Origin of the sequence: Janthinobacterium sp. FT14W, assembly GCF_009208755.1 — a bacterium.
Classification (GTDB): Bacteria; Pseudomonadota; Gammaproteobacteria; order Burkholderiales; family Burkholderiaceae_D; genus Janthinobacterium; species Janthinobacterium violaceinigrum.
The window spans coordinates 1-45,364 of the sequence record NZ_WFLL01000046.1; the positions used below are offsets into that span (position 1 = coordinate 1).

Here is a 45,364-nt window from a genome sequence, read left to right on the forward strand (position 1 = left end):
TGCCCACATGCTCAAGGAATGGAATCATCACTACAACTGGCACCGGCCGCATCAGGGCATTGCTGGCAAGGCCCCGATGTCACGGCTCGGATCTAGTCCGAATAACCTCTTGCAACTTCACACCTAGCGGCGCGCCGCCATCGACAAGGCCACCGCTTCGGCAACCTTGATGCCGTCGACGGCGGCCGACAGGATGCCGCCCGCATAGCCGGCGCCTTCGCCGGCGGGGAACAGGCCGCGCGTGTTCAGGCTTTGCAGGTCGTCGTCGCGGCGCTTGATGCGGATCGGCGACGAGGTGCGCGTTTCCACGCCCGTCAGCACGGCGTCGGCCTTGTAGTAGCCCTTGATCTGCTTGTTGAATGCAGGAAACGCTTCACGCAGGGCCGTGATCGCATATTCGGGCAAGGATGGCGCCAGGTCCGTCAGGTGCACGGCCGGCTTGTACGACGGCACCACGCTGCCGAATTCCGTCGAGGCGCGGCCCGCCACGAAGTCGCCGACTAACTGCCCTGGCGCATCGTAGTTGCCGCCGCCCAGGGCGAACGCCCGCTCTTCCAGTTCGCGCTGCAGGGCGATGCCGGCCAGCGGGTCACCCGGATAGTCGGCCGGCGTGATGCCGACGACGATGGCGCTGTTGGCGTTGCGCTCGTTGCGCGAGTACTGGCTCATGCCGTTCGTCACCAGGCGGCCCGGTTCGGAGGCGGCCGCCACCACCGTGCCGCCCGGGCACATGCAGAAGCTGTAGACGGAGCGGCCGTTGCTGGCGTGATGCACGAGCTTGTAGTCGGCCGCGCCCAGGATAGGGTGGCCGGCGCTGGGGCCGAAGCGGCAGCTGTCGATCAGGGACTGCGGGTGTTCCACGCGGAAACCGATCGAGAACGGTTTCGCCTCGATGTACACGCCGCGGCGGTGCAGCATCTCAAAGGTGTCGCGCGCGCTGTGGCCGATGGCCAGCACGACGTGGTTGCTGGCGATGGTTTCGCCATTGTCCAGCACCACGCCGCGCACCTGGCCGCCATCGGCGCCTGGCACGATGTCGAGATCGACCACTTTGCTGCTGAAGCGGTATTCGCCGCCCAGCCGCTCGATATTGGCGCGCATTTCTTCCACCATCTTGACCAGGCGGAAGGTGCCGATGTGCGGCTTGCTCACATACATGATTTCCTCGGGCGCACCGGCCTTGACGAATTCCGTCAATACCTTGCGGCCGTAGTGCTTGGGATCCTTGATCTGGCTGTACAGCTTGCCATCCGAAAAGGTGCCGGCGCCGCCTTCGCCGAACTGCACGTTCGACTCCGGGTTCAGCTCGCGCTTGCGCCAGAAGCCGAAGGTGTCGACCGTGCGTTCGCGCACCTGCTTGCCCCGCTCGAGGATCAGGGGGCGCAAGCCCATCTGTGCCAGGATCAGCGCCACGAACAGGCCGCACGGGCCCGTGCCGATGACGATGGGGCGCGGTTCGTTCGTGTGGCCGGCCAGCTGTTCGCCGCCGGCAACGAATTTGTAGTCGGTATCGGGCGCGGGCATCAGGTGGATGTCGTGGCTGAGGCGCGCCAGCACGGCCGCTTCGTTCTTGATCTCGACATGCAGGGAGTAAATCAACACCACAGCGCTGCGCTTGCGCGCGTCATAGCTGCGCTTGAAGACGGTAAAGCCGAGCAAATCGGCGGTATCGATGCCCAGGCGCGCCAGGATGGCGGCGGGCAGGGCCGCTTCGTCGTGTTCGAGGGGGAGTTTTACTTCGTTGAGTCGCAACATAATGGTGGGTCCGAGGTTGGGGGCTGTCTAGGCCCCATGGTGAATGCGTGTGGTGTGGCAAGGCGCTATTTTACCCGGACTCCCCGGGCTATCGGCAATGGACAACGATGATAACGGGAGGATTGTCAACGATTTTTTGGTGGAAATGACAATGTGGCTTGGAGTGAATGTAATTTTTTTGCAACAAAATCTGCGCCAGTGCATATTTTTCAGCTCCTCTTTGTTGCTGTGTGGCACTCTGTAGGCACGCTGGAAAATGTCTTTTTGGGTAATTTTCAAGAAAATTACAAATTGCAAAATAATAAATTGTGTCTTAGCATTAACTGCTGATACGCGCGCACCGCACTGATCCGGTGGCAAGCGTCCTCAAGTGATCAGCCAGGGTTTGAGTCTCTAATTTTCTTAACGGGCGTGAAGATGAAAAAAATAACTTTAGTCATGTTGTTGCTGGCCGGGTTCGGCGCTGCGCAAGCGGATGAATTGAGCGATGCGCAGAAATTATGGGATAACAAGGATTTTTACAAATCCTTTCAGATTTTTAATAAATTAGCCGAGGCCGGGAATGTGAATGCTCAGCTGCAGCTCGGTGAAATGTACGGCTTTGGCGAAGGAACGGCCGAGGATACGGAAAAGGCCGCTTACTGGCTGAAGCAGGCTGCCGCGAAAGGGCATCCGGAAGCTGCCGCGTCGCTGGCGCTGGTGCAGGAGCGCAAGGCCCATCACGCCGACATCGCCTACTACACGACGAACTTTGACGGCGGTAGCGCCGCGTATTCCCGCTACGGTTGCGAGCGCCCTCAAATTCCCGCGCAATCGACCAGCAATGAAGATATTCGCAAAGTGAATGCCAAGATAAATACCTGGACCGAATGTTACGGGCGTTTTATCGTTAATTTGCGTAGCGTTGCTGCCGCAGATAAAACCATCAAGCCGGAAATTCTCAAGCTGATGAATAATGATGAATTTACCCGTTCCGCTGCCTTGATTAATAAAGTCTACGGTAATATCTTGACGGAAGCGGCAGCGATAGAGCAGGGCATTTCCAATGAGAGCAGCGCCTGGAAAAAATCGACCGAATCATATGCTGCCGCATACGATAAGAAGCTGGTGCAGGATAAAATAAACTCGGATAATGAAATCCGGGTATTGGAGACGACAAGAAGAGATTTGGAACATAATATTTTCACGACTTCATACAAGAAATAAGAACCCGCACCTTTCCGCATGAAACCAGAAGCGTAGATCCGAGAGAATGTTGTATTGTTGCAACGTCAAGATCTCCGCTTCTGTCCCCCTCCTGCTTTTCCACCGGCGCCATCGCGCCCATCCACGGTCTGCCTGCCCCTATGTTGCGCTGCCACTTCGGTGCATTTTGACAAGGCAAAAACGCCTCAAAGCCCATGATTGGGCGCGAGCTGAAGTTGGTTTTTCGTATATACATATTCTTTATTTTGCATTGCACCAAAATGGTGCGCATATGCTCCATTTCAGACACCTCTTCCTGTCAAAACAGCCCCTTGCGAGTTGTTGCTTTTACGCACAAACCAGAAGCTATTGTATTGACACTAACGCGGCCAATATGGTTTTATGTATTGCTTAAGCGAATGATTTTTTTCTAAAAACAATTCGTTTGGGGATCTGCGCTATCAGTGTGGGTTGAGAGTGAAATTAATTGAAAACTAAAACCGGAAATAAAAAACGTATTGAACATGATTTAGTGCTTAACTTTGTCGGGTCTCTCTATCAGAGGTACCCCATAACACTTAATATAATAATTAGGAAACCACATGTTTAGAAAAACTGTTTTAGTACGCGCGCTGTCCATCGCGTTTAGTGCGGCCACCCTGACCGCTGCCGTGGTTCCTGCAGCCATGGCTCAATCGAACGCTGCCGGTAACATCTACGGTAACGTCGAAGCCGCCGCTGGCAGCACGGTTGTTCTGCTGAATACGGACACGGGCGCCAAGCGTACCGTGGTGCCAGACGCATCGGGCCGCTATTTCGCCACCGCCTTGCCTCCAGGCCACTACAAAGTGGAACTGGTACGTGATGGCCAAGTCAGCAAAACGGTCGAAGTCGATGTTCTGGTTGGCCAGGGTGTGGATGCATCGTTTGTCACCGCAACGGCTGCCTCCGGCGTGCAAGCGGTTCAAGTGACCGGCCGCCGCAACCGTATCGACGTGTCCAGCTCCAACAATGGCGCGACCTTTACCGCCAAAGAACTGGCCCGTCTGCCTATCGCGCAAAACGTTGCAGCGATTATTCAGCTGGCACCAAACACCACCCGTGCCGACTCGCGCTACGCGGCCGGTGCTTCCTTCGGTGGTGGCGGCGCGTCTGAAAATGCGTACTACATCAATGGTTTCCCTGTTACCAACCCACTGACACAGCTGGGCGCATCGGAACTGCCTTTCGGCGCGATTGCCCAGGCACAGATCCTGACCGGCGGCTTCGGCGCCGAGTTCGGCCGTTCCGTTGGCGGCGTGGTCAATATCACGACCAAGAGCGGTACCAATAATTGGGAATTTGGCGCCAGCGTCAGTATCGAGCCGGACAATCTGCGCGCGAAATATCGCGACAGCTACTACCCGGTAACGGGCCGTCCGGAAAATGCAACGACCGATGGCACCCTGTTCCGTCGCAACTCGGAAAACAGCAAGACTGAAAAGACCTACGGTGCTTACGTCGGTGGTCCGATCATCAAGGACAAGCTGTTCATGTTCACTGCGATCGAAACCAAGAAAACCGACTGGGAACGCATCAACGGCACCCGTACCTCGGCGTCGAATGCGGCCACCGGCTTTGCATCGAACCAGGATACGATCGACCGCTACATCGCCAAGTTCGACTGGAACATCACGGACAATCATCGCCTGGAAGCCACCTTCCTGGGTGATGAAGGCAAGTCGGACCGCCAACTGTACGCATACGACTACGCAACGGCTCTGCGCGGCGCGCAAACGGCATCGCAGCACTATACAAATGATGCAACGTTCTCGCCTAACGTCGGCGCCGAATCGCAAATTCTGCGCTACACGGGTAATCTGACCGATGACCTGACTGTTACCGCCGTGTATGGCGAAAGCAAAACCAAGAACAAGAACCGCTTTGATGCAGTCGGCAGCGCTCCTGCGGATATCTTTGCGATCACCGCGCCTTCGAACGCCCGCGTACCTGGCCTGAACTATTCCAGCCCGCAAGTGCTGAGCGGCGTGATTCCTGGTAATGATGCGCAAAGCAAGATCAAGTCGTCGCGTATCGACTTGGAATACAAACTGGGCAAGCACACGATCCGTGGCGGCTTGGACAACAACAAGCTGTCGTCCGTGAATGCGGGTGATGTGCAAGCTGGTGGCGGTCTGTGGACCTACGGCAAGGTTGCCAATCCACTGGTAGCGACCAACTTCGGCGGCGGCTATCGCGTGCCGGTGGCCAGCGGCGGCGGCCTGGGTACCCAGGGTTACTATGTTGGCAGCACGCTGTACAACACGCTGACCAACGCGTTCTCGGATCAGTCGGCTCAGTACATCGAAGACCGCTACCAGGCAACGAAAGACCTGTTGGTAACTGTTGGCCTGCGCAGCGAATCGTTTAAAAACAAAAACGGTGACGGCGAAACCTTCTTGGAAATCAAGAACCAGCTGTCTCCACGTCTGGCTGCTGCCTGGGACGTGAACGGTGATGCATCGTTGAAAGTGTACGGTAGCGTTGGTCGTTACGCCGTGCAAATCCCGACCCACTTGGCTGTGCGTGGTGCGAGCCGCTCGTTGTTCACCAACCAGTATTACACCTATACCGGTACCGATCAGTACGGTCGTCCGACGGGTCTGACGGCTCTGACGCCTGAGTTCTCGACGAACAACGAACTGGGCCAATCGAAAGATGTCAAGACCCTGAGCGCGATCGATATCAAGCCTACGTACCAGGATGAACTGACGGTCGGTTTCGAGAAAGCCTACTCGCCTAGTCTGAATTTCGGCGCTAAAGTGACCTATCGTAAGCTGCGTCAAACGATCGATGACTTCTGCGATGACCGTCAGATCTATGCTTTCGCTGCCGCCAAAGGCATCGATACGTCGAACTACGGCGGCTTTAACTGCGCTTCGTTCAATCCAGGCGAAGACAACAGCTTCTGGGTCGATTTCGCTGGTACGCAATCGAACTACACCCGCGTTGACCTGAAAGCTGCCGATATCGGTTTCGATAAAGCCAAGCGTACGTACACGGCACTCGATCTGTTTGCGGAACATCCGATGCGCAACGGCTGGTATGGCCGTATCAACTACACGTGGTCGCGCAGCACGGGTAACACCGAAGGTCAAACCCGTTCGGACAATGCACAAACTGACGTGGCTGCAACTTCGAGCTGGGATAACAAGGAACTGATGATCGGCGCGGATGGCTTGCTGCCAAACAACCGTACCCATCAGATCAAAGCCTTCGGTTTCTATGAGCTGACCAATCAGATCAGCGTCGGCGGCAATGCTCTGATCGCTTCCGGTCGTCCACGCAGCTGCTTCGGTAACCGTCCTGACCTGCCAGCAGACGTAGCGAACTACGGTTCGGTCTACTTCTACTGCGATGGCAAGGAAGCGCCACGCGGCACCTTCGGCAAATTGCCATGGGATGTGCGTTTCGATGCCAACGTGACCTACCGTCCAGAGCAAATCAACGGCCTGGCTTTGAAAGTGGATGTGTTTAACGTGTTTAACAAACAAACGGCACAAACCATCGACGAAACCTACAACGTTGCTCGTGGTAACTACAACGTCAGCCAAACGTACGGCCGCGTCATCAGCTACACCGCTCCACGCGCTGTGAAACTGACCGCAGAGTACAACTACAAGTTTTAATCGACTTGGAGAGGCCTTGCTCATGTGAATGGGCAAGGCAAGCATGAAAAAACCGCCGGTGCAAGCCGGCGGTTTTTTTTATGGCCCTGTCATCCTCAGCCGTGGGAGTGTTCCCGTGGATGAAGGGGCAAGGCCGTGCCTTGCAAGCTGCTGATTACATCCCGCCCCACAAGGCGCCCAGCGTGGCCAGCGCCGTCAGGCCCGCCGTTTCCGTGCGCAGGATGCGCGGTCCCATGGACAAGCCGATGGCGCCGGCGGCCATGGCCGCCTTTTCTTCCGCTTCCGAAAATCCGCCTTCCGGTCCCACCATCACGGTGATCGCCTGCGGCGGCTGGTGACGGGCCCAGTCGGCCAGCGACTGCTGCGCGCGCGGCGTCAGAATGATGCGCTTGTTGTTGTTATTCGATAAATCTTGCTGGCTGCTCCAGTGATTGAAATCCTGTAACGGCGCCAGCTGCGCCAGGCGGTTGCGGCCACACTGTTCCGAGGCGGAAACGATGATGGCTTGCCAATGAGCCAGTTTCTTCTCGGCCCGTTCGGCGGACAGGCGCACCACGCAGCGTTGCGCCGACAGCGGCACGATGCCGGCCGCGCCCAGTTCGATGGCTTTTTCGATGATCCAGTCCATTTTCGACGCTTCCGGCAGCGCCTGCGCCAGAGTCACGGCGTAGGGCAGTTCCGCCTCGCGCGCCACGTGCGCCTGTATCTGCGCCGTCACGCTGCGCTTGGCCACCGCCACCAGGCTGGCCTGCACTTCGCCGCCTTCGCCATTGAACAGGGTGATGAGGTCGCCCGGCGCCAGGCGCACGACCTGGATATGGTGGGCGACAGCCTCCGGCAGGGAGACGGTGGTGCCGGCGACGAGCGGCTGGGGGCAGAAAAAACGCGGCATGCAAATCCTAGATTGAGCGAAATATGGATGGGAAAGAGGTCAAAGTATAGCCATTTGGCGGGCCGGTACGCCGCAATTCTAATTTGCGGCCCCCCAGTCTGGTAAAATAGTCGACTACAGAAAGCAGCCGGCTTCCCTGTCCGCGCTGTTGCAAACGAATTCCAAACTCGCGACTGACCCATACCATCATGACAACTACGCTCCCGACTACCAAAATGGCCAATGCGATCCGCGCACTGGCAATGGATGCTGTACAAAAGGCCAATTCCGGCCATCCAGGCATGCCGATGGGCATGGCCGAGATCGCAGTTGCCCTGTGGAGTGGTCACTATCGCCACAATCCCGCGAATCCAAAATGGCAGAACCGCGACCGTTTCCTGTTGTCGAACGGCCACGGCTCCATGCTGCACTACGCGCTGCTGCACCTGACGGGCTACGACCTGTCGATGGATGACATCAAGGCCTTCCGCCAGATGCATTCGAAAACCCCGGGCCACCCGGAAGTCGATATCACGCCAGGCGTGGAAACGACCACCGGCCCGCTGGGCCAGGGCATCGCCAACGCCGTCGGCATGGCCCTGTCGGAGCAACTGCTGGCTGCTGAATTCAACCAGCCTGGCCACGACATCGTCAATCACTACACCTACGCCTTCGTCGGCGATGGTTGCCTGATGGAAGGTATTTCGCACGAAGTGTGCGCGCTGGCCGGCACTCTGGGCTTGAACAAGCTGATCGCCCTGTACGATGACAACGGCATTTCCATCGACGGCAAAGTCGAAGGCTGGTTCACGGACGACACCCCGGCCCGCTTCGAAGCGTACGGCTGGAACGTCATCCGCGCCGTCGACGGCCACGATGTCGCCGCCGTGGCTGCCGCCATCGCCGCCGCCAAGACCGCATCGAAACCAACCTTGATCTGCTGCAAGACCATCATCGGCAAGGGTTCGCCGAACCTGCAGGGCGGCGACAAGGTCCACGGTGCCGCGCTGGGCGACAAGGAAATCGCTGCCGTACGCGAATACATCGGCTGGGATGCCGCCCCGTTCGAGATGCCGGCCGACGTGTACGCAGCCTGGGATGCCAAGAAACAAGGCGCCCTGCTGGAAGCGGACTGGAACGAGCGTTTCGCCGCCTATGGCCGCGAATTCCCGCAGCAAGCCGCGGAACTGAGCCGCCGCATGCAGGGCGACCTGCCACAGGCATTCGAAGCGGCGTTGAGCGCCGCCATCGCTTCCTGCGTCGAGAAGAAAGAAAACATCGCCACCCGCAAGGCCAGCCAGAACGCCATCCAGGCGCTGGCGTCGTCCCTGCCGGAATTCCTGGGCGGCTCGGCCGACCTGACCGGTTCGAACCTGACCAACTGGAAAGAGTGCGTGGCCGTGCGTTCGGGCCAGCCTGGCAACCATATCAACTACGGCGTGCGCGAATTCGGCATGAGCGCCATCATGAACGGCATCACCTTGCACGGCGGCTACATCCCGTTCGGCGCCACGTTCCTCACGTTCTCCGACTACAGCCGCAATGCGCTGCGCATGGCGGCCCTGATGAAACTGCGTTCGATCTTCGTGTTCACCCACGATTCGATCGGCCTGGGCGAAGACGGCCCGACGCACCAATCGGTCGAGCACGTCTCGTCGATGCGTCTGATCCCGAACCTGGACAACTGGCGTCCGTGCGACACCGTCGAGTCGGCTGCTGCCTGGGGCGCCGCCGTGCGCCGCAAGGATGGTCCGTCGACCCTGATCTTCTCGCGCCAGAACCTGCCGTACCAGGAGCGCAGCGCCGAACAGATCGAGAACATCTTCCGCGGCGGCTATGTGCTGAATGACGTGCTTGACGCCAAGGCGATCCTGATCGCCACCGGTTCCGAAGTGGAACTGGCCGTGGCCGCCGCCAGCGCGCTCGCTTCGGAAGGCATCGCCGTGCGCGTGGTGTCGATGCCGTCGACCGACGTGTATGACCGCCAGGACGCCGCCTACAAGGCCAGCGTGCTGACGAAGGGCTTGCCGCGCGTGGCCATCGAAGCGGGCGTGACCAGCTTCTGGTACAAATACGTGGGCCTGGAAGGTGCCGTGGTCGGTATCGACACGTTTGGCGAATCGGCTCCGGCCGGCGTGCTGTTCAAGCACTTCGGCTTCACGGTCGACAACGTCGTGGCCAAGGTCAAAGCCGTCATCGCCGGCTAATCGGCCTACTCGTTTCCGCCGCCAGCGCTCCGCAGATGGGCGCGGCGGCGAGCAGATTTTTTTAATGTGCTTAGTACTTTCTATTCAATCAGGAGCAGAGTATGACGATCAAAGTTGCAATCAACGGCTACGGCCGCATCGGCCGTAATGTGTTGCGCGCTTTCTACGAAGGCGGCAAGAAACAGGATATCCAGATCGTTGCCATCAACGACCTGGGCGATGCCAAATCGAACGCCCACCTGACCCGCTACGACACCGCGCACGGCAAGTTCCCTGGCACGGTTACCGTCGAAGGCGACAACATGATCGTCAATGGCGATCCGATCCGCGTATTCGCACAGCGCAATCCCGCTGAAATCCCATGGGGCGAGCTGGGCGTGGACGTCGTGCTCGAGTGCACGGGCTTCTTCACCACCAAAGAGAAAGCTTCGGCTCACTTGAAGGGCGGCGCGAAAAAAGTCATCATCTCGGCACCAGGCGGCAAGGACGTCGATGCTACCGTCGTGTTCGGCGTGAACCATTCCGTGCTGAAAGCCACGGATACCGTCATCTCGAACGCATCGTGCACCACCAACTGCCTGGCACCGCTGGTCAAGCCGCTCAACGACGCCATCGGCATCGAAACGGGCCTGATGACCACCGTGCACGCCTACACCAATGACCAGGTGCTGTCCGACGTGATGCATGAAGACCTGCGCCGCGCCCGTTCGGCCACCATGAGCATGATCCCGACCAAGACGGGCGCCGCCGCCGCCGTTGGCCTGGTCCTGCCTGAGCTGAATGGCAAACTGGACGGCTTCGCCATCCGCGTGCCGACCATCAACGTGTCGCTGGTCGACCTGTCCTTCATCGCCAAGCGCGACACCACCGTGGAAGAAGTCAACGCGCTGATGAAAGCCGCTTCGGAAGGCGCCCTGGAAGGCATCCTGACGTACCAGACCGAACCGCTGGTATCGATCGACTTCAACCACAACCCCGCTTCGTCGAACTTCGATTCGACCCTGACCAAAGTGTCGGGCCGCCTGGTGAAAGTGTCGTCGTGGTACGACAACGAGTGGGGTTTCTCGAACCGCATGCTCGACACCACCGTTGCACTGATGTCGGCCAAGTAATTCTTTGACCGCATGAAAAAACGCCCTCCGGGGCGTTTTTTTTCGTCCCTTGCCCGCTTATTCCTTCGGTTCGCACTGATTGCGCCACTGTTCGCACGATGCCTCGACGCCCTGGTAGCACATATTGAGGATGTAGTCGCAGTTATCCGACGGAATCCATGCGCGCACGGCGGCCGTGCTGGAGAATGAAGCGGCGGCGCCGGCGGCGATGGCAAAGACAAACAGGGCTTTTTTAATGGACATCATTTTTCTCGCTTTCATCATTGGACAACGGTAGGGTGTCGAATCAAAAGACCATCCAGCCGGGCTTGGTCGGCCCGCCGGATGCAGAAAAATATTAGCATTAAAACCAGTTAATAATTGCCATAAAGAAAAATATTTCTACTGACGCAAGGTGCGCAGGCGGCGCCGGTAGAAGCGCCACAGCAGGCGCAAGTCGCGCAGCACGGGCACGCCGGACAGCAGGGTCAGCACGCCGGCGAGGATGATGGTGGCGGCAGGAAAGCCGATGTGCTTGAAGGCCAGTGCGCCGCTGACGCCGCCGATGAAGAAGCAGGCGATCAGCAGGCTGTGCGTCCGGAGCTTGCCCCGGTTCACCTTGACCACGCGGTCCGGCAAGGCGCGCCGGTTGTAATACGCCATCTTGCCCAGTTCGATGCCGATATCGGTCGACAGGCCCGTCACGTGGGTGGTGCGGATGACGGCGCCTGAAATCTTGGTGATGATGGCATTTTGCAAGCCCATGACAAAGCACAACAGCAAGATGGTGACGGGGCCCAGCACGTCGGGCATGGCCGCCAGGTAATTGCCCGTCAGGCCGAACAGCAATAACAGGGCCGCTTCCAGCAGCAGGCTGGCGGCAAACTGGCTGTGCAAGCGGCGCCGCTTGCCCCAGTTCACCATGATGGCCGTCACGGCCGCGCCGCTGACGAAAGCCAGCCAGGCGCCCAGCGCGGCCAGCGCCAGCGTGATATTGCCGAGCGCCAGGTCATCGGCCATGCCGGAGACGATGCCCGTCATGTGCGAGGTATAGCCGCCGATGGCGAGAAAGCCGCCCGCATTCACGGCGCCGGCCACCAGCGCCAGCACGCAGCCCAGTTGCAGGTTGGCTTGCGTATCGCGCGCCGCGCCGCTCAGGCGGGACAGGTAATGGAGCGGCATGTCCGGTCCGGCCTCAGACTGCGGCGCCGAAGATGGCTTGCCACAGGCGCATGACATTGTCCGCATGCACGCGCACTCTTTCCGGTTCCACCCGCGCCAGGTCCTGTCCTTGCAGGCGCAGCTGGTGCTGCAGCTTGCGCAGCGCGCGGTAGGCGTCGGCCACCAGGGCGGCCAGCTGCGCGTCGATCAGTCCCAGTTCGCCGCACAGGCGCAGCAGGGCGATATTGCCCGAGTTGGCTGTCAGCTGCGGATACTGCGCTGCGTGCTGCAGCACCAGGTATTGCACCATGAACTCGATATCGATCATGCCGCCCGGGTCCTGTTTCAAGTCGAAGCTGCCGGGGCGGGGCGGGTGGGCGTCCAGCATTTTCTTGCGCATGGCCACCACTTCGCCCTTGAGCGGGCCGTTTTCCGGCCGTTCCTTGCGCAGGATCGTGTCGCGGATGCGCTCGAAGTGCTTGCCGATGGTGGCGTCGCCCGCGCAAAAGCGCGCGCGCGTGAGCGCCTGGTGCTCCCACACCCAGGCCGCGCTGCCCTGGTAGCGCTCGAATGCCTGCACGCTGGAGACCAGCATGCCCGAGGCGCCATCGGGGCGCAGGGCGATGTCGATGTCGAACAAAATGCCGGCCGAGGTGTGCGAGGTCATCCAGGTGATGAAACGCTGCGCCAGCTTCGCGTACAGGCCGGGTGCTTCCTGGTCGTCGTCGTCGAACAGGAAAATGACGTCCAGGTCGGACACATAGCCCAGTTCCTTGCCGCCCAGCTTGCCATATGCGATGACGGCAAATTTCGGCACTTCGCGGTGGCGCGCGGGCAAGGTTTGCCAGACGGCTTGCACGGTGGCGGCGACGATGATGTCGGCCAGCTGCGACAGGTAGTCGGCCAGTTTTTCCACGCTCAGGTCGCCCGCCAGGTCTTGCGCCAGGCACTGGAACAGCTGTGCATGGTGTGTCTCGCGCAGGATATCCATTTGCCGCTCCGTGTCGCCGGGCGCGTCGTCGAGCTGGCGCTGCAGGTCCAGCGCCAGCGCGGCCGGGTCCGGCACCGTGTTGCGGATGCGCTCATCGAGCAGTTCGTCGAGCAGGATCGGGTGCTGCGTGAGGAAGGTGGCGGCCCAGCCGCTGGCGCACACCATGCGCACGACGCGCTCGAGCGTGTGCGGATACTCCGTCAGCAGCGACAGATAGGCCGAGCGGCGCGCGATGGCTTCGAGGAAATCGAGCAGCCGGCCCAGGGTGGCCAGCTGGCTGGCGTTGCCGTTGGAAACGGAGCAATCGGTAATCAGGGGCAGGGCGGAATTGACGAGGGCCACTAAACGCGTGCGGCTCGCCTCCGGCAACGATTGCAAGCGCGGCGCCTGCCACGTGGCCAGCAAACGCCGCGCGCAGGCGGCAGGCTCATGGAAACCCAGCGCGGCAAAGCGGGCTTCGATGGCTTCCTGCTGGTCGGACGCGGCGCAGTCGTTCGACGTCTGCGGGTCGATGCCCGTGTCGGCGGGCGGCGCGCCGCTGCTCTTGTCGCTGAACATCTCGTCGAACTGGCCGGCGACAAATACGCGGTGCGCTTCCAGCTGGGCCAGCAGGGTGGGCGTGTCGGGCAGGCCCATCATCTGCGCCACGGTCAGGCGGTCGGCCTCGTTCGCGGGCAGGGTGTGGGTTTGCGCATCGTCCAGGTATTGCAGCCGGTGTTCGAGGTTGCGCAGGAAAGTGTAGGAACCCAGCAACTGTTCCACGATGGCCGGTTCCAATAGCCCTTTATCTGCCACCGTGCGCAGGGTGGCGCGCGTGGAACGCTCGCGCAGGTCGGCGTCGCGCCCGCCCCGTATCAATTGAAATACTTGCGCAAGGAATTCGATTTCGCGGATGCCGCCGCGCCCCAGCTTGACGTTGTTGCTGCGGTCCGGGTGCAAACGCTCCTGGCGGTTGACCTCGGCGCGGATCTGGCCGTGCATGGTGCGGATGGCGTCGATGACGCCGAAATCGAGGTAGCGGCGGAAGACGAAGGGGCGCACGATGGCGTCGAGCGCAGCGATATCCTCGGGTTTGCCCGTCACGGCGCGCGCCTTGACCCAGGCATAGCGTTCCCATTCGCGGCCTTGCACGATCAGGTATTGCTCCACCATGCCCAGGCTGGCAGCCAGCGGGCCGGAATTGCCGTTCGGACGCAAGGCCATGTCCACGCGGAACGTAAAGCCGTCCTGCGTGATCTCGGCCAGGGCGGCAATCAGTTTCTTGCCCATGCGAATGAAAAACTCGTGGTTGGACAGGCTGCGCTGGCCCGGCAAGGTCGCTTGCGTGTCGCCGTCTTCCGGGTAGACAAAGATCAGGTCGATATCGGACGAGACGTTCAGCTCGCCGCCGCCCTGCTTGCCCATCGCCAACACCATCAAGGCCTGTTCCTCGCCCGATTCTTCGCCGATGGGCATGCCGTGCAGGGCCACCATCTCGGCCATGATGGCGTCCACATGCGTGCGGATGGTGAAATCGGCAAAGCCCGTCATGGCCGTGACGACTTCGTTCAAGTCCGCCTGGCCTTCCAGATCGCGGGCGATCAGGCCGCAGACGAGCAGGTTGCGCAGGCGGCGCATGGCCCGCTCGGCCGGCAGCGGCGGCGTGGCGGCGTTCGCCTGCTCAAGCAGCGCGGCGGCAAAATCGAGCCCGTCCAGCGGCGCGCGCACCAGTTGCGCCACCTGCGCGGCGCGCTCGGGGGCGGCATTCAGCCAGCGCTGGTAGAAACGGGAGGCGGAGATCAAAGGCTGTGTGCTCATGGTATCGGTAAGGGTCTCGTGGATGCTGCGTGCATGTTCTTGTTTAACTTGGCTGCGAACGGCGGGGGATGCGGTAAAATTGTGCCGCTGGCGCGAATGCCGCCGGCAGTGCGTGCTCTTCCGGACGATGGTAAGGGAGGCTTTGCTCCGACGCAAGCGCAAGGATGCAGGCGCGCACCACGAATGCAGACGATTTTTGCCATTATTTGACGCCGGGCCAGTTTATTAGCTTATTGATGCAAAAACCGCCAGAAGCAAGCGTGACAGAACATGTGCCACTGGCCCTGCGCTGGCAGCGGCTGCGTGCCGCCTATCGCATGGCCAACCTGGCCACCCACCATGTGCTGGGTTTTGCCATCAAACTGGTGCTGCTCGCGTATTTCGCCTTCGCCGTGCTGTTCTTATTCCTGCGCTACGCCATCCTGCCCAATATCGATTACTACAAAGGCGATATCGAGCGGGCGGCCAGCCGCGCGCTGGGCAATCCCGTCAGTATCGCGCGTATCTATGCCTCCTGGCATGGCGTGCGCCCGAATCTCTTCCTGGGCGACGTGACCCTGCGCGACCAGGCGGGGCGCCAGGCGCTGAGCCTGCCGAGCGTATCGGCCACCTTGTCGTGGTGGAGCGTGTTCGGTTCCGTGCGCTTCGACACCCTGGAAATCATGCGGCCCGACCTGGACGTGCGGCGCAGCAAGGATGGCAAGCTGTATGTTGCCGGCGTGCTGGCCGACAGCAGCCAGGGCAGCGACGGCAAGGGCGCCGACTGGCTGCTGTCGCAGCATGAGATCATCATCCGCGACGGCAAGGTGCGCTGGACGGACGAAGCGCGCGGCACGCCGGAGCTGGCCTTAAGCCAGGTCAACTTGCTGCTGCGCAACCACTGGCGCAGCCACCGCCTGGGTTTGCAGGCCACGCCGCCCGCCAGCCTGGCCGCGCCCATCGATGTGCGCGCTCACTTCACGCATCCGCCTTTCAGCAAGCGCATCTCCGATGTGTCGATGTGGAAGGGCGAGCTGTACGCGGACCTGAAAAGCGCCGACCTGGCCGCCTGGCGCCGCTACCTTGATTATCCGTTCGAGCTGAGCCAGGGCAAGGGCGCCTTGCGCGCCTGGCTGAACCTGGATCATGCGCGCCTGGCTGGCTTCACGGCCGATGTGGGCTTGACGGATGTGCAGGCCCAGCTGGGCCAGCATATCGCCCCGCTCGACCTGCTGTCCGTCAGCGGACGCATTTCGGCCAAGGAAGAGCTGTCGGCGCAGGTACCGGACGGCAAGCCAACCTTTGGCGCGTATGGGCACCAGGTGGAGTTGACGAATTTCGCGGTGGAAACACGCGATGGCCTGAGCCTGCCGCCCACGACCTTGTCCGAACGCTTTGTTGCTGCCACTAAACGCAAACCGTCGCGTACGGAAATCGCGGCCAAATCCCTCGACTTGCAAACCCTGGCCGCGCTGGCCGACAAGCTGCCGCTGGGCGAGCAGCAGCGCCAGCGCCTCGACGCCCTGGCGCCGCGCGGGCGCTTGCAGGATTTCTCAGCGCAATGGGAAGGCGAGATGGCCGCGCCGGCCAGCTACCGTCTGCGTGGCAAGCTCATCGATCTGGGCCTGAATGCGCAGCCCGCGCGCCTGGCCGTGGCAAAGACGGCGGCCAGCGCCGGCCAGGCGGCCGCACCGGCCATTCCCGGCTTCGACCACCTGACGGGCAGCATCGACGCCAATGACAAGGGCGGCAGCATCAATATCGACGCGCAAGACCTGGTGCTGCAGTTCCCCTCGTATCTGAGCGAGCCGGCCTTGCCGTTCGAACAATTCGCCATGCAGGCGCGCTGGACCTTCGAAGCGGAAAACATGCTGCAAGTCGAACTGGACAAGCTGGACTTCGATCAGCAGGGCTTGCGCGTTACCTTGCAGGGCACGCACCGCATGCCGCTCGATGGCAAGAACCTGGGCCAGGTCGACTTGACGGGCACGATAGACAATTTCCAGATCAATACCATCGGCCGCTATCTGCCCCTGCAAACGCCCGAGCATCTGCGCCACTGGCTGACGGGCGCGCTGGAAGGCGGCATGGCGCACGACGTCAGCCTGCGCCTGCGCGGCGAGCTCGAACATTTCCCCTTCAAGGCCGACACCCCGGCCCAGCGCAACCGCGGCGATTTCCGCGTGGCGGGCAAGATCGAGAATGGCACCTTGAATTATGCGCCCGGCGAATTTGCGGAAAGCGGCCCGCTGGCGGGCAAGGCGCCGCTGTGGCCGCAGGCGGAAAAGATCAAGGGCAGTTTCATTTTCGAGCGCGCGCGCATGGAAATCCGCGGCGACACGGCCACCACGGGCGGCGTGGCATTGACGAACGTCAAAGCCGTGATTCCCGACCTGACCGTGTTCGACACCTTGCTCGACATCGACGGCAACGCGGCCGGCCCCATGCAGGAATTCCTCAAGTACGTGACGGCCAGTCCCGTGCTGGGCTGGATCGAGCATTTCACGGATGAAACGACGGCGACGGGCAACGCCAAGCTGGCCCTCAAATTGCACTTGCCGATCGAGCGCATGCTGGAATCGACCGTGCAGGGCAGTTTGCAGCTGGCGGGCAATGACGTGGTGCTGTTCCACGACATGCCGCCCGTGCTGGGCACGCAGGGCAAGATCGAGTTCAACGAAAAAGGCGTCAACCTGAATGGCTTGAACGGCAACCTGCTGGGCGGGCCGCTGGCCATCTCGGGCGGCACGCAGCCGGACAGTTCCATCCAGGTGAAAATCGCCGGCAACATGACCATCGATGGCTTGCGCAAGACCTATCCGGCGCCCGTGCTGCAGCGCCTGGCGAAACATTTGAGCGGCGGCGCGCGCTACAACGGCCTGATCACGGCGCGCGACCACCAGGTGATCGTCAATGTCGAATCGCCGCTGACGGGTCTGGGCCTGGATTTCCCCGCGCCCCTGAAAAAAACGGCCGGCGACAGCCTGCCCGTGAAATTCACCTTGACGGGCAATGCGGCGAACGGGGCCGGCCTGCGCACGGACGATATCCGCATCGCGCTGGGGGCCGGCATCGCTGCGCGCTACCAGCGCCAGAAGCAGGGCAAGGACGCCTGGCGCCTGGTGCGCGGCGGCATCGGCGTGAACGTGCCGGCGCCGGAGCCGGACAGCGGCATGATGCTCAACGTGAACATGAAAACCCTGGACGTGGACAGCTGGATTGCGGCCGGCAGCGAAATCGCCGGCAGCGCCGCGGCGCCGGCCGAAGCGGGCGGCAGCGCCGACGACGCGCCCGATATCGCGCAATATGTGGTGCCGGACATGATGGCGGCCCGCGCCAGCGAACTGATGCTGGGCGAGCGCAAGCTGGAGAACGTGGTCGTGGGCGCCACGCATCAAAAAGATGTGTGGCAAGCCAATATCGACGCGAAACAAGTGTCGGGCTATGTGACGTGGCTGGAAACGCCGTCCGGCCTGGGCAAGATGACGGCGCGCCTGTCGTCGCTGATCATTCCGGAATCGGCCGCCAACGACGTGAAGAATTTGCTGGAAGGCAAGAGCGGCGCCCAGTCCATCCCCTCGCTCGATATCGTGGCCGAGCAATTTGAACTGTTCAACAAGAAGATAGGCCGGCTGGAATTGCAGGCCTATAACACCATGGCGGCGGGCGGGCGCGAGTGGCGCGTGGGCAAGCTGCAACTGTCGAATCCCGATGGCGCGCTGAGCGGCAATGGCAAATGGGTGATCAAGGATGGGCAAAGCACGACCAGCCTGCGTTTCGGCCTCGATATCGTCGATGCGGGCAAGCTGCTGGACCGCTTTGGCTTTGCCGATACGGTGCGCCGCGGCAAGGGACGCCTGAGCGGCGACATCGCCTGGAATGGCTTGCCGTATTCGCTCGACATTCCCACGTTGTCGGGGCAGATCGAGATGAATGTGGAGTCGGGCCAGTTCCTCAAGCAGGACCCGGGCGCGGCCAAGTTGTTGGGCGTGCTCAGCCTGCAAGCCTTGCCCCGCTTGCTGAAACTCGATTTCCACGACGTGTTTTCCGAAGGCCTGGCCTTTGACGGCATCACGGCCAATGCCAGCATCAAGCACGGCGTGGTGACCACCGATAACCTCAAGATGCACGGCGTGGCGGCGACCGTGCTGATGGATGGCACGGCCGACATCGCCAATGAGACGACGAATCTGCACGTGGTGGTGATTCCGGAATTTAACCTGGGCACGGGGCCGCTCGTGTATGCGCTGGCCGTCAACCCCGTCATCGGCCTGGGGAGTTTCCTGGCGCAATTGTTCCTGCGCGCCCCCGTGATGAAGGCGCTCACTTACCACATGCAGATCGCCGGCCCGTGGAAGTCGCCCGTCGTGACCAAGCTTGATGGTGGTAAATTGGAGCCTGTCGCCGTGCCTGCCGCTGCAGCGGCGGCGCAGGATGCTGTCGCTAAATAAGTGCCGCACAGTCAGCTCGCCGTGCGCTTGAAGGTAGGGGTAAATGATGCATACAGTCGCAGCAGTACAAATGATTTCCTCGCCATCCGTGGCAGACAACCTGGCCACGGCGCGGCGCCTGGTGGCGCAGGCGGCCGCCGGCGGCGCGCAGCTGGTGGTGCTGCCCGAATACTGGGCCATCATGGGCGAGCGGGAAACGGACAAGCTGGCCCATGCGGAACAGCCCGGTAGCGGGCCCATCCAGGATGGCATGGCGCAGATGGCGCGCCAGCACGGCGTCTGGCTGATCGGCGGCACCTTGCCCCTGATCTCGGGCCAGGAGGGCAAGGTCCTCAACACGACCCTGGTGTACAACCCGCAGGGCCAGCCGGCCGGCCGCTACGACAAGATCCACCTGTTCGGTTTTACGCGCGGCACCGAGTCCTATAACGAATCGCGCACCATCGTGCCGGGCGCGCAGGTGCGCTCGATCGAGACGCCGTTCGGCCGGGTCGGCCTGTCCATCTGCTACGACTTGCGCTTTCCCGAACTGTACCGCGCCATGGGCGATTGTGCGCTGATCGTCGTGCCGGCCGCGTTTACCCACACGACGGGCAGCGCCCACTGGGAAGTGCTGCTGCGCGCGCGCGCCATCGAAAACCAGTGCTATGTGCTGGCCTCGGCGCAGGGCGGCTTGCATCCGAACGGCCGGCGTACCTGGGGCCACAGCATGCTGATCGACCCGTGGGGCGAAGTGAAAGCCGTGTTGCCCGAAGGCGAGGGCGTGGTGAGCGGCGAGATCGACCTGGTGTTCCTGGCCGGCGTGCGCGAATCCTTGCCAGCCCTGGCGCACCGCACCATGTGAGGGTGCCTGGCATAAGCTGCTGTCAGGTACCGAGAATGCGTTGAATATCATTAGCGAGTGTAAAGTCATGATCCCATTTGAACCCAATCTGTCGAGCCTGGCCGTGGCGCGCGATATCCTGCTCACGCCGTTCGGCCTGGACGAGGACAAGCTGTTGAAAGCCCTGGGCACGATGTTTACGCACAAGGTCGATTACGCGGACCTGTATTTCCAGTCGACCAAGAGCGAAGGCTGGAGCCTGGAAGAGGGCATCGTCAAGACGGGCAGCTTTTCCATCGACCAGGGCGTGGGCGTGCGCGCCGTGTCCGGCGACAAGACGGCCTTTGCGTATTCCGACGAGATTTCCGAGCGTGCCCTGCTGGATGCGGCCGCGGCCACGCGCACCATCGCGCGCGCAGGGGCCGGCAAAGTCAAGATCGCGGGCCAGATGCTGGCGCAGGGCGGGCGCTCGCTGTACCTGCCCAACGATCCGCTCGCCTCGCTGGATGCCACGGCCAAGGTAGGACTGCTCGAGCGCATGGAAAAGATGGCGCGGGCGAAAGATCCCAGGGTGGTGCAAGTGATGGCAGGGCTGGCCGGCGAATACGACGTGGTGCTGGTGCTGCGCAGCGACGGCGTGCTGGCGGCCGACATCCGTCCGCTGGTACGCGTGTCGCTCACCGTGATCGCGGAACAGAATGGCCGCCGCGAAACGGGCTCGGCCGGTGGCGGCGGGCGTTTCAGCTATGACTATTTCAGTGATGCCGTGCTGGAACAATATGCGGCGGACGCCGTCAATTCCGCGTTGCTCAACCTGGAAGCGCGCCCCGCGCCGGCCGGCCCCATGACCATCGTGCTGGGACCGGGCTGGCCCGGCATCCTGCTGCACGAAGCCATCGGCCATGGCCTAGAGGGCGATTTCAACCGCAAGGGCTCGTCCGCGTTTTCCGGACGCATCGGCGAGCGCGTGGCGGCCAGGGGTGTCACCGTGGTCGACGACGGTACCCTGGCTGGCCGGCGCGGTTCGCTCAATATCGACGACGAGGGCAACCCCACGCAATGCACGACCCTGATCGAGGACGGCATCCTGAAAGGCTATATCCAGGACACCATGAATGCGCGCCTGATGAAGATGCCCGTGACGGGCAATGCGCGCCGCGAATCGTTCGCCCACCTGCCCATGCCGCGCATGACGAATACCTATATGCTGGGCGGCGACCGGGACCCCGGTGAAATCCTTGCCTCCGTGAAGAACGGCTTGTATGCCGTCAACTTCGGCGGTGGCCAGGTGGATATTACCAACGGCAAGTTTGTCTTCTCGGCCAGCGAAGCGTACATGATCGAAAACGGCAAGCTCAGCTACCCGGTGAAGGGCGCCACCCTGATCGGCAATGGCCCGGACGTGCTGAACCGCGTCTCCATGATCGGCAACGACATGCGCCTCGATTCGGGCGTGGGCGTGTGCGGCAAGGAGGGACAGAGCGTGCCTGTGGGCGTGGGCCAACCGACCCTGCGCCTTGATGGCATCACGGTCGGCGGGACTGCCTGATTTTTCGGACACTGTGAGGCCAGCGCGATTGTCGGATTACGCCCTCCGGGCTAATCCGACCTACTTTTTTCTGACATGGCGCTCGCGTAGGTCGGGTTAGCGCAAAGCGCGTCACCCGACACCACCAGTACGCCAACAGCACCGGCCGTGCCGACACGGCTGCTGGATTTCTCAGAACTTGTACTTCACCCCCGCACTGAAAAACCGTCCTGCCGCGCCCGCGTAATCGAGCGGGTTGTAGCCCGTGGCGCCATACGTGAGCGGGTCGAGCGGCGCGATCTTGTCGAACAGGTTTTGCACCGTAGCAAATACTTCCAGCTTGGGCGTGGCCAGCCAGCGGGCCGTCAGGTCGACCGAGGTGAACGAGGCGATGCGGCAGCCGCGCGGCGCATCCGTGCCGTTGGCGAAGTGCGTGGCGCAGCCGTCGGGATTGTTCTTGAACCGCACATTGTCGAGGTGGGCGCGGTAGTTGACGTTGGCCGTGACGCGCCAGTTCTGGCGTTCCCAGGTGGCGCCCAGGTTGACGCGGTCAGCTGGCGTGCCCATGCAGTTTGATACATCGCAATTGCCATGCGTGCCGGCGAAATCGCGCTGCGTGCCGTCCTGTTCCGTGCGCAGCCATTTGTACAAATGCGTCCACTTCAGGTCGAACACCAGGTTGCCATAGTCGTTGCCCAGGTTGAAGCGCTGGCGGGCGTCGATATCGACGCCGCGCACCGTCGTCTGTGCCGAATTCACATAATTGGCCAGTACGGCGGTAATGGCGCCCGGATCGCCGGCGATGCCCGTGGCCGTTGACGGGTCGCGCGCCACATGGCCTTCGGCAATGGCCGTGTCCGTTTGCTCCTGGTTGATTTCATTCTTGCGGCGGATTTGCCACAGGTCGAGGGAAATGCTGGTGCGCGGCAGCGGGTCCCACACGGCGCCCACGGAATAGCTGCGCGAACGCTCGGGCGACAGCTTCGGATTGGGCGAGGTGATGACGGCGATGGAGGCCGGATCGCAAGCGGCGGTCACGCCCAGCGCGCAGCGCAGGGGATCGCTGGCCGTGGAGAACGCGGCCAGGCCGCCCACGCCGTTTTCCGCTGCGCTGGGCGCGCGGAAGCCTTTGGCGAAGGTGCCGCGCAGGGCCAGTTCGCGCACCGGCGTCCATTTCACGCCCACTTTCGGCGTGTAGGAATTGCCCACATCGGTGAAATGGTCGGCGCGCAGGGCAGCCGACAGCTCCACGGTGGTCAGCACGGGCGCCAGCACTTCGGCATAGATGGCCGAGGCGTTGCGGCTGCCCTTGTAGGCGGAATAGCCGAGGCCGATGATATTGCCCCGTTCCGTACCCGTCGTGGGTTTGAGTTCCGTCGCTTCATGGCGGAATTCGGCGCCCACGGCCACGCCCAGGCCGCCGCCGTCGAGCTTGGCCACTTCGCGGCTGGCCTTGAAGTCGATCTGCGCGATGTGCGTCTTGGCATCGTTCGAGATGCGCGGCGACAGGGCCGCATACAGCGCGGCCGAATTGAGGCCCGCGTTTTCCGCGATGCGCCACAGGCTGCCGGCCGGCAAGGCCGCATACGCGGGGTTCAGGCTGGCAGCGGCCACGTTGGCAGCGGTGGGGTTGAGCAGGGCGAACGCCACGTCGCGCTGCAGGTAGCCGCCCTGGTCGTTCGAGACCTTGTTCTGCGAATACAGCAGCGCGCTGTCGATATCCCAGCCCGCCACGCTACCCTTGATGCCGGCGACAAAGCGGGTGAAGGTGGAATCGACTTCCGACGTGCGGGGACCCACGTCGGCCGCCAGGTAGCGCAGCCGTGCCGCCGTGCCGAAATACGGGTTGTCCGGATGCGCGGCGCCCAGGGCCACGCCCGCGTTGCTGACGGGACCGCCCGGAAAACCTACCGAGCCGCTGACGGTCGAGGGCGTGGTGACGGAATTCGATTCGCTGTGATACAAGTTCAGTTCGGCATACGTCTGCAGGGCGGGCGTCAGTTGCCAGGCGGCGCGGCCGAAGAAATTGATGTTCTTTTGCTTGGGCTGGATCTGGCCGTATTGCTGCGCCGCGTCCGTCAGGCAGCCGCCGCCCGGGTCGCCCTGCGGATGCGTGGTGAAGTTGCCGCAGGCGGCGCCGGGGAAGGTGCGCGTAAAACCCACGCCGGCCAGGTTGCCGCGGTTGTAGTAGTCGAGCGTGGCGGGGTTGCGCACGTTGCCGTTGACGGCGCTGCCGGCCGCGTTGTTGGTGGTGATGGCGCCCGTGCCGCCGAGGGTTTCCTGCGCGCTGAAGCCCAGGTCGCGCAAGTCGCTGCGGCCGACGGCGCCCCGCCCGGCCCGGTCGCGGTTCCAGATGGCGGCCTTTTCGCTGTACTCGAGGTTCAGCAGCACGTTGTAGCGGTCGGCGTCGATGTCGCCGAAGCCGTGCGTGATGGCGGCGCGCGCGTCGCGCCCGTCCCAGTCTTTCGTCTTGCCGTAATTGCCCTTGATGGCCGTGCCCTGGTAGTCGCGCCGCAGGATCACGTTGACCACGCCGGCGATGGCGTCGGAACCGTAGATGGCCGAGGCGCCATCCTTGAGGATTTCCACCCGTTCCACCGCTTCCAGGGGAATGATGTTCAGGTCGGCGAACACCTTCTGGCCATCGTCCGCCAGGCCATACGGCGCCACGCGGCGCCCGTTCAGCAGCACCAGGGTCGACGCCGTGCCCAGCCCCCGCAGCGACACGCCGGAGGCGCCCGCCGCAAAGCCGTTGCCGAAGGTGGTGGGGACGGAGCCCTGGTTGTCGACGGCCAGGGTTTGCAGCAGTTCGGCCACGCTGGACTTGCCCGACTTTTCGATGTCGGCCGCGCTCAGGGTTTGCACGGCCGAAGCCGTTTCTGCCTGCGCGCGGCGGATGTTCGAGCCGGTGATTTCCACGCGCGCAATGGGTGCGGCGTCTTGCGCCAGGACGGGTAGACTCAGCAGCGCACTGGCCAGTGCCAGACCCAGTCTGGGTGGTGAAAAGGTAGCGGACGGTAAGGGGGGGGTAAGGATCATGCGGTTCTCCGGAAAGGTCAGGCGGTCAAAGGGCAGCGATACGTCCTCGAGTTTTGTCCGTGCGGCGACGCCGGGATTAGATCTAGATCAAAGAGTGTGCCGCTTGTCGTCGATAGAATGGCTGGCGTGGCGTGGTTGCCACGACGGGCACAGCGGTGGCGCCCGGATGCAGCGGTGCAGCGGGAGTCACGGCGCGCAACTTTTTATGCTTTTTTGCGTGTTGTACAGTGTGAAACGGCAGCGCCATGCGGCTTTGCCGACAAATATGCTTGCCAACCCTTGCAATTTAGGTTTATAGTCGTTCATCACTTACGGATGACTCGCATGTTCGCTCGCCACTTTTTTACCGCCTATTTTTACTTTAGCAATTCCAACCCAAAGGCGGTGGAGTAGCGGTCGGTTCACGTAGCAGCAAAACGAGATCCCAGCAAATTCTAAAAAACCGCCACCGATGGCGGTTTTTTTTTACCCAGATGTTTTACCCTTCCTTAAATTTTGGAGAAAATAATGCCCCGCACCGATGATTTGCGTATTCGCGAAATGAAGGAATTGACTCCGCCGTCCCACCTGATCCGCGAATTTGCCTGCTCGGAGCAAGCCGAACAGACCGCTGCCAGCGCCCGTATTGCCCTGCACCGTATCCTGCACGGCCAGGACGACCGCCTGATGGTGGTGATCGGCCCCTGCTCCATCCACGATACGAAGGCGGCCATGGAATATGCGCACCTGCTGGTCAAGGAGCGCGCGCGTTTCGCCGGCGAACTGGAAATCGTCATGCGCGTGTACTTCGAGAAGCCGCGCACCACGGTGGGCTGGAAGGGGCTGATCAATGATCCGTACATGGACAACAGCTTCCGCATCAACGATGGCCTGCGCATGGCGCGTGAACTGCTGCGCGATATCAATGAGCTGGGCTTGCCTGCCGGCACCGAGTTCCTCGACGTCATCAGCCCGCAATACATCGCCGACCTGATCAGCTGGGGTGCCATCGGCGCGCGCACGACGGAGTCGCAGGTGCACCGCGAGCTGGCGTCGGGACTGTCGTGTCCGGTCGGCTTCAAGAATGGCACGGATGGCAATGTGAAAATCGCCGTGGAAGCCATCAAGGCCGCCTCGCAGCCGCACCATTTCCTGTCCGTCACGAAGGGCGGCCACTCGGCTATCGTCTCGACCAACGGCAACGAAGACTGCCACATCATCCTGCGTGGCGGTAAAACCCCCAACTATGACGCGGCCAGCGTGGACGAAGCATGCAAGGCCATCGCGGCGCAGGGCCTGGCGGCACGCCTGATGATCGACGCCTCGCATGCGAACAGCTCGAAAAAGCCGGAAAACCAGATCCCCGTGTGCGCCGACATCGCCAGCCAGGTGGCAGGCGGCGATGGCCGCATCGTTGGCGTGATGGTGGAGTCGCACCTGGTGGCGGGGCGCCAGGATTTGATCCCGGGCAAGGAATTGATCTATGGCCAGTCCGTCACGGACGGCTGCATCGACTGGAGCGCCAGCGTGGCCGTGCTGGAAAACCTGGCGGCGGCCGTCAGGCAGCGCCGCTTGCAGGGCGACGCGGAATAAAGTGGCGCGCAGCATGAAAAAAAGCCCGGAAAGCTAAGCTTTCCGGGCTTTTTCAGTTTTCAGCCGATGTAATCAGCTTAGAACTTGTAGGAACCGCTCAGGTAGAACTGGCGGCCCAGGGCGCTCGAGTACGATGGGTTGTAGCCCACTTGATGCGAACCCGTGTTACGCAGGGTGAACGGCGGATTGCGGTCGAACATGTTCAAGATGCCGCCCGTGATTTCCACGTTCTTCATCGGACGGTAAGCCGTCTGGAAGTCGAAGGTGGTGTAGCTCGGCACTTCCAGCTGGATGCCATAGCATTCGCCAGGGCTGCCGGCCACGATCACGGCGCAATCGTCGGCCGTCTGTTCCTTGTCCGTATAGCCGTTGCGGTAGCTGGCGCTCAGCGTATGCGTGAACTTGGCTGTCTCATACGTGCTGGTGGCGCGGATGATGTTGCGGAAGCTGACCTTGTCGTTCGAACCGTAGCGATTCAGGCTGGTTTCCCATTGATCGTTGGTGCCTGGCGTCGTGTAGCGCGAGCGCAGCAGATAGGTACCCATCAGGCGGCTCGTCAGGCGGCCGTCCAGCAGCTTCATCTTGTGGGTGAAATCGTAGTCGATACCGCGGTTTTCCACTTTGCCGATGTTGATCGGCAGCAGTTTGACGGCCAGCACGTCCTTGCCCGTCGAGCTGATGTGCTTGGTGGTGAACAGGTCGGCATACTTGGCTGGATTGTTGAAGATCAAGCCTTCGGAAACCGACGTCACCTGGTCGTTGATCTGCACGTTCCACAGGTCGAACGACATCGACAGGCTGTCGATCGGCTCGAACACGGTGCCGATGCTCCATTGCTTCGATGTTTCCGGCTTCAGGTCAGGATTGCCGCCCTGGAAGGCTTCGAATTGCTGGCGTACCACGCCGTCGCAATAGCTGGCCAGCGGATGGCCGCCCATGCCGTTCGCTGCCGTCAGCGGGCATTGGTAGTTACCACCGGTGACGCCCCAGTCTTCCAGCGGGCCGGCGATTTCCTGCATGCTGGCGGCGCGGAAGCCGGTGCCGGCAGCAGCGCGGAACATCACGTTTTTGGTCGCCGAGTACTTGCCGCTGATTTTCCAGGTGGTGGCGTTTTCTTTCTTGCCTACCGTCTTGCCCGTCAGCTTGTCATCGATGGCGCCGATCTGGTCATAACGCAGCGAACCCGTCATTTCCAGTTTTTTCGAGATTGGCAGCATCAGTTCGGCATACGCGCCAGCGTTGTCGCGTGCGTATTCGCTGTCGACTTGCTGGTTGTCAAACAGGATTTGCGCCTGCTTGGCGACGTCCGCCTGTTGCACCTTGTACGAGGTGTTGCGGTAGTCGGCGCCCACGCCCAGCATGGCCGTGCCGCCCGGCAGCGAAAACACGGGACGCGAAGCGCGGCCGTCGATGCCCTTCATTTCCACGGTTTGCGTGTTGTAGGTGCCGCTGAAACCCGTGCCCAGCAGGGCCTGGCGCATGGCGTCAGGCATGGAGCCCACCGGGTAGGCAAACGGGTCGATATTGCCGGCCGCGACTTGCGCGTCGAACTTGTCGGCCAGGGGGAAGCCGCTGACATATTCCTGCGTCTGCTTGTTTTTCGAGTACGTCACGGCCGAGTTGATATCCCAGCCGAATGCATTGCCGTCGACACCGGCGACGATATGCGTGGCCTTGGTGCCATAGTCGTACACGCGGTTGCCCATTTCCGACAGGCGGTATTTGGCGACGGCGCCCGTGGCGTTGGCCAGTTGCGCCGGCGTCAGGTTCGGCGCCAGGTATTTGTTGAACAGGGGCGAGCCGACGTCGACGGAAAAGTCGGCGGGGTACGGTGCGATGCTGGCGATGACGCGCGCTTCCGTGTAGGCCAGGTCATAGAAACCCTGGAAGCCGGTCTTGCCCAGCTTGACGGTACCCGAGCTGAAGATGGCGTCGCGCTTCGATTCGGGATTGATTTCGATGGTCGATGGCGAATCGAAGTAGCAGTTGCCGTCGCCATAGAAGTCCATGTTGCTGGCGGCGCACTTGCCGCCATGGGCCAGCGCATATGGATTCAGGTTGACGTTGTCGACGAAGGGCTTGCCCGTTTTCGGATTGATGACGACTGCGCCGGTCACCGGATCGGTGCGGTTGTAATCGACAGTGGCATTGCCTGGCGCCGAGCGCGACGAGCCATTGATGAATTGCAGTGCCTGGCCGGTCTTCGGATCGTTGAAATTGATGATGCCGCTTTTAGCGAAGCTGCGCTGCGATGCTTTCAGCGATTTTTGTTCGTCATGGCTGGCCGACACGAAGATGCTGTAGCCGTCTTCGTCGATATCGCCGAAGCCCTTGCTGATCGAAATCGAATTGCTGGCGCCGCCTTTTTCTTCGGGACGCGAGTACTTGGCGTTGATTTCCAGCGGCGATGCGCCTTTTTTCAGGATGAAGTTGACCACGCCGGCGATGGCGTCGGCGCCGTACAGGGCCGATGCGCCGTCCGTCAGCACTTCCACGCGCTCGATGGCCGACAGGGGGATCGAGTTCAGGTCGATGGTGGTGCCCGAATTGGATGGGGCAATACGACGGCCGTTCAGCAGCACCAGCGTGTAGGCTGCGCCGATATCGTGGATCGAGGCCGTGGTGACGCCGCCGCCGCCGCCGCCAACCGAATCGGCGGCCACGGAGAAGCCCTGCATCGCAGGAATTTGCTGGATGAAATCGGTAACCGTGGTGACGCCCGTTTTCTTGATGTCTTTCTGGTTGAACGACTGCACGGGCAGCGACGCTTCGGAAGCGATGCGCTTGATGCTCGAACCCGTGACTTCCACGCGTTGCATGGTGCCATCTGTTGTTTCTTGCGCATACGCGGCGTGCATGCTCAGGGCCATGCCGCCAGCAAACATCAGGCGCAGCGACCGCGATATTACATTTTCTATCATTATCTGAAATTCCTTGTTATTGTGATAAAGGCGGCAATTATTTTGAAATAACTTGTTGCTTACTAACAATTTATTTGCCCTTTTACAAATCCGCCAACAAAAATTCTGTAAATTTTCGGGGCCCTCATCAAAACATTCACGATTCAGATTGTCAATTTCGTGCGGATTTTTTGGACGAAATGCAACAATTTCCTGCTTTTTTTGTAATCCTTCAGTAATAAAATATCGTGAACCCTTGTCAGCGGTGCTCAGATGCGTAAAATAAAACGGCGCACATCATCGCTGATGGCGCCGCCCTTGCTACCGCTGGCAAATGCTTGCCAGTGCTGCCTGTCTGATGTCGTTTCCCGCCATTTCCCCTTAAAACGTATAGCTGCCGCGCAAGTACCAGGCGCGCCCGATCGGGTCCGTGTAGCGCGGGTCATAGCCTTTCTGGAACAAGGTGCCCTGGTTCGAGAACGGTGGTTCCTTGTCGAACAGGTTTTTCACGCCCGCCGTCAGCAGCAAGCCTTGCCACGCGTAGCTGCCCGACACGTTCAGCAGGCTGTAGGACGGCACGTCGTGGCGGTACTGCGGCTCCACCTGGTTCTGATCCGTGTAGCCGGACTTGAACGATTGCGACACGGTGGCGCCCCAGTTGCCCATGCGCCAGTTCAGCGCCGCCGTATGTTTCCAGCGGAACACGGGATTGTTGTCCGCATAGCGGCCCACGTTGGCGATGAATTGGCCGCCGCGCTCGTTCTGGTAGTCATACTTGTGGGTCCACGTGCCGTCGACCGATACGCTGAAATCGCCATACGCGCCACGGCCCAGGCGCGCATTCAGGCTGACGTCGATGCCGTCGGTTTTCACTTCGCCGAGGTTGTCGTTCAAGTCCAGGATGGCGTAGGGTGAACCGTCGGGATTGCGCAGGAACAAGGCCTTGTATTTTTCGTAGTTGCCGTAGATGGATTGTTCGGGCAAGGAGGAAATCTTGTCCTTCAGGTGAATGTTCCAGTAATCGATGGCGACCGTGACTTCCTTGATCGGCTCGAGCACGAGGCCGACGGCGAAGGTAGTGGATTTTTCCGGTTTCAGCTTCTCATTGCCGCCTTGCAGCTTGAACTGTTGCAAGTCGCAATCGCGCAGGGGATTGGCGCCCGGCTGCGGCACGCCGCCGGGGCACAAAATCGGGTCGTCGTAGGAATCGTTGGTGTCGTTCTTCGACGGTGGCGCATTTTTCTCGAACAGCGTGGGCGCGCGGAAACCCGTGCTGGCCGAGCCGCGCAGCACCAGCGCGCTGCTGGCCTGGTAGCGCAGGGCCAGCTTGGGATTGGTGGTGCTGCCCACGTCGCTGTAATGGTCGAAACGGGCGGCCAGCTGTACTTCCAGGTCTTTGATCAGCGGCAAGTTGACTTCGCCGAAGACGGCCTGGATCGTGCGCGAACCATTTTTCGACAGCGAGCCGGACAAGCCGGAACTGGCGGCCTGGCCGGCGATGTCGCGGTTGACATTGAAGTCGGCCTTTTCGCGCCGCACTTCGCCACCGAGCGCGATGGCCAGCGGGCCGCCGGCCAGCTGCATCAGCTCGCGGCTGCCCTTGATGTCGAAGCCCGTGGTGGTGACCTTGGCGTTCTGCACCTCGCCGCGCAGGGCCGTGCCGGCGAGGTAAGCCTTGCCGGCCGCATCCTGCACGCCGAACGGGTTGAGGATGCCGTTCAGCACGCCAGCGGCAAAACCCGCATCCTGCACATAGCCGTTGGTGAATTGCTCCGACGACTTGCTGATCGCATGGCTCAGCCCCGTCTTGTAATCCCAGCCGGCCAGTTCGCCTTCCAGGGCCAGCACCAGGCGGTCCGCCTTGCCGTCCGAATCGATCTGCCGCTGCCCAGCCTCGACGGGACGCCAGTTCACGCTCAGGGGCTGGCCCGACAAGCCGGGCTGGGCCGGCACGCCGCCCGCGTTGCCCGGATAATATTTGCTGGTATTGGGCAAGATCAAACCCGTTTGCGGCGGCGGCGCCGTGCGCGCCTTGACCTTGTTTTCCGAATGCAGGTATTCCACCGTGGCCAGGTGGCCGCCACCGAGCTTGAAGGCGCCCTTGCCGAAGAAGGCGACCTGTTCCTGCGCCGGCAAGTCGTCGATCTGCCGCGTGTAGTCCTGGCGGCAGGTGCCGTTTGCCGGCACGGCCGGCACCGACAGGGGCGGCAGGCAGCCGCTGGCCGCGTACGGATTGCCGGCCAGGCCCTTGCCGCCGTTGGCCGCCGCATCGAAGTAGTTGCCGGGGAAGGTCGTGCCGCTGGTAATGGACAGGCCCCGCGCGGGGACGATGCCCGTTGCCGAAAAAGCGCGGTCTTGCGAGGTCAGCACATTTTGCTTGTGGTAGTCGAGCACGCCGAACAGGTTGTAGCCGTCCGTGTCGAGCTTGCCGAAGCCCGTCGACAGGTTGATGCGGTGCTCGCCGCCGCCCTTGTGTTCGGGAGCGACGGCCTCGGCGGTGATATTCGTGACGTTGACGGAGCGCTTCGTGATGAAGTTGATGACGCCGCCGATGGCGTCCGTGCCGTAGATGGCCGAGGCGCCGTCGCGCAGCACTTCGACGCGCTCCAGGGCGGCGATGGGAATGATGTTCAGGTCGACGCTGGCACCGTCATACGGATGGTTGGCGATGCGCCGGCCGTTGAGCAGCACCAGGGTCTTGTCGCCGCCCAGGCCCCGCAAGTCGGCGCTGGCCTGGCCGCCCGTGGGCAAGCCGCTGGTATTGCCGCCGACGGCATTGCCGCTGCCCATGCTGGAGGAATTCGAGGGGATCTTGCCGAGCACTTCCTGGGCCGTCGTCAGGCCCTGTTTTGCAAAATCCTCGGCCTTGAAGATGGACAGCGGCGTGGCCGTTTCCGAGACGAGGCGCTTGATGGAGGAACCGGTGACTTCGACGCGCTGCATGCTGGTGTCGCTGACTTCTTGCGCCAGCACCTGCTGGCTGAGCAAGCCGGCGGCGAGTCCGCTGGCGCAGATCAAACGGATGGAACGGGACAAGCGTCTTTCTCTGATCATGTTCAAGACTCCTGGAAAAGCGGTTGGCTAGAAGGGCAAGAACGGCTGCGCTGGTTGGCGCACCGAGAACATTGAAAAGTATTGATATCTTTTCAAGCGATCCACTGTAATGAGCTGTAAAAGTCCTTGTCAACATGGCAAACAGGTTTGTGTGCCTAAACAACGCAGTGCATCATGGGTACTGATTTAGAACAAAGAAGGTGCATTTTGTGCCCCATTTTTGACGCGGCCGCTATCTCCACCCTCGCGGGCAAAATAAAAACGCCCGTTGCAGTGCAACGGGCGCTGGGGGGATGGCAAGGCGATAGTGACCTGGCCTTGCCGATACTCAGGCTGCGCTTGGCAGCCTGGGCGGACGCTTAGAAGAACTTGTAGCTGGCGCCCAGTTTGAAGTAGCGGCCGATGGCGCCGCTGGCGTCCATCGGGTTGTAGCTCATGCCGCCGTAGGTCAGCGGGTCGAGCGGCGCGATCTTGTCGGTCACGTTGTTGATCGAGGCAAACAGTTGCAACTGCTTGCTGTAGTTCCAACGGGTCGACAGGTCGAGCGTGGTGAACGAAGCCAGCTTGCAACCGTTCGGCGCCGGGGTGCCGTTCGCCAGTTTGGAGGCGCAAGGGTCGCCTTCGAACTTGATATTTTTCATATCCGAACGGTAGTTCAGCACGCCGCTGACATTCCAGTTGCCCAGGTCCCACGAGCCGGTGACATTGATCTTGTCCTTCGGCGTGCCGGCGCAGTTCGACGTATCGCAGTTGCCGTGCGTGCCGGCAAACTGGTAGCGCACGGTGGCCGACTCGGCCCGCACCCACGAAGCGATGTGGGTCCAGGTCAGGCCGAACGTGGCGCGGCCGTAGTCGCCCAGGCGCACCCGTTGCTTGACGTCCAGGTCGATGCCCTTGATCTCCGTGTAGCTGGAGTTGCGGTACGGCGCCTTGGTGATCAGCAGGGTGCCCGTGTTCGGCGTGACGACGCCGTTGATGGTCAGGTTGTTGTCGGCACGGATGGCTGTCGGCAGGGCGGCCGCTTCGTTGTACGGCAGGGGATTGATCTCGTTTTCACGCTTGATCTTCCAGCCGTCCAGCGACAGGCTGGTATCGTTGAACGGATCCCACACGATGCCCAGGGTGTAGCCCTTGGATTTTTCCGGTTTCAGGTTCGGGTCGCCGATCTTGACGGCCGCCACTTGCAGTTCGCAGTCGCTGGCATTGGCGCCAGGCAATTGCTTGCCACCGGGGCAGCGCACGGGATCGCTGACGGTCGAGGTGCCCGTCGATTGCGAATTCGCATTGCTTTCAGCAGGGCCCGGTGCGCGGAAGCCTTCCGAGTACGTGCCGCGCACGGCGAAGGTCTTGACGGGCGTCCACTTGGCGCCCAGTTTCGGCGTGGTCGACGAGAAACGGTCATATTTGTCGTAACGCAAGGCGCCGGACAATTCCACCGTCTTGATCACGGGCGCCAGCACTTCCAGGAAGACGGCCGAGACTTTGCTGTCGCCCTTGGCGGCCACATAGCTGGAGTTGATGGAACCGTTTTCCGTACCCGACAACGATGGATTGTCGAGCTTGTCGCGTCGGTGTTCCGCACCCACGGCCAGGCCCAGGGCGCCGCCCGGCAATTGCATCAGTTCGCGCGACGCCTTGAAGTCGATGATGTCGAGCTTGGTGGTGGAGTCGGACGTGGCGTTGGTCACCATGGCCGCGTACAGCGAGGCCGGATTCTTGTTTGCCTGTGCGCCGATGTAGTACGGGAAATATTTGCTGTTCGGATTGCCCAGGGCATCCTTGACGACGGCCATGTTCAGCATGTTGCTGTAATCGAGGTGCAGCTTCGATTCCGAATGCGTGTAGCCGGCATCGTAGTCCCAGCCCATGGCATTGCCCTTGACGCCGAGCACGATGCGGTTGAACTCATTGTTGGCCTGGCGCGTGCTGGCGCCCACGTCGAAGGCCTGGTAGCGCACGCGCACGGGCACGCCATAGGGATTTTGCGGATGGTTGGCGGCCAGCACGATGGTGGTGCCGGCGCCAGAACCGTAGTTGATGACGCCGGTCGGGCTGGTGGCGTTGGGCGGGAAGGCGATGGTGGGCGTGACCGATGGCGGTATCAGCGTAAACGCCGTGTCGCGCTTCGAGTAGCCCGCTTCCGCATACACCTGGGTGTCGGCATTGACTTGCCAGGTGCCGCGCGTGTACAGGTTGACCGATTCGATCTTCGGCTGCATCGAGCGGAACTGGTCGTGGTGCCACAGACAGCCGCCCTTCGGATCTTGCGGTGAAGACACGGACAAGCTGGAGCAGCCGGGCAGCGACACATAGTTGTTGGTGACGGGGTCGCGGATCAGGCCCGTGGGCGCCGCATTCGCATCGTTGGTGCCGTTGATGTAGCCGCCGGCGAACTGGGTGTTGATGGCGTAGCCATACGGACGCAGGTCGGCCTTGCCTATCCATTTGCGGCCGGAGCGCTCATTGTTCATCAGCATGTCCGATTTGGTGTATTCGGCATTGACGACAAAGTTGTATTTGTCCGTGTCCAGGTTGCCCTTGCCGAAGGTCAGCGAGGCGCGGTGCTGCTTGGCGTCGCTGTCGCCGGAGATGCCCGTGTCGCCTTTCAGGGTCAGGCCTTCGAAGTCCTTGCGCAGGATGATGTTGACGACGCCGGCGATGGCGTCGGCGCCGTAGGTGGACGAGGCGCCATCTTTGAGGATCTCGATGCGCTCGACGATCTGCATCGGCACCGTCGACAGGTCGGTGAAGCTTTTCTGGCCGTCATCGGCACGCGCGAATGGCGCCATGCGGCGGCCGTTCAGCAAGACCAGGGTCGATGTGGCGCCCAGGCCGCGCAGCGAGATGGCCGTGGAACCGGCCGCAAAGCCGTTGCCGAAACCCGTCGGCAAAGAGCCCGCGCCATCGGCGGTCAGGGTTTGCAGGTATTCGGCCACGGTGGCCTTGCCCGATTTCATCAGGTCGTCGCGGGTGATGAGCTGTACCGGTGACGCGGTCTCGGCCGTGGCTCGTTTGATGCTCGATCCGGTAATTTCCACACGTTGTACATTGGCATCTTGCGCCATTGCCGGCACAGCCATCATGCCAAGGCTGACCGCTGCTACGCTACCTGAAAAGATCAGGCGTACGGAGCGGGACATAACTGTTTCCATCATCATTCTCAAAACTCCGAAAGTAAGTTCGGCTGGCCGGTTTGCGACACAACCTCGCTAGGCTAAAAAAGATTGCTGCGTCGGCAATCGCTGTGGATCAAACGGCAGACTGTGAGTTGCCGTGACTGATAAGACCACTTGCCGAGAAAGCTTGTCAACGCCGGGATGTGACATTTCAACATGGAAACAACAGTGTTTTTTGCTATGTTGCGATGTTTTAAAAATGGCTTTTTTTCAATGCTGCGCTGCGATATATGCTTTCCGCCGGCGTATTGAAATGGCGCTCATTCGTGGACGTAAGGGTTTCTACCAATACGTTTTTTTGCGGCGCCGATCCAGCTATGTTGCGTTGCGGAAAATGTTCGCAACGCCGCGAGCGATCCTTGCCGCGCGTTGCGCGCATGCTGCGGCTTTTTGCCCGGCGAACAGAATATGCGTTATCGTTACGCCTTTTTCCAGCTCGCCAGGACAGCGGCGCGACTGGCGGAAAACAAGGCATAGATCTTGCGAGGATGGACTGGTTTTGGCGGTGGAATCCTGTATCCCAGGGGGAAGCCAGTACAAGCGCACCAATACGGTGCGACAGATAATCGAGATGAAGGGTATTACATGAAGTCACCATGGATGCGGCGCGTGGCGCTGCTCGCCTGCCTGGCCACCCTGCCGCTGGCGGCCACTGCCGTTGCTGCGGATGCCGCCCCTGCCGCGCCGGTCAAAACCTTGCGCTATATCCTGCCGGCCGCCGAGACGGGCTTCGATCCCGCTACCGCGCGCGACCTGTATTCGAACCACATCACGCAGGCCGTCTTCGACACCCTGTACACCTACGATTACCTGGCGCGCCCCGTCAAGGTGGTGCCCGGCGCGGCGGCCGCCATGCCGGAAGTGTCCGCCGACGGCAAGACCTACACCATCCGCCTGAAAAAAGGCATCCTGTACACGCCCGACGCCGCGTTCGGCGGCAAGCGCCGCGAACTGACGATGGCCGATTATGTGTATTCGTGGAAGCGCCTGTTCGACCCGCGCCTGGCTTCGCCGCACAGCTGGCTGTTCGAAGGCAAGGTGGTGGGCCTGGACGACCTGGCGAAGGACGCGGCCAAGTCGAACAAGCTCGATTACAGCAAGAAAGTGGCCGGCCTGGAAATCCTCGACCCGTACACCCTGCGCATCTCGCTGACCAAGACGGATTTCAATTTCCCCATGATCCTCGCCTACGTGCCGACGGCCGCCGTGGCGCGTGAAGTGGTGGACAAGTATGGCGACGTGAAGGGCGAAGTGGGCTCGAATCCCGTGGGTACCGGCTACTACACCTTGGGCGAATGGACGCGCGGCAACCGCATCGTCCTGAACCGCAACCCGCAGCACTTGCCCGAGACGTGGAATTTCCTGGCCGGCGACGACCCGGACGACCAGCGCATCGTGCGCCAGATGCAGGGCAAGCGCATACCCGCCATCGACCGCATCGAAATTTCCGTGATGATCGAAGACCAGTCGCGCTGGCTGTCCTTCCAGAGCGGCGGCACGGACGTGTTCTGGCTCGACGGTCCGCTGGCGCCGAAAGCACTGCTCAACGGCAAGCTGCGTCCCGAGCTGGCGGAGAAGGGCGTGCAACTGTCGCGCCTGCTGGACCCGGAGATCAGCTATTACTACTGGAACATGGAAGACCCCACCCTCGGCGGCTTCAGCAAGGAAAAGATCGCGCTGCGCCGCGCCATTGCCATGGCGCACAATATCGATGAAGAAATCCGCATCATCTGGAATGGCCAGGCCAAGCGCCTCGACTATCCGATCCCGCCCGGCGTCGTCGGCTACGATCCGCACTACAAGAGCCTGCTGCAATACGATCCCGTGCTGGCCAACAAATTGCTCGATAAATTCGGCTACAAGAAGGGCGCCGATGGCTGGCGCACTCTGCCTGACGGCAAGCCTTTGCTGATCCGCTACGCTTCGCGCAACGAGGCGAACGGCGTGCTGCAGGCGGAAATGTGGCGCAAGACCTACAACTCGCTGGGCATCCGCATGGAAAACGACCGCATGATCTTTTCCGATATCTTAAAAACGGAAAAGCAGTGCAAGATGCAGACGCGCACGGCGCCATGGCTGGCCGACTATCCGGACGGCGACAATTTCATGCAGCTGTTCTATGGCCCGAACACGCACCAGAACAACAACGGCTGCTACCAGGACCCGGAATACGATAAATGGTACGCGGCCAGCCAGGCCATGCCGGCCAGCCCCGAGCGCGACGAGCTGTTCCACAAGATGGCGCGCCGCCTGGAAGTGAATGCGGGCGCCCTGATCGGCTATGCGCGCTACCGCAACATGCTGGCGCAAAAGTCGGTGCTCGGCTACAAGAAGCACCCGATCCTGTTCCAGGAATGGGCGTACATGGATATCGACAGCACGGGGGCACCCGTGGTTGCCGCGCCAGCCCCTGCGGCCTCGGCCAATAAATAAGCAGCGCTTATAACAACAAGGAATCATTATGTTCGCTTATATCCTGCGCCGCTTGTGGCAGATGCTGCCCACCATGCTGGGCGTGGTCTTGCTGGTGTTTATCCTGTTCAACTGGGTGGGCGGCGACCCCGCCTACATCCTGGCCGGCAAGATGTCTAGCGCGGAAAGCATCGCCAACATCCGCCGCCAGCTGGGCGTCGACCAGCCGTACTACGTGCAGCTGTGGATCTTTATCAAGCAGATCGTCACCTTTGACTTCGGCCAAAGCTGGGCCACGGGCGAAACCGTGTCGCACATCATCACTTCGCGCCTGGGGCCGTCCATGATGGTGCTGATCCCGCTGACCGTGCTGGAAACGTTTTTCGGCGTGGCGCTGGCGCTGGCCATCGCCTTCGTGCGCGGTTCGCTGACGGACCGCGCCGTCATGATCGCCTGCACGGTGGGCATGTCGATTTCCATCCTCGTCTACATCATCGTCTTCCAGTACGGCTTCGCGTATAAATTGGGCCTGTTCCCCGTGCAGGGCTGGGGCGACAGCTTCTGGGAAAACCTGCTGCGCTATTCCACCTTGCCCATCCTGATCGGCCTGGCCGTGTCCATCGCACCCACCCTGCGCCTGTTCCGCACCTTCGTGCTGGACGAGGCGAACCAGGATTACGTGCGCACGGCGCGCGCCAAGGGCTTGAAGGAGGGCCGCATCATGTGGGTGCACGTGCTGCGCAACGCCGCCATTCCCATCATTACCTATGTGATGTCGAACTTGCCGGCCCTGCTGATCGGCGCTTTCCTGCTCGAGCGCTTCTTCGGCATCCCCGGCATCGGGCGTGAAGTGATCCTGGCTGTCGAGCGCAGCGACTTTCCGGTGATCAAGGCGATCACCGTGTATGTTGCCGCCGCCACCATGCTCTTCAACCTGCTCACCGACCTGCTGTACCAGGCGGTCGACCCTCGCGTACAACTGAAGTAGAAAGAGATGATGTCGAAACCTCATACTTCGCCCGGCCTGTGGGCCCTGGCGTGGCGCCGTTTGCGCGGCGACAAGATTGCAATGGTATCGCTGGCCGTGGTCGGCGCGTTTTTCCTGCTGGTGCTGGCGTCCGCCAGCGGCCTGGTGGCGGCGAACTGGGAAGATGAAGTGGCCGTCAGCTATGCGCCGCCCACCTTCGTCGGCGCCGACAAGGACGCGGCCGCGGCCGGCGACGGGGCCATTCCCCTGGCCGACGAGCGCAGCGCGCCCACACCCGTCAACGTGCTCGATCCGCTGGCCGACGATATCGCCGAATTGCGCGCCGAGTTGAAAAGCGATCCGTCCGCCGGCGTGGACATGTATGGCGTGGCGGACCCGCTGGCCGACGACTTGACGGCCTTGCGCGCCGGCATGGGCAAGGCCAGGAAACTCGTCACGCACAAGGCGGCGACACTGCCGTTCGGCGCCGACAAGTGGGGCCATGACATCCTCCAGAAAACCATCAAGGGCGGCGAAACGTCGATCGTGGTGGGCCTGGTGGCAGCCTTGCTGGCCGTCGTGCTGGGCACGCTGTTTGGCGCCGTGTCCGGCTACTTCGGCGGCATGGTCGATGACTTCTTCAACTGGTTCTACAGCATCTTCACGTCGATTCCGTCGATCCTGATGATCTTGACTGTGGCGGCCGTGCTGCAGCAGAAGGGCGTGCTGACCATCGTGCTGATCCTGGGGTTGACGGGCTGGACGGGACCGTACCGTTTGATCCGCGCCGAATACATCAAGCACAAGGCGCGCGAATACGTGATGGCGGCCGATGCCATCGGCGCTACGCACTGGCGCAAGATGTTCTCGCACATCTTCCCCAATGTGAGCCACGTGGCGCTGGTGCAGATGTCGATTCTGGTGGTGGGCTTCATCAAGGCGGAAGTGATCCTGAGCTTCCTGGGCTTTGGTGTGCCGGTGGGTACCGTGTCGTGGGGCAGCATGCTCAACGAGGCACAAAATGAACTGATCCTGGGCAAATGGTGGCAGCTGACGGCCGCCGCCACGGCGATGGCCGTGCTGGTGACGGCGTTCTCGCTGTTTACCGATGCCTTGCGCGATGCGCTCGACCCCAAAGTGAAATAGGAGTTGCTCATGGACCAGAATAACCTGTTGGAAGTGCGCGACCTGCGCGTCACTTTCCGCCTGGACAAGAAGACCACGTTCGAAGCCGTCAAGGGCATCTCGTTCAACGTGCCGCGCAACAGCACCGTCGCGCTGGTGGGCGAATCGGGCAGCGGCAAGTCCGTCAGCTCCCTGGCCGTGATGGGCTTGCTGCCGCCGGATAACACCATTATCGATCCCGGGTCCAGCATCCATTTCGGCGGACGCAATTTGCTGGACCTGTCTATCGCCGAGCGGCGCACCATGTGCGGCAAGGATATCTCGATGATCTTCCAGGAGCCGATGTCGTCCTTGAACCCCGTGTTTACGGTGGGTTTCCAGATCGCCGAAGTGCTGCGCCAGCACATGGGCATGAACCGCAAGCAGGCGCGGGCCCGCACCCTGGAACTGCTCGAGGAAGTGGGCATACCCGACCCGGCCACGAAGATCGACGCCTACCCGAGCCAGATGTCGGGCGGCCAGCAGCAGCGCGTGATGATCGCCATGGCGATTGCCTGCGAACCGAAGCTGCTGATTGCGGACGAGCCGACGACGGCGCTGGACGTGACGATCCAGAAGCAGATCATGGACCTGATCGCGGCGCTGCAAAAGAAGCACCAGATGTCCGTGCTGTTCATTACCCACGACCTGGGCCTGGTGGGCGAAATTGCCGACCAGGTGATCGTCATGCGCCACGGCGAAGTGCGCGAGACGGGCGAGGTGCGCCAGGTCTTCGAAGCGCCGCAGGACAGTTATACCAAGGCCCTGCTGCATTGCCGCCCGTCCCTGGACGAGCGGCCGTGGCGTTTGCCCGTCATCGCCGATTATATGGAAGGCAAGGCCGGCCCCGGCGTCGAGGTAAAGCAGCGCACGCGCGGCTACAGCCCGGGCGACGAGCCCGTGCTGGTGGTGAATAACTTGAGCAAGAGCTTTTATACGCGCGAAGGCCTGTTCGGCAAGCGCGAATTCCAGGCCGTCAAGGATGTGTCGTTTACTTTGCCGCGTGGCAAGACCCTGGGCGTGGTGGGCGAATCCGGTTCCGGCAAGACGACGGTGGGCCTGACCCTGCTGCGCTTGCACCAGGCGACGGGCGGCACGGCCATGTTCCACGGCAAGGACCTGATCGCCATGCCGAACAGGGAATACCTGCCGTATAAGCGCCGCATCCAGATCATCTTCCAGAATCCGTACGCTTCGCTGAACCCCCGCTTTACGGTGGGACAGATCTTGCTCGAGCCTATGCGCATCCACAAGATCGGCGCCGACGACAAGGAGCGCATCGCCAAGGCCTACTGGCTGCTGGACAAGGTGGGCTTGCCGGAGCAGGCTTTCCACCGCTATCCGCACGAGTTTTCCGGCGGCCAGCGGCAGCGCATCGCCATTGCCCGCTGCCTGACCATGCAGCCGGAAATTCTGGTGTGCGACGAATCCGTGTCGGCGCTGGACGTGTCCGTGCAGGCGCAGGTGCTGAACCTGCTGCAGGATCTGCAGGATGAATTCGGCCTGTCCTACATCTTCATTTCGCACGATTTATCGGTGGTGAAATACATCGCCGACCAGGTGATGGTGATGCACAAGGGGCAGGTGGTGGAGCTGGCCGATTCGGATGAGCTGTACCGCAATCCCGTGCATCCGTACACGCGTACCTTGCTGAGCGCCATCCCGAAGGGCGTGCAAATATAAACACGCTTTTGCGGTAAGATAGCGCCCATGCCCAACCTCATTTACCTGCTCGAACATTACGGTGTGCTGATTGTCTTTGGCATCGTGCTGGTGGAGCAGCTCGGCCTGCCGATTCCCGCCTTTCCCATCCTCGTGGTGGCGGGGGCGCTGGCCGTCGACGGCGACATGAATGGGGGACTGGTGCTGGCCGCCGCGCTGGGCGCCTGCCTGATCAGCGACTTCACGTGGTTCCGCGCGGGCCGCCATTTCGGCAAGCGCATCCTGCGGCTGCTGTGCCGCATCTCGCTGTCGCCCGATTACTGCGTCAGCCAGACGGAAGACAAATTCAAGCGCTGGGGCCCGAAAGCCCTGGTCGTCTCCAAGTTCGTGCCGGGATTCAATACCGTGGCCGCGCCCATGTCGGGCGCGCTGGGCACGCCGCCGGGCCAGTTTTTCCTGTACGCGGGCCTGGGCGCCTTGCTGTGGAGCGGCACGGGCATCGTCGTCGGCGTGATTTTCCATGCCAGCGTGCAGCAGGTGCTCGACTTGCTCAGCACCATGGGCAGTACGGCCTTGCTGATGCTGGCCACCTTGCTGGGCCTGTTCCTGCTGTACAAATTCCTCGAGCGCCGGCGTTTCCGCCAGGCCTTGCAGATCGAGCGCATCGGCATCGATGAATTGCTGGACCTGATCGAGCAGGGCGAAGAACCGCTGATGGTCGACGCGCGCAGTGCCACGGCGCAGGCGCTGGAACCGGCCGTGCCGGGCGCCTTGTTCTTCAATGGCAAGGAACCGGTGCCGGCCATGATCGCCATGGACAAGGACCGCCACATCATCGTGTATTGCAGCTGTCCCAACGACGTGACGGCCGCGCAGGTGGCCAAGCTGCTGCACCAGCACGGCTTTCACCGGGCCAAGCCACTGCATGGCGGCCTCGATGCGTGGAATGCCGCCTACCGCTCGGACCAGCCGGCGCCCGCCAGCCTGCTGGGCGAAGGCTTGCCCTCCTGATCCGCACTGCCGCCGGCACGCCAGGCCGGCAGTAAAAAGCCGCAGTAAAAACCGGTAGTAATAATACGAAAACACCATCGCCGGGCTGACCGGACGGCAGCGCGACAGCCGCACCGCCACGGATAAAGCGGCTTTGCGCAAACTCCGGCATACTTTGCTTTCAAGGCGATTTCTGCTGCTGTGCAGCATGGTTTTCGTGTGCCCGCCGAGTGCAAGTGCTTACTATAAATCATTGTTTATGAGCAACTTTGGCCTTGCCTGTTGCATTTGGAGTGGAACTACCAATAAAGGCTTGTTTTGATGTACTTAAACTACAAACTTTGCTTGCCTCCGGGCGCATTCATCCTTTAAGCTTGGCGTCCCATGCGTCCCACTTCATCATTTAAAATCATGAGCGCTTCGTCTACACCCGTACTGCCGACTTCCGCCTTTGCCGATGGACCGCGCCTGCTGGCCGACGTGGGCGGCACGAATGCCCGTTTCGCCCTGGAAGTGGCCGCCGGCCACATCACCCTGGTGGAAGTGCTGCCCTGTGCCGATTACCCGAGCCTGTCAGCCGCCCTGCAAGCCTACCTGGCCCTGCCGCACATCGCTGCCGCGGGCGGACAAGCCGTACGCCATGCCATGATCGCCATCGCCAACCCGGTCGACGGCGATTTCCTCAGCATGACGAACCATCACTGGTCGTTCTCGATCCGCGCCATGCGCGAAGAGTGCGGTTTCACGACCCTGGACGTGGTCAACGATTTCACGGCCCTGGCGCGCGCCTTGCCGCAGCTGTCGAGCGAGCAGAAGCATCAGATCGGCGCGGGCACGGCCCGTCCGAACACGGCCATCGGTTTGATCGGCGCCGGCACGGGCCTGGGCGTGTCGGGCCTGATTCCGTCGCACGGCGGCTGGATCGCCCTGCAAAGCGAAGGCGGCCACGTCAGCTTTGCGCCGTTCAACGAAGTGGAAGTGAGCATTCTGCAATTTGCCTGGCGCGAATATGAACACGTCTCGGCCGAACGCCTGATTTCCGGCGATGGCCTGGAACTGATCTACCGCGCGCTGGCCGACCGCGCGGGCGTGCCGGCCGAAGACTTGCCGGCGGCGGAGATCACGCGCCGCGCGCTGGCCGGCGAATCGCAGCTGTGCGACGACGTCATCGAAGCGTTCTGCTGCATGCTGGGCACGGTGGCGGGCAACGTCGCCGTCACCCTGGGCGCGCTGGGCGGTATCTATATAGGCGGCGGCATCGTGCCACGCCTGGGCGCGCGCTTCGACCGCTCCGGCTTCCGCGCCCGTTTCGAACGCAAGGGCCGCTTCGCCAATTATGTGTCGCAAGTGCCCACCTTCGTCATCACGGCGCAGTACCCAGCTTTCCTGGGCGCATCGGCCATTCTCTCGGAGAAACTCGCCTCCCTGTGATGCGGGGAGCGGGCGATGTGTCGCGCCAGGACCGGGTAAAACGCGTGTTTTACCCGGTTTTGCGCTTTTCCGCTTTTTATCAGGTACAATTGGCATCGTTGGATGAAACGACGACTGTCGCTCTCCGGTCTGGCTGTTTGGCCGCCACGGGAGAAGCAGCTGCTCCGGAGTTCGTTTCATTGCTGGTTATTTAAGGCCAGCACCATGGATGGCAGGACTTTCACTGCATCCGCTTTAGTCCCGCTTTGCGCGCATCGGCCAAGGCGTCGGAAAAACAGCCTCAACTAGTAACCCAGCACGGCGTCATCATGATGTCTGCCATCTGTTACGTTGAAATGAACGTTTTTGATTTCTTTCTCTGCATACGAATTGCAACACACATCCGCACAGAATTGCTATGAATACAATTGAGGCTAAAAAAGTCCTCGAAACCGCGTTGCTGTGCGCTCGTGAATCGCTGACGATCCACAGCCTGAAAAAGCTGTTCGTCGATGCGGACGAGAATGGTCGCGTGCGCGGTGTCGGCGTCGGTGCCGACACGATCAAGCAATTGCTGGAAGAGTTGCGGCAGGAGTGGGAAGGGCGCGGCATCGAGATCGTCAGTCTGGCCTCGGGCTGGCGCTTTCAAAGCCGCCCGGAAATGAAGATGTATCTCGATCGCATGACGCCCGAGCGGCCGCCCAAGTATTCGCGGGCGACCCTGGAAACCCTGGCCATCATCGCCTACCGCCAGCCGGTGACGCGCGGCGATATCGAAGAGATTCGCGGCGTTGCCGTCAATTCGCAGACGATCAAGATGCTGGAAGACCGCGGCTGGGTCGATGCCATCGGCTACCGCGACGTGGTGGGACGGCCGGCCTTGCTGGCCACCACCAAGCAGTTTTTGGATGACCTGGGTTTGCATTCGCTGTCCCAGCTGCCGCCGTTGCAGCAAATCAGCGAGATGCAGGGCAATGGGCTCGAAGCCCTGGAAGCGGCCCTGCAGGAAAATTTTGATAAAGCAAGCAATGAGCTTGCCCACCAGCTTGGTGCAGGTAGCAATACGGCTGTGACAGATGTAGATGTGACAGCAAGCCTTGATGCCGGCCCCGATGCTTCGCCCTCGGACGAAGCCTACACTCACGACCCTGCGCCAGAACTAACGGTTGACGCTGCGCCAGGTCAGCACAGCCAAGAAACGAAGAATGAATAATCCGAACACACCCGAGACAGTAACCGCCAGCGACGAAGCCGTCGTTGCCAAGCCCAAGCGCCGCACCAAGGCCCAGATCGAAGCTGATGCGGCCGCTGCCGCCGCTGCCGGCGACACCGTCGCTGCCAAACCGAAGCGCCGCACGAAAGCCGACGTGGCCGCCGATGCGCCTGTCGCCGCTGCTGGCGATGCTGCTGAAGCTGCGCCAGCGGCCAAGAAAACCCGCGCCAAGCCGGCCCTGAAAGCCGTGGCCGACGCCCCGGAAGCCGCTGCCGAGGCCGTTGCCGCGCCAGCGCCG

Annotated in this window: 24 protein-coding genes and 1 pseudogene; 16 read left to right on the forward strand and 9 right to left on the reverse strand. The window is 61.6% G+C overall.

All coding sequences use genetic code 11. The features are described from left to right. Positions 1–123: 123 nt before the first annotated feature. Entirely contained in the window at positions 124–1,755 is a 1,632-nt protein-coding gene (locus GCN74_RS23490) for an NAD(P)/FAD-dependent oxidoreductase (RefSeq protein ID WP_152258904.1), read from the reverse strand. Between the two features lie 417 nt (positions 1,756–2,172). Here GCN74_RS23490 and GCN74_RS23495 point away from each other — a divergent pair, with 417 nt between their 5' ends. Beyond that, the gene (locus GCN74_RS23495) at positions 2,173–2,961 is read left to right on the forward strand and encodes a tetratricopeptide repeat protein (protein ID WP_152258905.1); all 789 of its coding nucleotides are present in this window, start codon (positions 2,173–2,175) and stop codon (positions 2,959–2,961) included. 581 nt (positions 2,962–3,542) lie between these two features. Further along, complete coding sequence (locus tag GCN74_RS23500; RefSeq protein WP_152258906.1) at positions 3,543–6,608, forward strand: carboxypeptidase regulatory-like domain-containing protein; 3,066 nt, start codon at positions 3,543–3,545, stop codon at positions 6,606–6,608. 154 nt (positions 6,609–6,762) lie between these two features. Here GCN74_RS23500 and GCN74_RS23505 read toward each other — a convergent pair whose 3' ends face one another. Continuing rightward, complete coding sequence (locus tag GCN74_RS23505) at positions 6,763–7,500, reverse strand: 16S rRNA (uracil(1498)-N(3))-methyltransferase (RefSeq protein WP_152258907.1); 738 nt, start codon at positions 7,498–7,500, stop codon at positions 6,763–6,765. Positions 7,501–7,688: 188 nt separating this feature from the next. On the opposite strand from GCN74_RS23505, the gene tkt reads away from it, so the two are divergent. After that, on the forward strand, positions 7,689–9,686 hold the full coding sequence (gene tkt / locus GCN74_RS23510) for a transketolase (protein ID WP_152258908.1): 1,998 nt from the start codon (positions 7,689–7,691) through the stop codon (positions 9,684–9,686). A 101-nt stretch (positions 9,687–9,787) separates the two neighbouring features. Continuing rightward, on the forward strand, positions 9,788–10,798 hold the full coding sequence (gap, locus tag GCN74_RS23515) for a type I glyceraldehyde-3-phosphate dehydrogenase (RefSeq protein ID WP_152258909.1): 1,011 nt from the start codon (positions 9,788–9,790) through the stop codon (positions 10,796–10,798). A gap of 57 nt (positions 10,799–10,855) precedes the next feature. Here the strand turns inward: gap and GCN74_RS23520 are convergent, their stop codons facing one another. From GCN74_RS23520 to glnE, 3 genes are all read right to left on the reverse strand, one after another. After that, positions 10,856–11,044, reverse strand: coding sequence for a hypothetical protein (locus tag GCN74_RS23520; protein ID WP_152258910.1), 189 nt, complete (start codon positions 11,042–11,044; stop codon positions 10,856–10,858). Between the two features lie 135 nt (positions 11,045–11,179). Then, the gene (locus GCN74_RS23525; protein ID WP_152258911.1) at positions 11,180–11,959 is read right to left on the reverse strand and encodes a YoaK family protein; all 780 of its coding nucleotides are present in this window, start codon (positions 11,957–11,959) and stop codon (positions 11,180–11,182) included. 13 nt (positions 11,960–11,972) lie between these two features. After that, entirely contained in the window at positions 11,973–14,726 is a 2,754-nt protein-coding gene (glnE, locus tag GCN74_RS23530; RefSeq protein ID WP_413541560.1) for a bifunctional [glutamate--ammonia ligase]-adenylyl-L-tyrosine phosphorylase/[glutamate--ammonia-ligase] adenylyltransferase, read from the reverse strand. A gap of 260 nt (positions 14,727–14,986) precedes the next feature. On the opposite strand from glnE, the gene GCN74_RS23535 reads away from it, so the two are divergent. The 3 genes from GCN74_RS23535 (at position 14,987) to tldD (ending at position 21,528) form a co-directional block, all read left to right on the forward strand. Beyond that, positions 14,987–19,156, forward strand: a complete 4,170-nt coding sequence (locus tag GCN74_RS23535; protein ID WP_319633483.1) for a YhdP family protein — start codon at positions 14,987–14,989, stop codon at positions 19,154–19,156. Between the two features lie 43 nt (positions 19,157–19,199). Continuing rightward, the gene (locus GCN74_RS23540; protein WP_152258912.1) at positions 19,200–20,000 is read left to right on the forward strand and encodes a carbon-nitrogen hydrolase family protein; all 801 of its coding nucleotides are present in this window, start codon (positions 19,200–19,202) and stop codon (positions 19,998–20,000) included. A 67-nt stretch (positions 20,001–20,067) separates the two neighbouring features. After that, a complete protein-coding gene (gene tldD, locus GCN74_RS23545) occupies positions 20,068–21,528 on the forward strand; it encodes a metalloprotease TldD (RefSeq protein WP_152258913.1) in 1,461 nt (486 codons plus the stop codon). A gap of 171 nt (positions 21,529–21,699) precedes the next feature. On the opposite strand, the gene GCN74_RS23550 is transcribed toward tldD, so the two are convergent. Beyond that, positions 21,700–24,546 (reverse strand): TonB-dependent receptor, encoded by a 2,847-nt coding sequence (locus GCN74_RS23550; protein ID WP_152258914.1) that lies wholly within the window; start codon positions 24,544–24,546, stop codon positions 21,700–21,702. A 507-nt stretch (positions 24,547–25,053) separates the two neighbouring features. On the opposite strand from GCN74_RS23550, the gene aroG reads away from it, so the two are divergent. Next, on the forward strand, positions 25,054–26,118 hold the full coding sequence (gene aroG / locus GCN74_RS23555; RefSeq protein WP_319633484.1) for a 3-deoxy-7-phosphoheptulonate synthase AroG: 1,065 nt from the start codon (positions 25,054–25,056) through the stop codon (positions 26,116–26,118). A gap of 77 nt (positions 26,119–26,195) precedes the next feature. On the opposite strand, the gene GCN74_RS23560 is transcribed toward aroG, so the two are convergent. The 3 genes from GCN74_RS23560 to GCN74_RS23570 all read right to left on the reverse strand — a co-directional run bounded on the left by GCN74_RS23560 (position 26,196) and on the right by GCN74_RS23570 (position 35,212). Beyond that, positions 26,196–29,039, reverse strand: a complete 2,844-nt coding sequence (locus GCN74_RS23560; protein WP_152258915.1) for a TonB-dependent receptor domain-containing protein — start codon at positions 29,037–29,039, stop codon at positions 26,196–26,198. Positions 29,040–29,399: 360 nt separating this feature from the next. After that, the gene (locus tag GCN74_RS23565; RefSeq protein ID WP_152258916.1) at positions 29,400–32,072 is read right to left on the reverse strand and encodes a TonB-dependent receptor; all 2,673 of its coding nucleotides are present in this window, start codon (positions 32,070–32,072) and stop codon (positions 29,400–29,402) included. A gap of 359 nt (positions 32,073–32,431) precedes the next feature. Beyond that, positions 32,432–35,212 carry a TonB-dependent receptor gene (locus tag GCN74_RS23570; RefSeq protein WP_152258917.1) on the reverse strand — a complete coding sequence of 927 codons (2,781 nt, stop codon included), beginning with the start codon at positions 35,210–35,212 and terminating at the stop codon, positions 32,432–32,434. Between the two features lie 621 nt (positions 35,213–35,833). Here GCN74_RS23570 and GCN74_RS23575 point away from each other — a divergent pair. The 8 genes and pseudogenes from GCN74_RS23575 to GCN74_RS23610 all read left to right on the forward strand — a co-directional run. After that, positions 35,834–37,681 (forward strand): ABC transporter substrate-binding protein, encoded by a 1,848-nt coding sequence (locus tag GCN74_RS23575; protein ID WP_226939185.1) that lies wholly within the window; start codon positions 35,834–35,836, stop codon positions 37,679–37,681. Between the two features lie 28 nt (positions 37,682–37,709). After that, the gene (locus GCN74_RS23580) at positions 37,710–38,648 is read left to right on the forward strand and encodes an ABC transporter permease (RefSeq protein ID WP_131374152.1); all 939 of its coding nucleotides are present in this window, start codon (positions 37,710–37,712) and stop codon (positions 38,646–38,648) included. A gap of 6 nt (positions 38,649–38,654) precedes the next feature. Then, a complete protein-coding gene (locus GCN74_RS23585) occupies positions 38,655–39,773 on the forward strand; it encodes an ABC transporter permease (RefSeq protein WP_152258918.1) in 1,119 nt (372 codons plus the stop codon). 9 nt (positions 39,774–39,782) lie between these two features. Then, a complete protein-coding gene (locus tag GCN74_RS23590) occupies positions 39,783–41,474 on the forward strand; it encodes an ABC transporter ATP-binding protein (protein WP_152258919.1) in 1,692 nt (563 codons plus the stop codon). 27 nt (positions 41,475–41,501) lie between these two features. Then, positions 41,502–42,464: a VTT domain-containing protein gene (locus GCN74_RS23595; RefSeq protein WP_152258920.1), complete on the forward strand. Its 963-nt coding sequence runs from the start codon at positions 41,502–41,504 to the stop codon at positions 42,462–42,464. Positions 42,465–42,854: 390 nt separating this feature from the next. After that, positions 42,855–43,874, forward strand: coding sequence for a glucokinase (locus tag GCN74_RS23600; protein ID WP_152258921.1), 1,020 nt, complete (start codon positions 42,855–42,857; stop codon positions 43,872–43,874). A gap of 397 nt (positions 43,875–44,271) precedes the next feature. Continuing rightward, entirely contained in the window at positions 44,272–45,066 is a 795-nt protein-coding gene (scpB, locus tag GCN74_RS23605; RefSeq protein WP_152258922.1) for an SMC-Scp complex subunit ScpB, read from the forward strand. Further along, positions 45,059–45,364: pseudogene (locus tag GCN74_RS23610) on the forward strand (23S rRNA pseudouridylate synthase B); the annotation flags it as partial. The gene scpB and the pseudogene GCN74_RS23610, both read left to right, overlap by 8 nt.

Bases quoted from the DNA above. Each gene is read 5' to 3' on its own strand.
- GCN74_RS23490 (WP_152258904.1), bottom strand. From the start codon at position 1,755: ATGTTGCGACTCAACGAAGTAAAACTCCCCCTCGAACACGACGAAGCG.
- GCN74_RS23495 (WP_152258905.1), top strand. From the start codon at position 2,173: ATGAAAAAAATAACTTTAGTCATGTTGTTGCTGGCCGGGTTCGGCGCT.
- GCN74_RS23500 (WP_152258906.1), top strand. From the start codon at position 3,543: ATGTTTAGAAAAACTGTTTTAGTACGCGCGCTGTCCATCGCGTTTAGT.
- GCN74_RS23505 (WP_152258907.1), bottom strand. From the start codon at position 7,500: ATGCCGCGTTTTTTCTGCCCCCAGCCGCTCGTCGCCGGCACCACCGTC.
- tkt (WP_152258908.1), top strand. From the start codon at position 7,689: ATGACAACTACGCTCCCGACTACCAAAATGGCCAATGCGATCCGCGCA.
- gap (WP_152258909.1), top strand. From the start codon at position 9,788: ATGACGATCAAAGTTGCAATCAACGGCTACGGCCGCATCGGCCGTAAT.
- GCN74_RS23520 (WP_152258910.1), bottom strand. From the start codon at position 11,044: ATGATGTCCATTAAAAAAGCCCTGTTTGTCTTTGCCATCGCCGCCGGC.
- GCN74_RS23525 (WP_152258911.1), bottom strand. From the start codon at position 11,959: ATGCCGCTCCATTACCTGTCCCGCCTGAGCGGCGCGGCGCGCGATACG.
- glnE (WP_413541560.1), bottom strand. From the start codon at position 14,726: ATGAGCACACAGCCTTTGATCTCCGCCTCCCGTTTCTACCAGCGCTGG.
- GCN74_RS23540 (WP_152258912.1), top strand. From the start codon at position 19,200: ATGATGCATACAGTCGCAGCAGTACAAATGATTTCCTCGCCATCCGTG.
- tldD (WP_152258913.1), top strand. From the start codon at position 20,068: ATGATCCCATTTGAACCCAATCTGTCGAGCCTGGCCGTGGCGCGCGAT.
- GCN74_RS23550 (WP_152258914.1), bottom strand. From the start codon at position 24,546: ATGATCCTTACCCCCCCCTTACCGTCCGCTACCTTTTCACCACCCAGA.
- aroG (WP_319633484.1), top strand. From the start codon at position 25,054: ATGCCCCGCACCGATGATTTGCGTATTCGCGAAATGAAGGAATTGACT.
- GCN74_RS23560 (WP_152258915.1), bottom strand. From the start codon at position 29,039: ATGATAGAAAATGTAATATCGCGGTCGCTGCGCCTGATGTTTGCTGGC.
- GCN74_RS23565 (WP_152258916.1), bottom strand. From the start codon at position 32,072: ATGATCAGAGAAAGACGCTTGTCCCGTTCCATCCGTTTGATCTGCGCC.
- GCN74_RS23570 (WP_152258917.1), bottom strand. From the start codon at position 35,212: ATGTCCCGCTCCGTACGCCTGATCTTTTCAGGTAGCGTAGCAGCGGTC.
- GCN74_RS23575 (WP_226939185.1), top strand. From the start codon at position 35,834: ATGAAGTCACCATGGATGCGGCGCGTGGCGCTGCTCGCCTGCCTGGCC.
- GCN74_RS23580 (WP_131374152.1), top strand. From the start codon at position 37,710: ATGTTCGCTTATATCCTGCGCCGCTTGTGGCAGATGCTGCCCACCATG.
- GCN74_RS23585 (WP_152258918.1), top strand. From the start codon at position 38,655: ATGATGTCGAAACCTCATACTTCGCCCGGCCTGTGGGCCCTGGCGTGG.
- GCN74_RS23590 (WP_152258919.1), top strand. From the start codon at position 39,783: ATGGACCAGAATAACCTGTTGGAAGTGCGCGACCTGCGCGTCACTTTC.
- GCN74_RS23595 (WP_152258920.1), top strand. From the start codon at position 41,502: ATGCCCAACCTCATTTACCTGCTCGAACATTACGGTGTGCTGATTGTC.
- GCN74_RS23600 (WP_152258921.1), top strand. From the start codon at position 42,855: ATGAGCGCTTCGTCTACACCCGTACTGCCGACTTCCGCCTTTGCCGAT.
- scpB (WP_152258922.1), top strand. From the start codon at position 44,272: ATGAATACAATTGAGGCTAAAAAAGTCCTCGAAACCGCGTTGCTGTGC.